Annotated in this window: 53 protein-coding genes, 2 tRNA genes and 1 pseudogene (2 of these 56 only partly in view); 23 read left to right on the top strand and 33 right to left on the bottom strand. The window is 66.4% G+C overall.

Annotated features, from left to right (window positions below; translation table 11 throughout):
* Together U4012_RS26395 and U4012_RS26390 are read right to left on the bottom strand one after the other, a co-directional pair.
* A protein-coding gene (locus tag U4012_RS26395) for a pyridoxal phosphate-dependent aminotransferase (protein ID WP_321802181.1) crosses the window boundary here: on the bottom strand, positions 1-958 show its 5' portion. The gene continues 245 nt to the left of window position 1, outside the view; the window shows 958 of its 1,203 coding nt (coding positions 1-958); it begins with the start codon at positions 956-958; its stop codon lies beyond the left edge, outside the window.
* Between the two features lie 66 nt (positions 959-1,024).
* Positions 1,025-1,927: a LysR family transcriptional regulator gene (locus U4012_RS26390; RefSeq protein WP_124488898.1), complete on the bottom strand. Its 903-nt coding sequence runs from the start codon at positions 1,925-1,927 to the stop codon at positions 1,025-1,027.
* A 430-nt stretch (positions 1,928-2,357) separates the two neighbouring features.
* Here U4012_RS26390 and U4012_RS26385 point away from each other — a divergent pair.
* Positions 2,358-2,753 (top strand): annotated as a pseudogene (locus U4012_RS26385) (transposase); the annotation flags it as partial.
* Between the two features lie 202 nt (positions 2,754-2,955).
* The gene (locus tag U4012_RS26380) at positions 2,956-3,207 is read left to right on the top strand and encodes a hypothetical protein (RefSeq protein ID WP_044846038.1); all 252 of its coding nucleotides are present in this window, start codon (positions 2,956-2,958) and stop codon (positions 3,205-3,207) included.
* A 181-nt stretch (positions 3,208-3,388) separates the two neighbouring features.
* On the opposite strand, the gene U4012_RS26375 is transcribed toward U4012_RS26380, so the two are convergent.
* Complete coding sequence (locus U4012_RS26375; RefSeq protein ID WP_044846039.1) at positions 3,389-3,706, bottom strand: hypothetical protein; 318 nt, start codon at positions 3,704-3,706, stop codon at positions 3,389-3,391.
* A 157-nt stretch (positions 3,707-3,863) separates the two neighbouring features.
* On the opposite strand from U4012_RS26375, the gene U4012_RS26370 reads away from it, so the two are divergent.
* The 3 genes from U4012_RS26370 (at position 3,864) to U4012_RS26360 (ending at position 5,476) form a co-directional block, all read left to right on the top strand.
* Positions 3,864-4,580 (top strand): YdcF family protein, encoded by a 717-nt coding sequence (locus U4012_RS26370; RefSeq protein WP_321802205.1) that lies wholly within the window; start codon positions 3,864-3,866, stop codon positions 4,578-4,580.
* Positions 4,581-4,803: 223 nt separating this feature from the next.
* The gene (locus U4012_RS26365; RefSeq protein ID WP_059608570.1) at positions 4,804-5,082 is read left to right on the top strand and encodes a hypothetical protein; all 279 of its coding nucleotides are present in this window, start codon (positions 4,804-4,806) and stop codon (positions 5,080-5,082) included.
* Positions 5,083-5,218: 136 nt separating this feature from the next.
* Positions 5,219-5,476, top strand: a complete 258-nt coding sequence (locus U4012_RS26360; protein ID WP_006486090.1) for a hypothetical protein — start codon at positions 5,219-5,221, stop codon at positions 5,474-5,476.
* 712 nt (positions 5,477-6,188) lie between these two features.
* On the opposite strand, the gene bamC is transcribed toward U4012_RS26360, so the two are convergent.
* From bamC to U4012_RS26345, 3 genes are all read right to left on the bottom strand, one after another.
* Positions 6,189-7,397 carry an outer membrane protein assembly factor BamC gene (gene bamC / locus U4012_RS26355; RefSeq protein WP_044846042.1) on the bottom strand — a complete coding sequence of 403 codons (1,209 nt, stop codon included), beginning with the start codon at positions 7,395-7,397 and terminating at the stop codon, positions 6,189-6,191.
* Between the two features lie 140 nt (positions 7,398-7,537).
* Positions 7,538-7,614, bottom strand: a tRNA-Pro gene (locus U4012_RS26350).
* A 171-nt stretch (positions 7,615-7,785) separates the two neighbouring features.
* Entirely contained in the window at positions 7,786-8,499 is a 714-nt protein-coding gene (locus U4012_RS26345) for a methyltransferase domain-containing protein (RefSeq protein ID WP_321802180.1), read from the bottom strand.
* A gap of 347 nt (positions 8,500-8,846) precedes the next feature.
* On the opposite strand from U4012_RS26345, the gene U4012_RS26340 reads away from it, so the two are divergent.
* Together U4012_RS26340 and U4012_RS26335 are read left to right on the top strand one after the other, a co-directional pair.
* Positions 8,847-9,707, top strand: a complete 861-nt coding sequence (locus tag U4012_RS26340) for a tyrosine-protein phosphatase (RefSeq protein WP_311769729.1) — start codon at positions 8,847-8,849, stop codon at positions 9,705-9,707.
* 356 nt (positions 9,708-10,063) lie between these two features.
* Positions 10,064-12,274, top strand: a complete 2,211-nt coding sequence (locus U4012_RS26335; RefSeq protein WP_321802179.1) for a hypothetical protein — start codon at positions 10,064-10,066, stop codon at positions 12,272-12,274.
* Between the two features lie 83 nt (positions 12,275-12,357).
* Here U4012_RS26335 and U4012_RS26330 read toward each other — a convergent pair whose 3' ends face one another.
* From U4012_RS26330 to U4012_RS26270, 13 genes are all read right to left on the bottom strand, one after another.
* Complete coding sequence (locus U4012_RS26330) at positions 12,358-12,771, bottom strand: MerR family transcriptional regulator (protein WP_044846045.1); 414 nt, start codon at positions 12,769-12,771, stop codon at positions 12,358-12,360.
* Between the two features lie 61 nt (positions 12,772-12,832).
* Complete coding sequence (locus U4012_RS26325; protein ID WP_006486093.1) at positions 12,833-13,219, bottom strand: integration host factor subunit alpha; 387 nt, start codon at positions 13,217-13,219, stop codon at positions 12,833-12,835.
* A 72-nt stretch (positions 13,220-13,291) separates the two neighbouring features.
* Positions 13,292-15,721: a phenylalanine--tRNA ligase subunit beta gene (pheT, locus tag U4012_RS26320; protein ID WP_321802178.1), complete on the bottom strand. Its 2,430-nt coding sequence runs from the start codon at positions 15,719-15,721 to the stop codon at positions 13,292-13,294.
* A 96-nt stretch (positions 15,722-15,817) separates the two neighbouring features.
* Positions 15,818-16,831 (bottom strand): phenylalanine--tRNA ligase subunit alpha, encoded by a 1,014-nt coding sequence (pheS, locus tag U4012_RS26315; protein ID WP_006753318.1) that lies wholly within the window; start codon positions 16,829-16,831, stop codon positions 15,818-15,820.
* Between the two features lie 149 nt (positions 16,832-16,980).
* On the bottom strand, positions 16,981-17,340 hold the full coding sequence (gene rplT, locus U4012_RS26310; protein ID WP_004192938.1) for a 50S ribosomal protein L20: 360 nt from the start codon (positions 17,338-17,340) through the stop codon (positions 16,981-16,983).
* Positions 17,341-17,370: 30 nt separating this feature from the next.
* Positions 17,371-17,568 (bottom strand): 50S ribosomal protein L35, encoded by a 198-nt coding sequence (rpmI, locus tag U4012_RS26305; RefSeq protein WP_004191477.1) that lies wholly within the window; start codon positions 17,566-17,568, stop codon positions 17,371-17,373.
* A 190-nt stretch (positions 17,569-17,758) separates the two neighbouring features.
* On the bottom strand, positions 17,759-18,283 hold the full coding sequence (gene infC / locus U4012_RS26300; protein ID WP_071734130.1) for a translation initiation factor IF-3: 525 nt from the start codon (positions 18,281-18,283) through the stop codon (positions 17,759-17,761).
* A 49-nt stretch (positions 18,284-18,332) separates the two neighbouring features.
* A complete protein-coding gene (gene thrS / locus U4012_RS26295; protein WP_257774120.1) occupies positions 18,333-20,240 on the bottom strand; it encodes a threonine--tRNA ligase in 1,908 nt (635 codons plus the stop codon).
* A gap of 273 nt (positions 20,241-20,513) precedes the next feature.
* Positions 20,514-20,590: transfer RNA gene (locus tag U4012_RS26290), tRNA-Val, on the bottom strand.
* A gap of 96 nt (positions 20,591-20,686) precedes the next feature.
* Positions 20,687-22,921, bottom strand: coding sequence for a RelA/SpoT family protein (locus tag U4012_RS26285; RefSeq protein WP_044846048.1), 2,235 nt, complete (start codon positions 22,919-22,921; stop codon positions 20,687-20,689).
* A gap of 39 nt (positions 22,922-22,960) precedes the next feature.
* Entirely contained in the window at positions 22,961-23,314 is a 354-nt protein-coding gene (locus U4012_RS26280; RefSeq protein ID WP_006758848.1) for a RidA family protein, read from the bottom strand.
* An 81-nt stretch (positions 23,315-23,395) separates the two neighbouring features.
* A complete protein-coding gene (locus U4012_RS26275; protein ID WP_321802177.1) occupies positions 23,396-24,292 on the bottom strand; it encodes an alpha/beta hydrolase in 897 nt (298 codons plus the stop codon).
* Positions 24,293-24,424: 132 nt separating this feature from the next.
* A complete protein-coding gene (locus tag U4012_RS26270) occupies positions 24,425-25,330 on the bottom strand; it encodes a LysR family transcriptional regulator (RefSeq protein ID WP_124488887.1) in 906 nt (301 codons plus the stop codon).
* A 138-nt stretch (positions 25,331-25,468) separates the two neighbouring features.
* On the opposite strand from U4012_RS26270, the gene U4012_RS26265 reads away from it, so the two are divergent.
* The 3 genes from U4012_RS26265 to U4012_RS26255 are packed head-to-tail and all read left to right on the top strand — an operon-like array spanning position 25,469 to position 27,808.
* Positions 25,469-26,023 (top strand): ester cyclase, encoded by a 555-nt coding sequence (locus U4012_RS26265; RefSeq protein ID WP_321802176.1) that lies wholly within the window; start codon positions 25,469-25,471, stop codon positions 26,021-26,023.
* Between the two features lie 11 nt (positions 26,024-26,034).
* Entirely contained in the window at positions 26,035-27,048 is a 1,014-nt protein-coding gene (locus U4012_RS26260; RefSeq protein ID WP_321802175.1) for a polysaccharide deacetylase family protein, read from the top strand.
* Between the two features lie 46 nt (positions 27,049-27,094).
* On the top strand, positions 27,095-27,808 hold the full coding sequence (locus U4012_RS26255; RefSeq protein ID WP_321802174.1) for an SDR family oxidoreductase: 714 nt from the start codon (positions 27,095-27,097) through the stop codon (positions 27,806-27,808).
* Positions 27,809-27,904: 96 nt separating this feature from the next.
* Here the strand turns inward: U4012_RS26255 and U4012_RS26250 are convergent, their stop codons facing one another.
* Together U4012_RS26250 and U4012_RS26245 are read right to left on the bottom strand one after the other, a co-directional pair.
* A complete protein-coding gene (locus U4012_RS26250) occupies positions 27,905-28,546 on the bottom strand; it encodes a CoA transferase subunit B (RefSeq protein WP_124488883.1) in 642 nt (213 codons plus the stop codon).
* Between the two features lies 1 nt (position 28,547).
* A complete protein-coding gene (locus U4012_RS26245; protein WP_044846055.1) occupies positions 28,548-29,252 on the bottom strand; it encodes a CoA transferase subunit A in 705 nt (234 codons plus the stop codon).
* A 223-nt stretch (positions 29,253-29,475) separates the two neighbouring features.
* On the opposite strand from U4012_RS26245, the gene U4012_RS26240 reads away from it, so the two are divergent.
* Positions 29,476-30,021 carry a LuxR C-terminal-related transcriptional regulator gene (locus U4012_RS26240; protein WP_321802173.1) on the top strand — a complete coding sequence of 182 codons (546 nt, stop codon included), beginning with the start codon at positions 29,476-29,478 and terminating at the stop codon, positions 30,019-30,021.
* 99 nt (positions 30,022-30,120) lie between these two features.
* Here the strand turns inward: U4012_RS26240 and U4012_RS26235 are convergent, their stop codons facing one another.
* Both U4012_RS26235 and U4012_RS26230 read right to left on the bottom strand, forming a co-directional pair.
* Positions 30,121-30,552: an acyl-CoA thioesterase gene (locus tag U4012_RS26235; RefSeq protein ID WP_044846057.1), complete on the bottom strand. Its 432-nt coding sequence runs from the start codon at positions 30,550-30,552 to the stop codon at positions 30,121-30,123.
* A 32-nt stretch (positions 30,553-30,584) separates the two neighbouring features.
* Positions 30,585-31,361, bottom strand: coding sequence for an SDR family oxidoreductase (locus U4012_RS26230; protein WP_044846058.1), 777 nt, complete (start codon positions 31,359-31,361; stop codon positions 30,585-30,587).
* A 178-nt stretch (positions 31,362-31,539) separates the two neighbouring features.
* Here U4012_RS26230 and U4012_RS26225 point away from each other — a divergent pair, with 178 nt between their 5' ends.
* Complete coding sequence (locus U4012_RS26225; RefSeq protein WP_321802172.1) at positions 31,540-33,213, top strand: electron transfer flavoprotein-ubiquinone oxidoreductase; 1,674 nt, start codon at positions 31,540-31,542, stop codon at positions 33,211-33,213.
* Positions 33,214-33,331: 118 nt separating this feature from the next.
* Here the strand turns inward: U4012_RS26225 and U4012_RS26220 are convergent, their stop codons facing one another.
* The 3 genes from U4012_RS26220 to rbsK form a co-directional block, all read right to left on the bottom strand.
* Positions 33,332-34,279, bottom strand: coding sequence for a dihydrodipicolinate synthase family protein (locus tag U4012_RS26220; RefSeq protein WP_044846060.1), 948 nt, complete (start codon positions 34,277-34,279; stop codon positions 33,332-33,334).
* A 45-nt stretch (positions 34,280-34,324) separates the two neighbouring features.
* Positions 34,325-35,644: an MFS transporter gene (locus U4012_RS26215; protein ID WP_124488978.1), complete on the bottom strand. Its 1,320-nt coding sequence runs from the start codon at positions 35,642-35,644 to the stop codon at positions 34,325-34,327.
* A gap of 61 nt (positions 35,645-35,705) precedes the next feature.
* Positions 35,706-36,635 (bottom strand): ribokinase, encoded by a 930-nt coding sequence (gene rbsK / locus U4012_RS26210; RefSeq protein WP_044846062.1) that lies wholly within the window; start codon positions 36,633-36,635, stop codon positions 35,706-35,708.
* Positions 36,636-36,873: 238 nt separating this feature from the next.
* On the opposite strand from rbsK, the gene U4012_RS26205 reads away from it, so the two are divergent.
* Positions 36,874-37,944 carry a LacI family DNA-binding transcriptional regulator gene (locus U4012_RS26205; RefSeq protein ID WP_321802171.1) on the top strand — a complete coding sequence of 357 codons (1,071 nt, stop codon included), beginning with the start codon at positions 36,874-36,876 and terminating at the stop codon, positions 37,942-37,944.
* Positions 37,945-38,022: 78 nt separating this feature from the next.
* Here the strand turns inward: U4012_RS26205 and aroC are convergent, their stop codons facing one another.
* The 3 genes from aroC to U4012_RS26190 all read right to left on the bottom strand — a co-directional run bounded on the left by aroC (position 38,023) and on the right by U4012_RS26190 (position 41,915).
* Positions 38,023-39,123: a chorismate synthase gene (gene aroC / locus U4012_RS26200; RefSeq protein ID WP_044846064.1), complete on the bottom strand. Its 1,101-nt coding sequence runs from the start codon at positions 39,121-39,123 to the stop codon at positions 38,023-38,025.
* 262 nt (positions 39,124-39,385) lie between these two features.
* Positions 39,386-41,320, bottom strand: a complete 1,935-nt coding sequence (locus tag U4012_RS26195) for an MFS transporter (protein ID WP_321802170.1) — start codon at positions 41,318-41,320, stop codon at positions 39,386-39,388.
* A gap of 139 nt (positions 41,321-41,459) precedes the next feature.
* The gene (locus U4012_RS26190; protein WP_044846066.1) at positions 41,460-41,915 is read right to left on the bottom strand and encodes a CBS domain-containing protein; all 456 of its coding nucleotides are present in this window, start codon (positions 41,913-41,915) and stop codon (positions 41,460-41,462) included.
* Positions 41,916-42,073: 158 nt separating this feature from the next.
* Between U4012_RS26190 and U4012_RS26185 the strand changes: the two genes are divergently transcribed.
* Entirely contained in the window at positions 42,074-42,391 is a 318-nt protein-coding gene (locus U4012_RS26185) for an Mpo1-like protein (protein ID WP_044846067.1), read from the top strand.
* 18 nt (positions 42,392-42,409) lie between these two features.
* Here U4012_RS26185 and U4012_RS26180 read toward each other — a convergent pair whose 3' ends face one another.
* The gene (locus U4012_RS26180; RefSeq protein ID WP_321802169.1) at positions 42,410-43,738 is read right to left on the bottom strand and encodes a YihY family inner membrane protein; all 1,329 of its coding nucleotides are present in this window, start codon (positions 43,736-43,738) and stop codon (positions 42,410-42,412) included.
* Between the two features lie 148 nt (positions 43,739-43,886).
* Between U4012_RS26180 and wrbA the strand changes: the two genes are divergently transcribed.
* The 4 genes from wrbA to U4012_RS26160 are packed head-to-tail and all read left to right on the top strand — an operon-like array spanning position 43,887 to position 47,198.
* On the top strand, positions 43,887-44,507 hold the full coding sequence (gene wrbA, locus U4012_RS26175) for an NAD(P)H:quinone oxidoreductase (RefSeq protein ID WP_321802168.1): 621 nt from the start codon (positions 43,887-43,889) through the stop codon (positions 44,505-44,507).
* Positions 44,504-44,905: a DUF2069 domain-containing protein gene (locus U4012_RS26170; protein ID WP_321802167.1), complete on the top strand. Its 402-nt coding sequence runs from the start codon at positions 44,504-44,506 to the stop codon at positions 44,903-44,905. Before wrbA ends, U4012_RS26170 begins: the two co-directional genes overlap by 4 nt.
* Before the next feature lie 19 nt (positions 44,906-44,924).
* Positions 44,925-46,346: an FAD-binding oxidoreductase gene (locus U4012_RS26165; RefSeq protein WP_044846071.1), complete on the top strand. Its 1,422-nt coding sequence runs from the start codon at positions 44,925-44,927 to the stop codon at positions 46,344-46,346.
* Between the two features lie 24 nt (positions 46,347-46,370).
* Positions 46,371-47,198, top strand: a complete 828-nt coding sequence (locus U4012_RS26160; RefSeq protein ID WP_124488969.1) for a metallophosphoesterase — start codon at positions 46,371-46,373, stop codon at positions 47,196-47,198.
* A gap of 56 nt (positions 47,199-47,254) precedes the next feature.
* Here U4012_RS26160 and U4012_RS26155 read toward each other — a convergent pair whose 3' ends face one another.
* A complete protein-coding gene (locus tag U4012_RS26155; RefSeq protein WP_170296438.1) occupies positions 47,255-47,413 on the bottom strand; it encodes a hypothetical protein in 159 nt (52 codons plus the stop codon).
* Between the two features lie 125 nt (positions 47,414-47,538).
* Positions 47,539-48,480, bottom strand: coding sequence for a LysR family transcriptional regulator (locus tag U4012_RS26150; protein WP_044846073.1), 942 nt, complete (start codon positions 48,478-48,480; stop codon positions 47,539-47,541).
* Positions 48,481-48,637: 157 nt separating this feature from the next.
* Between U4012_RS26150 and U4012_RS26145 the strand changes: the two genes are divergently transcribed.
* Genes U4012_RS26145 through U4012_RS26130 form a run of 4 tightly spaced genes read left to right on the top strand, consistent with a single transcriptional unit; the run spans position 48,638 to position 53,574 of the window.
* Positions 48,638-50,269, top strand: coding sequence for an efflux transporter outer membrane subunit (locus tag U4012_RS26145; RefSeq protein WP_321802166.1), 1,632 nt, complete (start codon positions 48,638-48,640; stop codon positions 50,267-50,269).
* 15 nt (positions 50,270-50,284) lie between these two features.
* Positions 50,285-52,486, top strand: a complete 2,202-nt coding sequence (locus U4012_RS26140; protein ID WP_044846075.1) for an FUSC family protein — start codon at positions 50,285-50,287, stop codon at positions 52,484-52,486.
* Positions 52,483-52,686 (top strand): DUF1656 domain-containing protein, encoded by a 204-nt coding sequence (locus U4012_RS26135; protein ID WP_011351756.1) that lies wholly within the window; start codon positions 52,483-52,485, stop codon positions 52,684-52,686. Before U4012_RS26140 ends, U4012_RS26135 begins: the two co-directional genes overlap by 4 nt.
* A 12-nt stretch (positions 52,687-52,698) precedes the next feature.
* Positions 52,699-53,574 carry an HlyD family secretion protein gene (locus U4012_RS26130; protein ID WP_044846076.1) on the top strand — a complete coding sequence of 292 codons (876 nt, stop codon included), beginning with the start codon at positions 52,699-52,701 and terminating at the stop codon, positions 53,572-53,574.
* Positions 53,575-53,592: 18 nt separating this feature from the next.
* On the opposite strand, the gene U4012_RS26125 is transcribed toward U4012_RS26130, so the two are convergent.
* On the bottom strand, positions 53,593-55,266 hold the full coding sequence (locus tag U4012_RS26125) for a methyl-accepting chemotaxis protein (RefSeq protein WP_321802165.1): 1,674 nt from the start codon (positions 55,264-55,266) through the stop codon (positions 53,593-53,595).
* A 410-nt stretch (positions 55,267-55,676) separates the two neighbouring features.
* Between U4012_RS26125 and U4012_RS26120 the strand changes: the two genes are divergently transcribed.
* A protein-coding gene (locus U4012_RS26120; protein ID WP_124488965.1) for an MFS transporter crosses the window boundary here: on the top strand, positions 55,677-55,961 show its start. Its footprint extends 951 nt past the window's final position; 285 of the gene's 1,236 nt are visible here — the first part of the coding sequence; it begins with the start codon at positions 55,677-55,679; its stop codon lies off the right edge, out of view.

Genomic DNA, 55,961 nt, shown 5'->3' with positions numbered 1-55,961 from the left:
CCGGCAACGTGCGCAGCGCGGCGACCAGGTGGTCACGCCCACCGCGCAGCGCCGCGACGAACGACTGCACGAACGGCTCGCCGTCACGCAGCGCGACTTCTCCCGCGGCCTGGATGAAACCCGGCGCACACGATGTGTTGTACTCGACCAGCTTCGACAGATCGCCCATCACCGACGCCGGCGCGACCAGCCATCCGAGCCGCCAGCCCGTCATCGCCCAGGCCTTCGAGAACGAATTCACGACGATTACCCGCTCGTCGCGCGATGCGATGTCCAGGAACGACGGCGCGCCGTCCGTGCCGAACACGAGCCGTTCGTATACCTCGTCGGCGACCACCCAGATGCCGTGGCGCCGGCAATGCGCGAGCACGGCCTGCTGGTCGTCGCGGGACATCACCCAGCCGGTCGGATTGTTCGGCGAGTTGACGAACAGCATCCGCGTGCCGGGCGTCAGCGCCGCGAGCAGCCGGTCGACGTCGAGCCGCCAGCCCGCATCGCCATGGCGGAGCGACACGCACTCGACCTGTGCACCGAGGATCTTCGGGATCTCGACGAGATTCGGCCAGAGCGGCGTGACGGCGACGACGCGGTCGCCCGGGCCGACCAGCAACTGCGCAGCCAGCATCAGCGCGCTCACGCCCGAACTCGTCACGGCGATCGTATCGGCCGCCGTCGCACCGTGACGCGCACCAACATAGGTCGCAATCGCATTGCGCAGCGGTACGGTGCCGAGGTTGTGCGTGTAGAAAGTCGCACCGTCGCGCAGTGCCGCGGCAGCCGCGTCGCGAATGAATGCGGGCGTCACGCGATCGGACTCGCCGAACCAGAACGGCAGCACGTCGGGTACGCCGAAGCCGGCGTTCGCCACTTCCCGGATCAGCGACGGACGCAGCGCCTGAACTGCGCTGCGCGCCGCCGGCTCGCCCGTCGCCGGGCCGACATCTGCGGAATGCGTCATCGAGAACCGCCACCGAGGAACACGATCCGCGTAGTGTACCGGCGTGCGCGCCCGATCCGCACCCTTTCAGTCGAGATCCTCCGCCCGCGCCGGCATCTGGCGCACGAGTTCCCAAATCGCCTGCGCGGCCGGCGACAGCGAGCGGTCGCGGCGGCGCACCAGCTCGACGGTGCGCTCGGTACGCGGCGTCAGCGGCCGCGCGACCAGCGTCGATCCGGCCGGCAGCGGCAGCGACAGCCACGGCTGCACGCTCACCCCGACGCCGGCCTCGACGAGCCCGAACACCGTCGCCGAATGCCCGAGTTCCTGCATGACCGTCGCATTGACCCGATGGGCGGCCAGCGCGGCGTCGATCAGTGGCCGGCTTCCGGACGCATGGTCGAGCAGCACGAGACGCTCGCCGTCGAGCGCCGTCCACGGCACCTCGGCCCGCGCCGCGAGCGGATGATCGGCGCGCGCGACCAGGCAGAACGAGTCGGTCATCAACGGTTCGCACACGAGATCGGCAACGGCGAGCGGCCCGATGACGACGCCGAAATCGACTTCGCTCGACTTCACCTTGCGCAGGACGTCGCTCTGCACGTCGTCACGCAGGCCGAGCGTGACGAACGGGAACTGGCGCTCGCACGACGCGACGACGCGCGGCATCAGCCGGCACGCGATCGTCGGGCTCGCTGCGACGATCACGCGCCCCCGCCGCTGCTCGCCGATCTCGCGAATCTCGCGCAGCGTGTCGTCGAGATCGGCGATCAGGCGGGACACGCTCGCGATCAGGTTCGTCCCGACGTCGGTCAACTGCACGTCGCGCGTCGTCCGGTCGATCAGCTTCAGTCCGAGCTCGGTCTCGAGTTCGCGCACGCAACGGCTGACCGCGGACTGCGTGAGCCCGATCTCGTCGCCCGCGCGACTGAAGCTCCGGAGCCGCGCAACCTCGATGAATACGCGAAGCTGGCGCAGCGTAACGTTCATCCCCTCTCCTCATCAATCGTCGATACCGATGCGCGATTTTAATGCGCTGCCTCGTCTTCGATGTGCGAATCCCGCACCTCCCGCACATGTTTCGCTGCGGTGCAATATCGACGCAAACGCACGTAGCACGGGCGACTTGCACAAGATTGGTGATTGTCCTGATTTGCTGGCGGGTTATTTTGGCGTCTTATACGCCCCTAGCTGACTTAGCCGTCAGCCCGCTGCCAAGCGGCTCTCGCGGGAATCGCCTCAGACATGGCACACATCGTGCTTTGTCTGACGTACAGGGCGCAGGTCGAGTCGGACAGAGGGCAGAAACGCCGCTGCCGGCCAACCGGAAGCCCCCACCCGGCACTCGACGCTCGAGTGCTTGAAGAGTGCGCGGCGCAGGGCAGCGCACCGGAGTTAGCTTCGCTGAGGTGAGGACATGATGCTGTTCGACGATTTGAGAGATAACGAGTGGGCGCTGGTCGAAGGTCTGTTTTGCTCGGAACCCGCACGCAGTGAACGGCGCGGCCGTCCCCGCGTGGAGGCCCGTTCGGTGGTAAACGCCGTGCTGTGGGTACTGTCGACGGGTGAAGGCTGGTCGAAGCTGCCGGGCCGCTATCCGTCGCCGCCGACCTGCCGCCGTCGCTTCGACGAATGGCAGGCAGACGGCACGCTCGCCGAAATCGTCAAGCGACTCGGCACGAGCGGCCGCCAGATCTCGCTGCGCGGGCGCATCGGGGCGAGCGCGACGAAGCCGCCAGCACCGCCGAGCCGCGACCGGCTGCGCGGCGCCTTCTGGACCAACCCGGAATCCTGGCGCGCCCCCGTGAAGATGGCGTAACGCATGCTCGATCGGGCGGCTTCGGCCGCCCGGTTTCTTTCAGTGCCACGCGCTTTTGCGCGGCGCTCGCGTCGTCGTCGATTACGCCTGTCGTGCGGCGATACATCTATTTACGATTATTTACAGCAAGCCTGCACTCCCACGCTTACCTTAGCGAAATATCAACAGGCCGCGCCGGTGGCTTGAAGGGAGCCCCGCCATGAAACCAATGTCACTGCTCGTCGCATGCGGCATTGTCATTTCGCTGGCGCTGACCGCCCCCGCTCGCGCGGACGATCGCGCGAAGCCGCCTCACCACCAGCAGGATCATCGGAACACCCTTCGCCAGCAACCGCCCGCCGCGCCGCCCAATCGGCAGACCGTGCCGCGCGGCGATTTGCGCGGCGACATCGCCAGCAACGCGCGCGCGCGCACTGGCTCGCAGCCGTCCGACCTGCCGCGTCATCCGTAGTCCGCAGGAATTCGTCAAAGAAAATTACCGGATTCGGGAACTGCCCGACATGCGACGAGTCACATTCGTTGCCATGAGCACAGCGTGGCAACAGCAAAAGTATCCGGTACGCCCGTATCCTCGCGATACGGGCTTTTTTTTGCGTCGCCGGTGGACGGCGCGCGAGAACGGGAGTGCGCCGCTACAGGCGGCTTTCGAGAATCGCCACGGCGCTCGCTTCGCTCAATGCGTAGTCGTCCATACGGCGATCGGTCCAGGAAAGCAGTTTCTCGTCACGCTCGAGGCGCGCGCATTCGGCACGACCGTTGTCGGTCAGCACCGCGATGTCGACCGGCGCATGGAAACCCGGTGCGGGAGCAACGGTCTTCTGCCTGACCGTGTCCATTAGCCCCAGCGACCGGAGATACTCGAACACGCCCGGGCGGCGCGCCCACGGTACCTGGCGGTACTGCACTCGTCTCAATGCGTCGAGCACCGCTTCGTTGGAATACGTGGTCATCTCGATTCTTTCTTAAAGTGCAGCGACAATGCGAAGCGGCGCGCCGGGCGGGAGCTCCGCCCGCCGATACCGCCACCGATTCTGGGGGCCGACGTTCGGCGTCGCGTCAGGGCCGGATCGTCAGCCGTCCATAAAAAGACACCATACCCCAATCAAATTGATTCTGTTCGATTCATTTGTACTTCTCTTCATCGGTTTCATGCTCTGCCGCAAGCGGCGGCGACTCATCGCGATCGCGAGCGTCGCGCTGTTCTGGCTGCTCGCGACAGGCTGGCTCGCCGCGCCGCTCATCGCGTGGACCGAGGCGGGCGTGACCCCGGTCGAGCGCCCCGACATGCATGGCCGGACCACGCTGATCATCATCGGCGCCGGCACGCGGCGCAGCGACACCGGCCTGCGACCGCCTCCCGACGGGGAAGCACGCATCCGCGCGACCGCGGCGCTCTACCGCATGTGCCGGCAGCAGGCCGCCCGCTGCACCGTGGTGATGTCGGGCGGCGACCCGCAACGTCACGGCGAAACCGAGGCGGCCGTCTACGGGCGCCTGCTGGTCGCGGCGGGTGTCGCTTCCAGCGACCTCATCCTCGAGCCGAACAGCCGTACCACCTACGAAAATGCGAAATTCACTGCATCTATACTACGCTCACAACATGACGACACGCGCATTCTCGTCACGTCGTCCTATCAGATGCGCCGCGCATTGCTCGATTTCCGCCGCTTCGGCATCGATCCGCAACCCGTTTATGCGAACCGCCGGCGCGCGCAAACGGGCTGGCTGCCCCGCTGGCACAACCTGGAAGACGCGAATCAGGCATTGCACGAACTGATCGGCATCGCACAGTTCCACGTCTACCGATGGCTCGGCTGGTTTTGATGGCGACGCTTGCACCGGCGGCGAACGCGACGGTGCCGCCCCGGGATGGCATGCGCATGACGGAATGCACGAAGTGTTGCGCGACTTCAACGGGGCCTTGCGCTGTGCCTCGATCCGGTGCACATTGATCCGTCACTTTTGTTACACTCGACACGCACTCGATTGCAGTCGCCAGACAAAACGGCAACATTCGGGTTCATCACCACTTAGCGGAGGTAAAGCAATGAAGAAGACGTCCCTGGCTATTCTGGTCGCGATGTCGGCGCTGACTGGCGCAGCGTATGCGCAAGAGAGCACGCAAATCCAGACCATCACCGACCCGGCGAAGATCGCCGAGATCGAGCAGCGCGCACAGGCACTGCAACAGCAGCAAGCAGCCGAGGCTGCACAGCCGGCGGCGCAGGAAGAGCACCACGGCAAGAAGGCTGCTCACCACAAGGCAGCGAAGAAGGCTGGCAAGAAGGCCGCCAAGGCCGCTCCGGCAGACGCTGCCAGCCAGTAAGTTCGGCGGCACCGCACAAGCGAAAAGCCGAATCCGGGCAACCGGGTTCGGCTTTTTTGGTTGCGGCGCCTGCGCGCTGTGCTAAAGTCGCGCACCGAAATTTTCCACCCGTGCGCACCCCGGTGCGGAGGACAGCATGAGCAACATTCAACTCGACATCGAGTGGACCGAAGCAGCCACTCGCAAGATCAAGCAACTGATGCCGCGCGGCTCGGACGACGCCTTTCTCGCGCTGCCGCCGATCGAGTGCCTGCCGATGGAGGGCGACGTGCTTTTCCTCGGCCCGCAAGGCAAGCAGCAACCGTTCATCGTCGCCGAACGCCAGTATCACCACGACGGCGATGCCGACTGGACGATCATCCTGATCCTCGACGTACCCAGCGCGTCGCACTGACGCGTCGCGGCGGCCGGCAACGCGTCCGGCCGCACCGCCCTGCTCGCACGCGCTGCGACGGCACGCGAATCCCGGGCCGATCGAGCCGGTCCGCGTCCGTTTCGCGATTGAGCGGCGTGTGAGCGGAACGTTCACACGCGGCCAACGCGACCTCGCCCTACCGGCGCTCGCCGGATGCGAACCGCGCCGCCCCCACTCGAATTGATTGCGAATCACCGAATCCCGCACAGGCCGGATCGGCGCCCTCGCATTGCGGCCCCACCAAAAAAAATTGCCCGCGCTTCATACGAAGCGCGGGCGAAACCGTCGCCCTACGAGGATAGGCGACGGGGCCATCGAGACCCGCGCGCGGCGCGGATCATCATCGGTTGTGCCCGCGCTCGCAGCGCCGGCATCTGGGGACGTCGAAACCGTTGGTCGGGCGTTCGCGACACCTGCCCGGTCTCTGGCACCACCCTCCCTGTCCTAACGATTCGAACTAATAAAGCAGTTTGCGTGCCAGGTGCATTTTCGAAAGCACGTCATTGATCCATAAGGATATTTTCCGGGACCATGACGATGTAACACCCGTTCCGCCGCCGTAACGCGCGGATGTTACGTAACGTCACAAGGCGGAGCAGCCGAACGTCCCGCACACGCCGACGTCACGGCGCGCGACCATAAAAAAAGCCCGCCGGGCGGCGGGCTTGTTCGACGAGCGGGACCGTCGCGATCAGCGCAACTGATTCACGAGCAGCCCCATGATCTGCCGGGCCGGCGACGACGAATCGATCGCACCCGAATCGTCGACGACTGCCACACGCGTCTGATCGGCCGTCAGCGCCTTCACGTTGACGCGATACTGCTTCGCCTGCTTTTCCTTCTTGCCGTGGAACAGTTGGCTCCAGAAGCCCTGCTCGGCCGCGCTCAGATCCTTCGGATCGACATAACGCACGAAATACAGACCCTTCGTGCGATCGCGATCGTCGACCGTGAAGTTCGCGCGATCGAGTGCGAGGCCGACGTGCAGCCACGACCGGTCGTACGGCTCGCCGAGCGTGACTTCGGACGGCACCGCACTCGTGTCGACGTCGTTCGCTTGCGACGACGTACGCGCGACGTTCTGCGCAGCGATCGCCGCGGCAGCCGCCTTCGACGCGTCGGTATCGGCCTTCTTGTCCTTCGGCACCGTGTTGTCGTTGATGTTCGCGACCGGCGGCTCGCCGTTCTTCGCACGCTGCTCGTTCTGCGCGAGCACCGCCATCAGCCGCTTCAGGTATTCCGTCTCGAGCGCCGGATCGTTCGGCTTCGCTTCCCACTTGCTCGAATCGTTGTTCGCGCCGGTGATCGCCTCGCGCATGCCCTTCTGGCTGACGAACACATAGGTGCCGCCGTTCGGCGCCGAATCGAGGCGCGTGCGGTACTTGTTGCGCTCGGCCGTCACGTACGAATTGCCCATCGCCTTCGAGATCACGCTGCGGATCAGGCCGTCGTTGATCTGCGGATGGGTCTCGTTCCAGTCGGTTTCCATCACGCCCTTGTCGCGCTGGTCGACGACGAGCAGGAAGCCCTGCTCCTGCCAGAAGCGGCGCACTTGCGGCCAGATGTCGGCGGGCTTCTTGCCGTCGATCACGAGCCAGCTCTCGGTGCCGTCGCGCTGGATATGCATGCCGGCCACGGCGGGCGCGACGGTATCCGTCGCGGGCGCCGTGTGCTGGACCTGCTGAAGCGCGGACAGGGAAGTCGCGCCGCCCTGCGGCGGCAGCGAACGCTGATCGGCCGTCTCGTCGAGCATGTTGGGCGGCACTGCGAGCGACGCTTCCTTCGATTTCGAATCGCTCTTGTAGTCCACTTTCGTGGGCGACGACGTACCGCAACCGGCGACGAGCGCGCCGGTGGCGAGCACTGCAGCGAACCGCATGGTAAGACGAAGATCAGTCATGTTCGGGGAATCCTCTTCCGCTAAATCACGGCGCTTTCCGTGGATCAACCTTGCATTTTACCGGGGCCGCGCCGGGATGTGCAAAAAAGCGACGGGCAAGAAAAAACCCGCGTCAGCATGAACTGACGCGGGTTCTTATCTGGTCGGGGCGAGAGGATTTGAACCTCCGACCACCTGCACCCCATGCAGGTACGCTACCAGGCTGCGCTACGCCCCGAAAGAAAAAAATTATAACAGAGAGTTGGCCGGTTTAGAACGGGTCGCATGCATTTTGTGCATGTTCCTGCCGAATTTTTTTGTGGCGCACGTGGCGTGACGGATTCGACACGAACGGCGACGCACATGACGCCCGCCCGTCTGCCATCCGTTTACACGATCCGCCTGACGCTCACGCGCTGCGCGCGACACAGATCACCGTGAGCCCCGCCAACCGGTTGAACCGGAACATCGGCAACTCGGCGCGGCAGATCAGCTTGAGCAAACCATTGACTACCGGATGGTGTCGACGCAGTTGCGACGCGGGTTCGCGTGGCTGGCGACGCGCTCGCTCGCTCAGTCGCAATGCCGCCGCGAGCGGAAACGTGAAGCCGAAGTAGTAAGCGCCGCGCTCGACCTCGAGCCCCGCACGGCGCGCGACGTCTTCGAGGCCGTCGAGCGTATACCTGCGCTTGTGTTCGAGAAAGTCGTCGTGCGCGCTCCAGAGGAACTGAAACGCGGGAACGGTGATCAGGAAGCGGCTGCCCTTCGGCACGCCGGCCACATATTGTGCAAGCAGCCCGACATCGTCATCGACGTGCTCGAGCACGTCCATCAGCAACACGAGATCGGCATCGAGCCGATTGACGGCGCGGCGAAAATGGACGGGCTTGCCTGCCGCCTCGCCGTCGGTATCGTCGGCGTAGCTCGTGTCGACACACCACGCTTCCGTCGCCTGCGTGCGCTCGAGCAAATGTTTCGAAAAGAAACCCGAGCCCGCGCCGACATCGAGTATCCGGTTCGCATCCGCCGCGCCCAGAAACCGGCGAATCGCGCTCGCCTTCGACGCGTAGTACCAGTGATCGCCGACGTCCGCTCCCAATACGTCGAGTTCCTTCAGATCCATGACGCCTCCCCCGTGTCGGCCACCATGCTTCGATCATCAAGCTACTGACGCCGATCTTACCGCGCCGCAGCCGTCGCACGCATCGCAAGTTGCGCGAATTGCACCGCGCCCGCATCGCGTCCTAGTCGAAAAGGACGATGGCCGTTTCGCCGCGGATCGCTACCGTGCGCTTACCCGGCGCGAGATCGACGCGCCCGGCGCATCGTCCGACTGCAGGCCGATCGAGATCGCAGATCTGCGCGTTGCCGCGCGGCGCGCCGGGCCGGCAGCGACTTCGATCGCAACGGCGGTCGCAACTTCCCGTGACAGTCTCCGACAAAGGTCAGTGAATGCATCAGAAAAACGAAATGTCCCGACGACACTTTCTCCGGCTGGGCGCCGGCACGTTCGGCATCGCGCTGGGAAGCGCGTCGCTTCTGTCCGCGTGCGGCGGCGATTCGATCGCGATCGCCCCCGTCACGACGCCCAGGCTCGCCTCGGTAGCAAACTTTCGCGATACCGCAGGACCGGACGGAACGGGCTATGCCACCCCGAGCGGCGCAGCGATGAAAAAAGGCGTGATCTACCGGTCGTCCGCGCTCACGTTGTCCGCGGCCGACGTCGCAACGGTCGATACGCTCGGCATCACGCAGGTGTGCGACCTGCGCACGACCTCCGAGATCCAAGCGCAGCCGGATGTACCGTTGGCGGGCGCCATTTGGCAGAACCTCAACGTGCTCGGCGCCGCCAATCTCGGCCCGCTGCCGACCAGCGGCGCGACGGCCACGGCCTTCATGATGAGCATGTATCGGGCGTTCGTGACGTCGGAAACCGCACGCACGAGCTACCACGCGTTGTTTGCCGGCTTCGCCTCATCCGGCGGCAATCTGGTCTTCCACTGTACGGCCGGCAAGGATCGCACCGGCTGGGCGACGGCCATCCTGCACACGATCCTCGGTGTCCGCCCGCAGACGATTCTCGCCGACTATCTGCTGACCAACGTCTACAGCGCGTCGGAAATCGCCGCCTATGTCGCGCAGGCGCAGAAGCGCGGCGGGCAGGATGCGGCCGACATGATGGCCGCGCTGCAAGGCGCGCAAGCCGCCTATCTGCAGGCGGCGTTCGATCAGGTCGTCGCGTCGTATGGCTCGATGACGTCATACATCGAGAACGGCCTGCAGCTCGACGCGTCGACGCAGAATGCGATCCGGCAGCGCATGCTGGTCTGACCGACCGTGCAGGCGGCACTGGCGACAGCGCGGCTGTCATCGCACTGCCGCCGCGCCCGGATCGGACACGGCCTTCATCCGGCAAGTGACCCGGCGTCAACCCACGCCGACGCCGGGTTTGCCGATCCGACGCAATGCGCGCCGCCCGCCTCGACCGCAAAACCAAACGAGCGTTTGATATCGCCGCCCCGACGCCGCGAATCCTTTGCCCTGTCGTGCGCCGACCGATGTTGCCCGCACGCCCGCTGTTTGGTAACGCCGCTCTAGCGCGCTATGCCACACTGCACGGCATCGACGACTGCGCCGCGCATCGATCGCGCGCCCTCGCCGGTCACGACAAGACATGGAGACAGACGATGCGGAATTCGGTCCGGCGCGGCCATCGCACGCCCTTGGCAAGTTTCGACTGGATGGCCGGCCTGCGACGCGCGGCCGCCCCGGTTTCACACGGCACCGCTCGCGCATTCGGCTGCGGTGCGCTTGCGCTCGCGCTGCTCTGCACCGGCTGCGCGGAACCGGCCGCGCAGCGCGACGGCAACGCGTCGGTCGCATCGACGAAGATCGAGCGCGCCAAAGCCGAACGCCTCGCTCACGAACAGCAGATCGCCCGCACGGTGCCGTCGCTCGCGTCGATCAAGCTCACGCAACCGCGCCCGTTCACGCTGCGCGACTCGGGCCAGAACGGCGCGATGACGTTCCTGCGCGACGTCGATTTCCGCATCGTCAACAACCTCGGCTTCTTCATCCATCAACTGTCCGCGACGCTCGTGCCGACGCAGGCCGGCGCCCCCATCGTGTTCGACGACCCGACGAGCTTCGAGATCGACGTACACGAAGGCGCGGTCACGCTCGACAACGCAAAGCTGACCGCGCTCTTCGACACTTACATCTTCGGTTACCGCAACGCGCCGCTGCGCAAGCTCGCCGTATCGGCCGGCGACGGTGTGATCCATCTTCAAGGCGAGATGCAGCGCGACGGCTGGGTGCCGTTCTCGCTGACCGGCACGCTCGCGATCCGCGACGGCAGCCAGCTCGTATTCCACCCGACCGGCGTGCGCGTGTCGGGCATCAACGCGCAGCCGGTCATGCGCGCGGCCAACGTGAAGATGGCCGATCTGCTGAAGGTGGAAACACCGATCGCGCGGCTCGCCGGCGACGACCTCGTGATGTCGGTCGACAAGCTGATGCCGCCGCCACGGCTGAAGATCCGGATCGCCGCGCTGCGCGTAACACCGGCCGGCCTCGACCTGACGCTCGACGACGGCTCGCATGCCGGCTTCGCGCTCCCCGCGAACGCGCCGCAACAGGCGATGTACATCCGCGGCGGCGACGTGAAATTCATGCGCTCGATGCCGATGAACGCCGACATCCTGATCGGCCCGGTCGATCCGACGAAGCGCGACCAGCACTTCGTGTTCGACCTGTACCACTATCGCGACCAGGTTTCGGCCGGCTATTTCAATTTCGACGAAAGCGGCGCGATGGCGATCCGGATGCCGTCGTACGCGGGCCCCGCGAGCGGCGCCGCGCTCGGCAATGCGGCCGCTCGCCTGAACGACAGCTTCCTCGCCGCGCAGCAGAATGCGTTGCGCGACTCGCGCCAGCACTGGGAAGCGTTTGCACTCGCGGCCAGCGCGCCGCGACCCGGCATGCAGAAAGTCGCGATGCGGCGCTCGTCGACCGCCCCGTTCAACGAACGGCACGTGTCGAACCGCAACCCGACGATCCACCTGCACAACGTCGACTTCAACCTGTCCGGCGACATCGGCTTCCATGTCGAGGATCTCGACGTGCAGCTGATCGCGAAACGCCCGGGCGAACCGGTCGATCTCGACGATCCGAACCAGTACGACATCCGCATTCTCGGCGGGACGGTGGTCGAATCGTGGAAGGCGATGTCGGCGCTCTTCAACAACTACCTGCTCGACTACTCCCCGCGCTCGCTGAACGACTTGCAGTTGAGCGCGGATGGCCAGGAATTGCGCGTCCAGGGCGGCATCAAGCTCTGGAATCACGTGCCCGGCGTGTGGCTGCCGACCGACATGAAGGGCACGCTGTCGGTGCTCGACGACCGGCACCTCGCGTTCAAGCCGGCGCAGGTATCGGTGCTCGGCATCCCGCAGGCGAAGCTGCTGCGCTCGCTCGGCATCGAGCTCGCGTCGCTGACGCCGCTGCAGCGCCGCGGCGCGGAGCTGCGCGGCGACACGCTCGTGCTCGACCAGTACACCGTGTTTCCGCCGCCGGTGCTGAACGGCAAGCTCGGCCAGGCGACGGTCGAACGCGACGGGCTGCGCCTCACGTTCCGGCGTGCCGCCGACGCGCCCGCGACGAAGCGGCCGCAGATCGACGCGCCGAGCTACATGTGGATGGAAGGCGGCGACATGAAGATGTTCAACGTGCTCGAACTGAACGTGCGCGCGCTGATCCGGAACTCGGCCGAGGCCGGCCCGATGCGTTTCGACCTGTACGGCTACCGCAGCCAGGTCGCGCAGGGCTCGGTGCGGATGCTGCCGGACGGCACGCTGGTCGTCGACATGGGCAAGCCGAACCCGCTCGCATCGCGCTGACCCGCCGAGCACGAGCCCGCGTGCATGAAAAAAACCCGGCGGCGCATCGCCGACCGGGTTTCTTGTTGATTCGAGCGTTGCGCTCAGTCGTGTTTGAGTCCGTCGATCACATCGAGGAGCGCCTGCCGCAACGCGATCACGTCGACCGTTGCACCCGGCTTGCCCGATACTCGCGCGTCGCCGGCCGGCACATCGGGCTCGGCCGGCGCCGCGGCAGCGCGCTCGCCGCCCGGCGAATCGAGCCGGTTGCGCGCCCCGTTGATCGTGAATCCCTGTTCGTACAGCAACTCGCGAATCCGCCGGATCAGCAGCACTTCGTGGTGCTGATAGTATCGGCGATTGCCACGCCGCTTCACCGGCCGCAACTGCGTGAATTCCTGTTCCCAATAACGCAGCACGTGCGGCTTGACCCCGCACAGTTCGCTGACTTCACCGATCGTGAAATAGCGCTTCGCGGGAATCGGAGGCAAGACGACTTTCTCAACCGTAGTGGTCATCGTCGGTTAACCGTCGGTAAAGAATGCGCGGCGGCCGCGCGGAGACTTCGACGCGCGGGCGTTACTCCGCGCCGTTTTCGACCAGCGCCTTCAGCTTCTGGCTCGCGTGGAAGGTTACCACCCGGCGGGCCGCGATCGGAATCGCCTCGCCCGTCTTCGGGTTGCGGCCCGGACGCTGCGGCTTGTCGCGCAGCTGGAAGTTGCCGAACCCCGACAGCTTGACGCTTTCGCCGTTTTCGAGCGCGTCGCGGATCACTTCGAAAAACGCCTCGACCATGTCCTTCGCTTCACGCTTGTTCAGCCCGACGCTGTCGAACAGCAGCTCCGCCAGCTCCGCTTTCGTCAGCGTCGGCGTCTCGGTGGACGCCGGCGCCGAAGCGTCGCGGTTCATGGCGCTGCGTTGCGCCGTCAGGAGGGCTTCGAATTCACTCGAGGTCATGTCGTTCATATCTGCCATACAGCGCGTTAAACCAAAACTTACGATGGGGAAGCGCCACCCGCGAACGGGCGGCCCCTCTCCTTAGCCGCGCAGGCGGGCACCCGCACGAGCCATCCGCTCGACCAGCGTCTGGATCGCCTGATCGACGACCTCGTCCTGTAGCGTGCCAGCCGCATCCTGCAGCGTCACGCGGAAGGCAAGGCTCTTCTCGTGCGCGGCAAGACCACCGGAAGTATTTGATTTTGCACGAAATTCGTCGAAGAGTACAACCTTCTGAACGAATCGGCAGGCGTCTTCGGCCAGCGCCTTCTTCATTTCGTCGAAAAGTGCCTGAACCTCGACCGCCTGATCGACGACAACGGCGATATCGCGCCGTACCGGCGGGAATTTCGACACGTCGGTCGGCGCCGGCAGAGCACGCGCGATCAGCGCATCCGCGTCGATTTCGAACATCACCGGCGCGTGCGGCAGCTCGTACTTCTGCATCAGGCGCGGATGCAGCTCGCCGATCCAGCCGACCGCGCGGCCATCGACTTCGATGCGCGCACTGCGGCCCGGATGAAGGGCCGGATGCCCGGCCTTCACGAAACGCGCGGCGGCCGGCGCGAGCAGCGCCTCGAGATCGCCCTTCACGTCGAAGAAATCAACCGCGCGGGTCGCGACGCCCCACTGCTCGTCGACTGCCGGGCCGTACGCGAGCGCGCCGACACGCTTCGGTTGCGTGTAGCCTTCGACGGTCAGCTCGCCGGCCTTCACCGACGGATCGGTGAGGAACACGCGACCCGTCTCGAACACGCGCACGCGATCCGCGCGACGGTTCAGGTTGTGGCGCAGCACGGAGATCAGGCTGCCGAACAGCGTCGTGCGCATCACCGACAGCTGGCTCGCGATCGGGTTCAGCAGGCGGATCGGAGTGTCGTTGCCGGCGAAGTCGTGCTCCCACTCCGCATCGACGAAGCTGAAGTTGACCGTTTCGGCATAGTCGCGCGCCGCGAGCGCGTGACGGATGTCGTGGATCGAGCGCCGCGTCTCGTTGGTCGCGCGCATCTCGCTCGTCGCGACCGGCGGACGCGCGGGAATCTTCTCGAAACCGTAAATGCGCGCCACTTCCTCGATCAGGTCTTCCTCGATCTCGATGTCGAAGCGGTGCGACGGCGGCGTGACCAGGAACGCGTCGTCGTCACGCTCGAACGGCAGGCGCAGGCGCGTGAAGATGTTCGCAATCTCGTCGGCATCGATCTTCACGCCGATGATGCGGTTCGCGCGCGATACGCGCATTTTCACCGGCGCGCGCTGCGGCAGGTTCACCGCCTGGTCGTCGACCGGGCCGGCCTTGCCGCCGCAGATTTCGAGAATCAGCTGCGTGATGCGCTCGACGTGTTCGACGGTCGTCGCGTAGTCGACGCCGCGCTCGAACCGATGGGCCGCATCGGTCGAGAAGTTGTACTTGCGCGCGCGGCCACGGATGCTGTCCGGCCACCAGAACGCGGCTTCCAGGTAGATGTTGGTCGTGTCGAGCGTGACGGCCGTGCTGTCGCCGCCCATGATGCCCGCGAGGCTTTCGACCTGACGGTCGTCCGCAATCACGCCGACCGTTTCGTCGAGTTCGACCGTGTTGCCGTTCAGCAGCTTCAGCGACTCGCCGCGCTTGCCCCAGCGCACTTCGATGCCGCCGTGGATCTTGTCCAGATCGAACACGTGCGACGGACGGCCGAGCTCGAACATCACGTAGTTCGAGATGTCGACGAGCGCCGACACGCTGCGCTGGCCCGAACGCTCGAGGCGCTCGACCATCCATTGCGGCGTCTTCGCATGCGCGTTCACGCCGCGGATCACGCGACCCGAGAAGCGGCCGCACAGATCGGGCGCAGCGATGCGCACGGGCAGCGTCTCGTCGAGCTCGACGCGCACCGGACGGATATCGACCGGCGTCAGCGGCGCGCCGGTGATCGCGGCCGTCTCGCGCGCGATGCCGAACACCGACAGGCAATCGGCCTTGTTCGGCGTCAGCTTGATTTCGAAGATCGTGTCGTCGAGATTGAGCGTATCGCGGATGTCCTGGCCGACCGGCGTGTCTTCCGGCAGGATCAGCAGGCCGCTGTGGTCCTCGGACAGCTTCAGTTCGCGCGCCGAGCACAGCATCCCCTGGCTCTCCACGCCGCGCAGCTTCGACAGCTTGATCGCGAACGGCTTGCCGCCCTCTTCCGCCGGCGGCAGTTCCGCGCCGACCAGCGCGACCGGCACCTTGATGCCAGGCGCCACGTTCGGTGCGCCGCACACGATATTCAGCGTCGCGCCGGTGCCGGCGTCGACCTGGCAGACATTGAGCTTGTCCGCATCCGGATGCTTGACGACTTCGAGCACGCGGCCGACGACGATCTTCGACGTCGGCGGCGCAGCCTTGCTCAGCGATTCGACTTCGAGCCCCGCCATCGTCAGCGCGTGCGACAGTTCGTCGGTCGTCAGCTGCGGGTCGACAAAGGTTCTCAACCAGGATTCAGGGAATTGCATGGATGTCTACGTTCGAAACAGGTTAGATCGGCGCCCGGCCCCCGTCGGAAACGTCCGGCGGGGCATGCGCGGGCACATGTCGGCGCGGCGCGTGCGTTATGCGAACTGGCGCAGGAAACGCAGGTCGTTCTCGAAGAACAGCCGGAGATCCTGCACGCCGTAGCGCAGCATCGTCAGGCGCTCGAGGCCGCTGCCGAACGCAAAGCCGATGTAGCGCTCGGGATCGAGGCCCATGTTGCGGATCACGGTCGGATGCACCTGCCCCGAGCCCGAGATCTCGAGCCATTTGCCGGCGTTCTTGCCGTGCTCGAACATCATGTCGATCTCGGCCGACGGTTCCGTGAACGGGAAATACGACGGACGGAAGCGCACGAGGATGTCGTCGCGCTCGAAGAATTTCTTCAGGAAGTCGGTATAGACGCCCTTGAGGTCGGCGAAGCTGATGTTCTCGTCGATCCACAGCCCCTCGACCTGATTGAACATCGGCGAGTGGGTCGCATCGCTGTCGACGCGATACGTGCGGCCCGGCGCGATCACCTTGATCGGCGGGCGGTTCATGCGCGCGTAACGCACCTGCATCGGGCTCGTGTGCGTGCGCAGCAGCAGCTGGCGGCCGTCGGCATCCTTGCCTTCGACGTAGAAGGTGTCCTGCATCGAACGCGCCGGATGGTTTTCCGGGCTGTTCAGCGACGTGAAGTTGTACCAGTCGGTCTCGATTTCGGGACCGTCGGCCACGTCGAAGCCGATCGAGCGGAAAATCTGTTCGACGCGCTCCCACGTGCGCATCACGGGGTGCAGGCTGCCTGCGCCGGCGCCGCGGCCCGGCAGCGTCACGTCGATCGCCTCGGCGGCGAGGCGCTGGTTCAACAGCGCGTCGGCGAGCGCCTGGCGGCGTGCGGTCAGCGCGGCTTCAACCTGCTGCTTCGCGACGTTGATGCGTGCGCCTTCGGTCTTGCGTGCTTCGGGATCGAGCTTGCCGAGGCCCTTGAGCAACTCGGTCAGCGCACCCGACTTGCCGAGAAAGCGTGCTTTCTCGTTTTCGAGCGTGGTGATGTCGGCAGCCTGTTCGAAGGACTGCTGCGCGTCGGCGACAATCTGGTCCAGATCCATAGATCCCATCATTTCCAACGTCATTCGGTCTTGGCGAGCGAAACTGCTCCACCAAACAAAAAAGGGGCTCGGAAGAGCCCCGTTTTCGCTGCAGCGGCCGAGACTACCGGAACGTCGCTGCAACTAACCACGCAGTGCTAATTTCGCAATTAGGCTGCAACGGCGGCTTTCACCTGCTTGACGATCGCAGCAAAAGCAGCCTTGTCGAACACCGCCATGTCGGCCAGGACCTTACGGTCGAGTTCGATCGACGCCTTCTTCAGGCCGTTGATGAACACGCTGTAGGTCATGTCGTGCTGGCGAACTGCCGCGTTGATACGCGTGATCCACAGTGCGCGGAACACACGCTTCTTGTTGCGGCGATCGCGGTACGCGTACTGACCAGCGCGCATCACCGCCTGCTTGGCGATGCGGTAGACGTTATTGCGACGGCCGCGATAACCCTTGGCCAGGTTGATGATCTTCTTGTGGCGGGCCCGTGCGGTTACCCCACGTTTGACTCGAGGCATGTTTCTCTCCTTGGAGTATCAGTTGAGGGGTTACGCGAACGGCAGCATTGCGCGGACGGAGTTCAGATCGGAATCATGAACTGCCGTTGCGCCGCGCAGGTGACGCTTGTTCTTCGTGGTTTTCTTGGTCAGGATGTGACGCTTGAAGGCTTGACCGCGCTTGACGGTACCGCCCGGACGCACCACGAAGCGCTTTGCAGCACTCTTCTTGGTCTTCATCTTAGGCATGACGAACAACTCCAGTTTATTTGATGGCGATGGGTGTGCGGTTGGCTTGCGCCCTTGACCCGCCCTTCGAAACCCAGTCCACTTGTGTACGGCGAACCGCTTGCGCAGCCGCCGTCATTGTTGGTGCGCCGCCCTGACCGGGCCACGCACCGAACCACTTTCGAACCTGCGCGCGTGGCGCGCGGGCCCGTTACTTCTTTTTCTTCGGCGAGAGCACCATGATCATCTGGCGCCCTTCCATCTTCGGCATCTGCTCGACCTGGCCGACTTCCTCGAGATCCGTGCGCAGACGCTCAAGCATCCGCATGCCGATCTCCTGGTGAGCCATTTCGCGGCCGCGGAAACGCAACGTGATCTTCGTCTTGTCGCCCTCTTCGAGGAAGCGCACGAGGTTGCGAAGCTTGACGTTGTAGTCACCGTCATCGGTACCCGGGCGGAATTTGACTTCCTTCACCTGGATGACCTTTTGCTTCAGCTTCGCTTCGTGCTGCTTCTTCGATTCCTGGTACTTGAACTTGCCGTAATCCATCAGACGGCAAACCGGCGGAACCGCTTGCGGCGCGATTTCCACCAGGTCAACATCCAGTTCTTCCGATTTACGGAAAGCATCAGCGAGTTTTACGATACCGAGCGGTTCGTTCTCGATCCCGACCAGACGCACTTCCGGCGCAGTGATTTCACCGTTGATGCGGTGCGACGACTTATCAGTAGCGATGTTACGTTTCCTCTAAAAATTAAAAAAACGAGCCGCGCTGCCAGGGCGGTTACTTGAACGAGCGCAGGTCTTCCTGCAGACGCTCAACGAAGGCTTCGATCGGCATAACGCCAAGATCGACGCCGCCACGGGCACGCACGGCTACCGTTTGCGCATCACGCTCCTTATCGCCCACGACGAGGAGATAAGGCACCTTTTCCAGCGTGTGCTCGCGTATTTTATAGCTAATCTTCTCGTTGCGCAAATCGGCCGCCACTCTAACCCCTTGTTTTTGCAACGTTTGGGTCAGAGATTGTGCATATTCGGCCTGACTTTCGGCGATATTGAGCACAATTGCCTGGTACGGCGCGAGCCAGACCGGCATTGCACCAGCGTGGTGCTCGATCAAAATGCCGAGGAATCGCTCCATCGAACCGACGATCGCGCGGTGCAGCATCACCGGCCGGCGGCGGCTGTTGTCTTCCGCAACGTACTCGGCGCCGAGGCGCTCCGGCAGCATCATGTCGAGCTGCAGCGTGCCGCACTGCCACGAACGGCCGAGCGCATCCTTGATGTGGTACTCGATCTTCGGGCCATAGAACGCACCCTCGCCCGGCAGCTCTTCCCACGACAGGCCGCAGGCCGTCAGCGCTTCGCGCAGCCCTTGCTCGGCACGGTCCCACGTTTCATCGGAACCCATGCGCTGCTCGGGACGCAGCGACAGCTTGATGTCAATGTGCTCGAAGCCGAAATCGCCGTACACGCTCATCGCGAGCTTGTTGAACGCGATCGACTCGGCAATGATCTGGTCTTCCGTACAGAAGATGTGCGCATCGTCCTGCACGAAGCCGCGCACGCGCATCAGGCCATGCAACGCGCCCGACGCCTCGTTGCGATGGCACGAGCCGAATTCCGCGTAGCGCAGCGGCAGGTCGCGGTACGAGCGCAGGCCGTGCTTGAACACCTGAACGTGCCCCGGACAGTTCATCGGCTTGATCGCGTAGTCGCGCTTCTCCGACTCCGTCGTGAACATGTTCTCGCGGTAGTTCTGCCAGTGGCCCGACGCTTCCCACAGCGAGCGGTCCATGATCATCGGCGTCTTGATCTCGAGGTAGCCGGCCTCGTTCACGCGGCGGCGCATGTACTGCTCGACCTGCTGCCACAGCGCCCAGCCCTTCGGATGCCAGAACACCATGCCCGGCGACTCTTCCTGCATGTGGAACAGGTCGAGCTGCTTGCCGAGCTTGCGGTGGTCGCGCTTTTCCGCTTCCTCGAGCATGTGCAGGTATTGATCCTGGTCTTCCTTCTTCGTCCAGGCCGTCCCGTAGATGCGCTGCAGCTGCTCGTTCTTCGAGTCGCCGCGCCAGTACGCGCCCGCGACCTTCATCAGCTTGAAGACCTTCAGCTTGCCGGTCGACGGCACGTGCGGGCCGCGGCAGAGGTCGGTGAAGCCGCCGTGCGAGTACAGCTTGATTTCGTCGCTTTGCGGAATCGATTCGATGATCTCGGCCTTGTACTTCTCGCCGAGGCTGCGGAAATAGCCGGCCGCCTCGTCGCGCGACACGACGCGGCGCGTCACCGGCTCGTCCTTCTTCGCGAGTTCCTGCATGCGCTTTTCGATCTTTTCCAGATCTTCAGGCGTAAACGGGCGGTTGTACGAGAAGTCGTAGTAGAAGCCGTTGTCGATCACCGGACCGATCGTCACCTGCGCATCCGGATACAGATCCTTCACCGCATAGGCGAGCAAGTGCGCGGTCGAGTGACGAATGATGTCGAGACCGTCGGCATCCTTGTCCGTGACGATCGCGAGCGATGCGTCGCGATCGATGACCGTGGACGTATCGACCAGCTCGCCATCGAGCTTGCCACCAAGCGCAGCCTTCGCAAGGCCGGGACCGATCGAGGCCGCAACCTCGGCAACTGTCACCGGATGCTCGTATTGTCGAACTGAGCCGTCAGGCAAGCGTATCGAAACCATAGCAATCTCCGTGATGCCGACAGTGGGCGGCAAACCAAGCACGCGATATCAAAGTCACGCGCGAAAATTTCGCGACAAAAAAAATGCGGCCCCGCTTTCGAGGGGCCGCATTCGATACTTCACTCAAACTGAAAGGGCGAAAACGTTCCTCGACTAGCGTCGCTCCGAAAAGGTTTCGGTCAACGTTCGCGGTGTCATAACCGTATTCGCCTTGTTCGCGTTGAGTTATTTACTGCATCGAACACCCGAAAAAACCGGGCATTCTCAATTCGTTGGTAGGCTCGATTGGACTCGAACCAACGACCCCCACCATGTCAAGGTGGTGCTCTAACCAGCTGAGCTACGAGCCTAGAGAAGCTAAGATTATATGGAGCTAACGCAGACTTGGCAAGCGTTTTTATGCGGTCGCAGCAAAATGATCGGGCTCCAACCCCATTACAGGGACATCAAGCCTTGCGCCCCGCCCGCACGACGCCCGGCACTTCGCCGAGCAGCGTGCACGCCCGCTGCACCTGCGCGGAATTCGAAACCTCGACCGTGAACTGCATGAATGCCGCATTGCGGCGGCTCTGCGTCTTCACGCCCACCACGTTCATCTTCTCGCGCGCGAACACTTCAGAGATATCGCGCAGCAAGCCTTGCCTGTCGCTCGCCTCGATCATCAGGTCGACCGGATAGACGGACACGCCACGGCCGCCCAGCACGTCGGCCGACCAGGTCGTCTGCAGTACGCGCTCCGGCGCCCGCTCGGCCATCCGCCGGAACGTCGGGCAGTCGCTGCGGTGGATCGACATCCCCTTGCCGCGCGTCACGAAACCACTGATCGGGTCGGGCGGCGCCGGACGGCAGCAGCGCGCAAGCTGCGTCAGCAACGCATCGACACCGACCACCAGCACGCCGGTCGACGCGCCGTGCGCGACGCTCGCCCCGCTGCTGCGCTTCTCGAAATCGGCGGGCGCCTCGGGCGCATGGTCGGGCGGCGGCGCATCGGACAGCGCGTGCTCGACGTTGCGCAGGCTGAATTCCTCCTTGCCGACGACCGAGAACAACTCATCGGGCGACTTGAAGCCGAGCTTCGCGGCCAGATTGTCGAGGTTGACCGACGTCTTGCCTTCGCGCTGCAGCGTCTTTTCGACGAGCGCGCGACCATGCGCGATGTTCTCTTCCTGCTCGATCGAATTGAACCACGCACGCACCTTCTGTCGCGCGCGCGGGCTCTTCAGGTAGCCGAGCTGCAGGTTCAGCCAGTCGCGCGACGGCCCGCCCTCCTTCACCGCGACGATCTCGACCGTCTGGCCGTTCGCGAGCGACGTGTTCAGCGGCACCATCACGCCGTCGACGCGCGCGCCGCGGCAGCGATGGCCAAGCTCGCTGTGCAGGTGATACGCGAAATCGACCGGCGTCGCGCCCTGCGGCAGCGCGATCACGCGCGCCTGCGGCGTCAGCACGTAGATATGGTCGTCGTCGAGCGACGTCTCGCGCAGCTGCGCCCACGCCTTGTCGCCCGAGACTTCGGTGCCGTCCTCGACGTCGTCCTTCCATGCGAGCAGCTGGCGCAGCCACGCGATCTTCTCGTCGTACTTGTCGCTCGCCGAGAACTGGCCGCCATAGCCGCGCGCGCCCGCTTCCTTGTAGCGCCAGTGCGCGGCGACGCCGTACTCCGCGAAGCGGTGCATTTCCTGCGTGCGGATCTGTACTTCGAATGCGCGGCCGTCGTCGCCGATCACGACCGTATGCAGCGACTTGTAGCCGTTCGGCTTGGGGCGCGAGATGTAATCGTCGAATTCCTTCGGCACCGGCTGCCACAGGTGATGCACGATGCCGAGCACCGCGTAGCAATCCTTGATGTCCGGCACGATCACGCGAAATGCGCGCACGTCGTACAGCTCGGAGAAGTCGAGCTCCTTGCCGCGCATCTTGCGCCAGATGCTGTAGATGTGCTTCGGCCGACCGCTCACGTCGGCCGGGATGTGCGCTTCCGCCAGTTCGTGCTGCAGCCGCTCAATCGCCTGCGCGACGTACGCCTCGCGTTCGATGCGCTTCTCGTCGAGCAGCTTGGCGATGCGCTTGTAGGTGACCGGATCCTCGAAGCGGAACGCGAGGTCCTCGAGCTCCCACTTCAGTTGCCAGATACCGAGACGGTTCGCGAGCGGCGCATAGATCTCGAGCGTCTCGCGTGCGACGTCGGGCGGCGGGTCGATCTTCGCCGCCGCGTAGTAGCGCAGCGACTGCAGCCGCGACGCCAGCCGGATCAGCACCACGCGGATGTCCTGCGCGAACGCGAGCAGCATCTTGCGCAGCGCCTCGATCTGCGTGCGCCGCTCTTCCGCGGCGTCGCGCCCGGCGTCGGGCATCGCGTTCTGCGCGGCGCGCAGGCTCACGGTGCCGAGCCGCAGCAGCTTGCGCACGTCGGATACGAGCCGCGCAACCTCTTCGCCGAAGCGTTCGGTCAACTCCCGCTCCGGGTCGTTCAGGTGCGGCGTCAGCACGAACAGCGCAGCCGCCTGCATCGCGTGCGGGTCGACGTTCAGCGTGCGCATGATCGACGCCGTGCCCGCCGAATGATCGGCGAGCAATTCGCCCGTCGACAGGCGCGCGTCGCCGGCCCGCTCGCGCACGAACGCGAGCACGTCGTCGAACGACGGCGCCGCGACGGAAGAAGCGGAAACGGACTCGGTCATTGCACGGCCTGGCGTATTGCGGTCATCGTGATGCTTCGCTCAGCTCCGCTGCGCGGCGACGACGACGATCTCGACGAGCAGCGCCGGATCCGCGAGCTTCGCCTCGACGGTCGCGCGCGGCGGCGTATTGCCGGGCGCGACCCACGCGTCCCACTCCGCATTCATGCCTTCGAAGTTCGCGAGATCCGAAATGTAGATCTGCACCGACAGCAGATGCGCCTTGTCGCTATTCGCTTCGGCGAGCAGGCGGTCGATGTGGCCGAGCACTTCGCGCGTCTGGCCCTTGATGTCCTGGGTGGTGTCTTCGGCAATCTGGCCGGCCAGATACACGGTACCGTTGTGGATCGCGGTTTCGGAGAGACGGGCCCCGACGTGGTGACGAATGACTGCCATGGAATGTTCCGGTCGTGTGAGTGGGTGAAGAATCGGCGACGACACGGCCCGCGTGTCGCCGAACCGCATATTATGACGCGTTTATGCGCCGCCTTCGACGAAAAACCGGCGGGCGAGCGCAATCTGGTCGGCGCTGATGAACGCCGGCGCATGGCCCGCGTCCTGGATCTCGGCTTGCGTCACGTGCCGGCCGCGCCGCACCATCTCGGCCGCCGTATCGCGCGACAGCAGGTCGGAACGCTCGCCGCGCACGACCAGCAGCGACGCATCGGTGGTCTCGATCGCGCGCCACAGCGCGGCCTCGCCGAGCGCGGCCAGTTCGGGTGTCGTCGCCTTGAACGGCTCCGCGATGCGCGGATCGTAGCGCATCGTCCAGGCGCCGTCGGGCAGCTCGCGCAGCAACGGCCCGTTGATCTCGCGCCACTCGTCGCCGCTCAACGCGCCGAACGGCAGCGACAGCGACGTCAGGTAGTCGATGCCCTCCTGCTCCGTCGCGAAGCGCGGCTGCACGCCGAGGTATTCGCCGATGCGCGTCAGCGAATCGGGCTCGATGCGCGGGCCGACGTCGTTGACGATCATCCGGCGCAGCGGCGAACCGGGCAGCCCCGCAAGCGCCATGCCGATCAGCCCGCCCATCGACGTGCCGAACCAGTCGACCGACTCGACGTCGAGCCGCGCAATCAGCGTCACCATGTCGGCCACATATTGCGGAATCGCATAAAGCCGCGGATCGGCGAGCCAGTCGGAGCGCCCGCGCCCGACGACGTCAGGGCAGACGACGCGATACGTATCGGACAGCGCAGCGGCGAGCCGGTCGAAGTCGCGCCCCGAACGGGTCAGGCCGTGCACGCAGACCAGCACGCGCGGATTGGCGGGGTCGCCCCATTCGGTATAGGCGACGTGGTGAAGGCCTGCGGCGCTCGCACACTGCACGCGTCGCTGACGGGGAACCGGAGGATTCGCTGAGGTCGTTGGCATCGTTGGCATCCTGTCGAACGTGGACGGTGCGGCGGGCAATGCTTGCACCGCCCGATGCAAACGATTGTAAACCGCTTCTTAACGGCGGGTCGTCACGCGCCTGCGGTCATCCGGCGCATCGTTCGCACCGGCTCACGCGCCGCGGCGCCACGAGGCGCGCAACTGCTCGCGCAGGAAGTCGATGAATGCCCGTACGCGCAACGGCACGTGACGCCCCCCGGGATAGACCGCATGAAGCGGTGCCGCGGGTGCGGCGAATGCCGGCAGCACGCGGACGAGCCGGCCCGCGTCGAGGTCGGCACCGACATCCCAGATCGACTTCAGCGCGATGCCCGCGCCCTCCAGCGCCAACGTACGAGCCGCACCGCCGTCGTTCGTCAGCAGCGCGGCCGTCACCTCGACCGCAACCGCGCCCTGTACGCCGTCGAACCGCCACTCCGCACGCGGCTGGTCGCCCATCACGATGCATCGGTGCATGCGAAGCTCGGCGGGATGGGCCGGCAGCCCGTGCACGGCGAGATAGCTCGACGACGCGCACAGCACGCGATGATTCGGCGCCAGCTCGCGCGCGATCATCGTCGAATCGGCGAGGCTGCCGATCCGCACGGCAACGTCGATGTCCTGCGCGAGCAGATCCACGATCGCGTCGGTCAGCATCAGGTGCACGGTCAACTCCGGATGTTGCCGCTGAAACGCGGCGACGAGCGGCGCGATCCGCAGCCGGCCGAGTTCGCCGGGCGCCGTCAGGCGCAGCACGCCGCTGACCGTGCCGCGACGATCGCTCATCAGCGTTTCGGCGCGATCGACCTCGGCCAGGATGCGCAGCACCTGCGCATGGAACTGCGCACCGTCGTCGGTCAGCGTCTGCTGTCGCGTCGTCCGGTGCAGCAGACGCACGCCGAGCTGCGACTCGAGATGCGCGAGCCGCTTGCTGACGACGGACAGCGACAAGTCCAGCTCGCGCGCCGCCGCGGACAGGCTGCCGGCCGACACGATTCTCGCGAAGGTGTCGAGCGCCGGGAGATCGTCGATCAGCATCGCGGCACCCGCTTCGCCTCGACCTTTCCTTTTTTCGAATAATCCATTCGCTTTTAGACCGTATTTGTGTTCAGAACGGAAACCTACCATACCTGTTCCGCGTCGTCCCGCGACGCCATTCACAGGACATCCGAAACCATGTCGATCCTTCCTTCGATCGCGCGCCCGCTCGCCCGCGTCATCGCCGCGGCGGCCTGCGTCGCCGCGCTGTCGCCTGTTGCGGCCCGCGCCGCCGACCTTCTCGACGCACACGGCCTGACCGTCGCGACCGACGTGCCGGCTACGCAGGCGCGCGCGCAGATCCTCGCCGCGCGTCGCTACGGCACGTTCTGGGATACCGGTGATGCGACCCTCGCCCGCGCCGCACTCGCGGCCGATTTCGTCGACCGGACGTTGCCGGCCGGCCGTGAACAAGGCGTAGCGGGGCCACTCGCGGCGTCCAGGACGATGCGCACGGCCATCCCGGACCTGCATTGCGACATTGAACAGGTGATCGTGGCGGGCGACCGTGTCGTCGTGCACCTGCACTTTCGCGGCCATTTCACCGGCACGTTCAACGGAACGACCGGAAGCGGACAGGCGATCGACTTCATCGCGACCGACATCTACCGCATCGACCAAGGCCGGATAGCGGAAAACTGGCACATCGAGGACAACCTGACGCTGATGCGTCAGCTCGGGCTCGTCGGCTGACGGAGGGGACGATGACTGACAGCGACTACGATTCTTCGACGATGCGTCCGGCGCGCCGCAAGTTTCTTGCACAAGCAGGCGCCGGGGCGGCCGCCGGCATCGCGATGGCCGCGGGCGCCTCCCGGTCGGCAACTGCCGCGCCGATATCGGATGCTGCCGGGACCAACGCCAGCGGGTTCTGGCCGGACAACACGCGACTCGTCATCTCGATCTCGATGCAGTTCGAGGCCGGCGGACAACCGTCCAAGGGCGCGGACAGCCCGTTCCCGCCCATCGAATTTCCACCGTCGGTCCCGGTCGACCTCGCGTCGGCCACGTGGTTCGCATATGGCTACCGTGAAGGGATCCCGCGTCTTCTCGACCTGTGGGACCGGCATGGCGTGAAGGTCACGTCGCACATGATCGGGGAAGCCGTGCGCCGGCATCCCGAACTGGCACGCGAGATCGTGTCGCGCGGCCACGAAGCGGCCGCGCACGGCCCGACCTGGCGGTCGCAATTCGCGATGAGCCGCGACGACGAGCGCCGCTTCCTCACCGAAGCCCGCGACATGGTCGAAGCGGCGACGGGACGGCGCCCGGTCGGCTACAACTGCAACTGGCTGCGGCGCGGACCGCACACGCTGCCGCTGCTGCAGGAACTCGGCTACGTGTATCACATCGACGACGTCAGCCGCGACGAGCCTTTCATCGAAACCGTCGACGGCCGCGATTTCGTGGTCGTTCCATACACGTTGCGCAACAACGACATCCTGCTGATCGAAGGCCGCAATTACTCGCCGACGATGTTTCTCGAGCAGATCAAGCTCGATTTCGACCAGTTGTACGCGGAAGCCGGCCAGCGGCGGCGATTGATGTCGATCAGCGCGCACGACCGGATCAGCGGCACGCCGCAGATGGTCCGCGCCTGGGACGCATTCCTGCACTACGCTCGATCGCATCCGGGCGTTGCCTTCATGCGCAAGGACGACATCGCCCGCTTTGCCCTGCGCAGCCCGTCGACGTTGCGCGAAGCCGAAACGATCTGACCGGATTGCGCTCACCTGCTCACCCCCTCACCTCGGAAGGACCACCATGAACGACTCACTCCACGGAAAGAAGGTACTCGTCGTCGGCGGCAGCTCCGGCATCGGTGCCGCCGCCTCGACCGCATTCGCACGACTCGGCGCTGTCGTGACGATCGCATCGCGCAATCCGGACAGGGTCGATGCAGATGCCGCGCCGGGCGCGCAAGTACGCACCGAAGCGCTCGACATCACGGATACGGCGGCCGTCGATGCGTTCTGCGCGCGTGCCGGCCAGTTCGACCACGTCGTGATTTCGGCCGCGAAGACAGCGACGGGCCCGATCCGCGCGCTGCCGCTTGCCGACGCGCAGGCCGCGATGGACAGCAAGTTCTGGGGCGCATACCGCGTCGCACGCTCGATCGATATCGCACCCGGCGGTTCGCTGACGTTCGTGTCGGGCTACCTCAGCGTGCGACCGAACGCGTCGTCGGTACTGCAGGGGGCCATCAACGCGGCACTCGAGGCGCTCGCCCGCGGCCTTGCGCTCGAGCTGTCGCCCGTGCGGGTGAATACCGTATCACCGGGCCTGATCGCGACGCCGCTGTGGGACAAGCTCGCCCCCGATGCGCGCGACGCGATGTACGCGGGCGCCGCGCAGCGCCTCCCGGCACGCCGCGTGGGCCAGCCGGAGGACGTCGCGAATGCGATCGTGTATCTGGCGACAACGCCTTATGCAACCGGCTCGACGGTGCTGATCGACGGCGGCGGCGCGATCGCGTGATCAGCGTGATTCGGGTGACGTATGCGGTCATGACAAAACGCCCCGCGTTCCGCTGGGGAACGCGGGGCGTCGAGCGTCGAGACGCAAGGCCGGCGCTTACGCGACCGCGCTCACGTCGAGCGGCGCGCCCGTCTTCGCCTGGATTTCTTCCGCGCTTACGCCGTCGGCGAGTTCGAGCACCTTCAGGCCGGCCGGCGTCACTTCGATCACGCCGAGATCGGTGATGATCAGGTCGACCACGCCGACACCCGTCAGCGGCAGGTTGCATTCGTCGAGGATCTTGTGCTGGTCGCCCTTCGCGACATGCTCCATCAGCACGACGACGCGCTTCACGCCCGCGACGAGGTCCATCGCGCCGCCCATCCCCTTGATCATCTTGCCCGGGATCATCCAGTTCGCGAGGTCGCCCTTCTTGCTGACCTGCATCGCGCCAAGGATCGCGAGGTTGATGTGGCCGCCGCGAATCATCGCGAACGAATCGGCCGACGAGAAGATCGACGAGCCCGGCAGCGTCGTGACGGTCTGCTTGCCGGCGTTGATCAGGTCGGCGTCGACCTCGTCCTCGGTCGGCGACGGGCCGATGCCGAGCAGCCCGTTCTCCGACTGCAGCCACACTTCGACGCCTTCCGGCACGTGGTTCGCGACGAGCGTCGGCAGGCCGATGCCGAGGTTCACATAGAAGCCGTCCTGCAGTTCCTTCGCCGCGCGCGCGGCCATCTGGTCACGATTCCAGGCCATGTCAGTCTCCTTTCGCGCGTACGACGCGTTGTTCGATGCGTTTTTCGGGCGTCGCGTTCAGCACGATGCGCTGCACGAAGATCCCCGGCGTGTGGACATGGTCCGGATCGAGTTCGCCGTTCTCGACGATCTCCTCGACTTCCGCCACGGTGATCTTGCCCGCCATCGCGCACATCGGGTTGAAGTTGCGCGCGGTGCGGCGATAGATCAGGTTGCCGGACTTGTCGGCCTTCCATGCCTTCACCAGCGCGACGTCGGCCGTCAGCGACGGCTCGAGCACGTAGTGGCGATCGCCGAACTGGCGCGTTTCCTTGCCTTCCGCGATCACGGTGCCGTAGCCGGTGTTCGTGAAAAAGGCGGGGATGCCGGCGCCGCCCGCGCGCAGCTTCTCGGCGAGCGTGCCCTGCGGCGTGAATTCGAGCTCGAGTTCGCCGGCCAGGTACTGGCGCTCGAACTCCTTGTTCTCGCCGACGTACGACGAGATCATCTTCCGGATCTGGCGCGTTTCCAGCAACAGGCCGAGACCGAAGCCGTCGACGCCTGCGTTGTTGCTGATGCAGGTGATGCCCTTGACGCCGGAATCGCGCAGCGCCGCGATCAGCGCCTCGGGAATCCCGCACAGGCCGAAGCCGCCCACCGCGAAGGTCTGTCCGTCGCGGACGATCCCTTCCAGCGCGGCGGCCGCGCTTGGATAGACTTTGTTCATCTGTATGTCCCTTCCTCTATGGAAACCAGCAAAACCGGTTCACGCGCCCACTGGGCCGCAAGCCCGCCGCATCATTCTATGCATGCACGGCGATACCTGCGTCGAGGCGCGCTGTTTTTATATCGCGGCACACCGCCGCGAGATGCCTGAAAGGGTACGATGTGACGCCGATACGGCACAATACGCAAAAATACATAAGCATTTGCCTCCGCTTGCCCGCGCCATGCCCGCTCTCGATTACCAGACTGCCTTTCACCTCGCGCCGCTCGGCCTCGTGATGTCGCGCGACCGCGTGATCGAGGACTGCAACGACGCGCTCGCGGCGATCTTCCGCTGCGCGCGGGCCGACCTGATCGGCAAGTCGTACGAGGTGCTGTATCCGTCGCCGGACGAATTCCAGCGCATCGGCGAGCGCATCTCGCGCGTGATGATCGCGAACGGCACCTACGCCGATGACAGAATCATGAAACGGGCCGACGGCGAGCTGTTCTGGTGCCACGTGACGGGCCGCGCGCTCGACCGCGCCGCGCCGCTCGCGGCGGGCGTCTGGACCTTCGAGGACTTGAGCGCGACGCGCCGGGTCGCCGTCGAGCTGACGCCGCGCGAACGCGAGATCGCCGCGCAGCTCGCGACCGGCAAGACCAGCAAGCAGATCGGGCGCGTGCTCGACATCAGTTCGCGCACGGTCGACATCTATCGGGCGCGGCTGATGCGCAAGTACGGCACGAACAATACGCCGGAGCTGCTGCAGCGCCTGCTCGGCCAGTAAAACGCGCGCCGGAATGGCAATCGGCCGCGTGAAGCGGCCGATTCGGGAGATCATCGGGAAATGGCGACACACCGGGCGCCGGCTTCGGCGCCGCCGCGCTCAGCCGACCTGCGCCGCGAGCGCGCGCTCGATCGTATCGCGCAGCAGTTGCGGCAGCGGCACCGACTTGCCGAGCGCGTAGTCGACCCACACGCAGCGCGCGTTGCCGCGCGCATAGACGTGCTGCGGATCGTCCGCGCGCGTCAGCTCGAAACCGGTGTCGAAGCTGCTGCGGCCCGGCTTCGCGGCCGACATCTTCGCGATCACGTCGCCCGGATAGTGCAGTTGCTTCAGGAACTCCATCGACGCCGTGACGATCACGGGCCCCTGCCCCTCGCCGTTGCCGCCCGCGATGCCGAGTTCCTCGAACCACGAGATCCGCGCCTGTTCCATGTAGCGGAAATAGACCGTGTTGTTCACGTGGCCGAACGCATCCATGTCGCCCCAGCGGATCGGCATCGACATTTCAAATACGGGGGAATATTCGCTCATTGCAGTCTTCTTTGTTGCTGAATGTCATCCACTCAGGCGAGGCCGAAGCCATCGTCGGCGGAGATAATCGAGCCATTGATGAACTGCGACTCGTCGGCCGCGAGCAGCAACAACAGCCCGTCGAGATCCTGCGGCTTGCCGACGCGCCGGCGCGGCAGCATCGACTGCAGCTTCTGGCCCTGCTCGGTTTCCCACAGGTAATGATTGATTTCGGTATCGATATAGCCCGGGCAGATCGCGTTGACGTTGATCCCGTGGCGGCCCCATTCGAGCGCCATCGCGCGCGTCATCTGCACGACCGCCGACTTGCTCATCGCATACAGGCCGATCTGCGGAAACACGCGCAGCCCCGCCACCGACGCGATGTTGATGATCCGGTAAGGCGGTTTGCCGTTGCCGTTCGCGCGCATGATCATCCGCTTCGCGACTTCCTGCGCGACGAAAAACGCGCCGCGCGTATTGGTGTCGAACACGAACTCGAAATCGGACGGCGTGACGTCGACGAGCTTCTGCATCGTCGAGACGCCCGAATTGTTCACGAGGATGTCGATCGTGCCGGCTTCCGTCTCCGCGTGCGCGATGGCCGCCTTGATGCTCTGCACGTCGGTGACGTCGAGCGACACCACGTGCGCGGCACCGCCCGCCGCCTCGATCTCCGCGCGCAGTTCCTTCAGGCGCTCGACGCGGCGGCTCGCGAGCACGACCTTCGCGCCGGCCTGCGACAGCACCTGCGCAAAGCGTTGCCCAAGGCCGCTCGATGCGCCCGTGACCAACGCGACCTTGCCTTCCAGATTGATCGATCGACCCATTGCACATCCCCTTTCGATGTCGTTTCGCCGCCGCGGGCGCCCTGTCCCACGCAGCATAACCCTAGCACATAAAATAGAACGATCGTGCTAATGTATCCGCATGCTGTTGCGGCAAGCGTTTCGTTTCGCAGACAATACGCTCCCGAATAAAAGCATTCTAACGGTTAGAGGAACGCCAATGACCCCCGCAAGCCTCATCGAGCAATACGGCCCGCGCGAATCGATGGAATACGACGTCGTGATCGTCGGCGGCGGCCCGGCCGGACTGTCGGCCGCGATCCGGCTCAAGCAGCTGGCCGCCGAGAAAGGCACCGAGATCGGCGTGTGCGTGCTCGAGAAGGGTTCCGAGATCGGCGCGCACATCCTGTCGGGCGCGGTGATGGACCCGCGCGCGATCACCGAGCTGTTCCCCGACTGGAAGGAACAGGGCGCGCCCCTGAACGTCGAGGTGACCGAAGATCGCTTCCTGTTCCTGTCCGAGAGCAGCGCGGTCACCACGCCCAACTGGGCGCTGCCCGACAACTTCAAGAACCACGGCAACTACGTGATCTCGCTCGGCAACGTCACGCGCTGGCTCGGCCAGCAGGCAGAAGCCTTGGGCGTCGAGATCTTCCCGGGCTTCCCGGCCGCGGAGATTCTCTACAATGACGACGGCTCCGTGAAGGGCGTCGCCACCGGCAACATGGGCGTAGGCAAGGACGGCGAGCCGACCGAGAACTTCCAGCTCGGCATGGAACTGCACGCGAAGTACACGCTGTTCGCCGAAGGCTGCCGCGGCCACCTCGGCCGTCAGCTGATCTCGAAGTTCAAGCTCGACGCGAACGCCGATCCGCAGGCGTACGGGATCGGCATCAAGGAACTGTGGGAAATCGATCCGGCGAAGCACAAGCCGGGCCTCGTGATCCACACGGCCGGCTGGCCGCTGAAGTCGGACACCTACGGCGGCTCGTTCCTGTATCACATGGACAACAACCAGGTCGTGGTCGGCTTCGTGGTCGGCCTCGGCTACACGAACCCGTATCTGTCGCCGTTCGAGGAATTCCAGCGCTACAAGACGCACCCGTCGATCCGCGCGTTCCTCGAAGGCGGCAAGCGCGTGTCGTACGGCGCGCGGGCGATCACGGCCGGCGGCCTGCTGTCGCTGCCGAAGACGGTGTTCCCGGGCGGCGCGCTGATTGGCGACGACGCGGGCTTCCTGAACGCATCGCGGATCAAGGGCAGCCACGCGGCGATCAAGACCGGCATGCTGGCCGCCGATGCCGCGTTCGACGCGCTGCAGGCCGGTCGTCAGAGCGATGAGCTCAACGCGTATCCGGATGCGTTCAAGCAATCGTGGCTGTACACGGAGCTGTACCGCGCGCGCAACTTCAAGCAGTGGATGGCGAAGGGTCTCTACCTCGGCACGCTGATGGTCGGGCTCGAGCAGAAGTTGATGGGCGGCAACGTGCCGTGGACGCTGCACCACAAGCATGCGGACCACGAGATGCTGAAGCCGGCATCGCAATGCACGCCGATCGAGTATCCGAAGCCGGACGGCAAGCTGACGTTCGACCGATTGTCGTCGGTGTTCATCTCGAACACGAACCACGAGGAGAACCAGCCGGCGCACCTGACCTTGAAGGACGCGAGCGTGCCGGTGAACGTGAACCTGCGCACCTACGCGGGACCGGAGGCGCGCTTCTGCCCGGCGGCGGTGTACGAGTTCGTGAAGAACGACGACGGCAGCGACCGCCTCGTGATCAACGCGCAGAACTGCGTGCACTGCAAGACCTGCGACATCAAGGACCCGACGCAGAACATCGTGTGGGTCACGCCGGAAGGCGGCGGCGGGCCGAATTACCCGAACATGTAACTGCCGAAGAACGCCGCCTCGCGCGGCGTTTTTTTTCGTCGGTTCGACGTTCGACATTCGACGCCGCCCGGCTCTCCATCGGGCGCGCGACTCATGCACCGCGCCCGCATCGGCTGCGCTAACGCGCCGCGATCCGCCGACGGAAATGCTCGGTACCGGACACGATCTTGTCGAGTACCGCGTCGAGCGCCCAGAAGCGCTCGCGCACGTCGTAGTCGATCGCGCGGCAACGAATCGATCCGAACGTGCCGATCCGTTGATGATAGATCTTCGCAAGCGCCGGGTAACCCAGCGCTTCCGACACCGCCGAGAGCACCAGGAACGTCGACAACTCGTCGGCCAGCGCCGGATCCGAGCCGCCCTGCGTGCGCAACCATCGGTACAGGTCGGGATGGAAGTTGGTGAACACGCCGTTGAAACCGGCCGACCCCGCCTTCATCGCATCCCATGCGATCGCGGCGTTTGCATTGAGGATCTTCAGCGGCGACCCCGCGGCGAGTGCGACGCGTCGCTTCACCGTCTCCAGATCGCAGCTCACGTCCTTCAACATCACGAAGCGGCCGGTGTCGATGCACGCACGCAGTTCGTCATCGGACAGCAGTCGCCGATAAGGCGCCGGACATTCGTACAAACCGAGCGGCAGATCCGACGGCAACCGGGCGAGCAGCTTGTGAAGATGGTCGAGAAGCGCGGCGCTGCCCTTGCGCTGCGGATCGAGGCGGTTGGTCACGAGCACGACGCCCTGCGCACCCGATTCTGCCGCGGCACGCAGCTCGGCGACCTGCGCATCCAGATCGTCGCTGATGTGCCCGGACGCGACGACGGGCACGCGCCCGGCCACCCGCTCGACCACGAAACGCGCGAGTTCCGCACGCTCGGCAAGACTCAGGAATTGCATCTCGCTCGATTGCGCGACCGCGAACAGCGCATCCGAGCCGTGCGCCAGATACCATTCGACGAGTCGCTCGAGGCCTGCGTAGTCGATCGCGCCGGCGTCGTCGAACGGCGTCAGCATCACCGGTACGATCCCCTCGATGGTTGCGCTCGATTGCCGATGTGGTTGCATCTGTTTCTCCTTCCTTCAGTGAATACGGGGGTGTAGCCGACGGACTCAGGCCGGCAGCGGTCCGGGCGCGGCGCTCGCGGACTGCTCGGGAATCGGTTTGCGCACCAGCAGCAGGTAAGCCATCGCGCCGGCGAATGCGATTGCCGCCGCCGTCAGCAGCGCCGGCACGAACGACCACCTCTGCGCGATGACCCCCGTCAGGATCGGCGCGAGCGCACCGCCGATGAAACCGCCGAAATTCTGGATCGCGCCGAGCGATGCGACACGGCTCGGCGGGGCGGCCGCCGTCGCGAGCGCCCACGAGCATGCCGACGCCGCATTGGCGAGAAAGATCACGACCGAGATGCATGCGAGCGCGACCGTGTTGCTCTGCACGAGCGCGGCCGGAATCGTGAACGCGACCATCCCGAGCATCGCGACGACCACCGCGTTGCGCCGGCTCACGACCGGCGAGCGGCTGCGGCGCGTCACCAGATCCGAGAGCCAGCCGGCAACGAGCGAACCGACGAACCCGCACAGGAACGGCACGGATGCCGCAAACCCGGTGCGCACGAGGCTCATGTGACGCTCCATCGTCAGGTAGCCCGGCAGCCAGGTCAGGTAGACCCAGTTCAGATACACGGAACCGAAGAATCCGAGCAGCATGCCCCAGGTCGTGCCGTGCGAAAACAGGCTGCGCCAGTCGGCGAAGGTCAGTTTCGGCATCGCGACGGCCGTCTGCGCATCGGTATCGAGATATGCGCGTTCCGCCGCGGTCAATTGCGCGCGCGCCGGATCGCGGTACAACGCAAACCAGACGACGGCGACGACGAGGCCGAGCGCGCCCGTCACGACGAATGCCCAGCGCCAGTTGAACGATGCGACGAGCACCGCGAGCAGCAATGGTGCGAGTGCGGTGCCGAGCGGCGACGCCGCGTTGAAGATGCCGGTCGGCGTACCGCGCGCGCGCAACGGAAACCAGTTGCTCACCACCCGCGCCGCCGACGGGAACTGCGGCGCCTCGCCGATGCCCAGCACGATGCGCGCGACGATGAACCAGCCGAAGGTGGATACGATGCCGCCCGATGCCTGCGCGAGCGACCAGACGATCAGCCCGATGCCGAGCAGCCGGCGCGGCCCGATGCGATCGACGAGTCCGCCGACCGGGAACTGGCACAGCGCGTAGCTCCACGAGAACGCCGACAGCAGCAAGCCCATCTGCGAGAGCGACAGCCCGAGATCGCCCCGGATTGCCGAACTCGCGACGGCCAGCGTGCCGCGGTCGAGATAGTTGACGATCCCGCTCGCCATCAGCAGCGCGAGCGCAATACGTTGTCCGCGCCGGATACGTGGCGGCGCCGTCGGAACAGCATGATTCTCGTTCATTGCGTTTGTCTCCATGTCCTGAATGGTTTCCGGGCCTCGGTCTGTTCCGTCTTCGCGGAATCTATGCGGCCCCACGCTCCACTTCCTCGCGTGTCGGAATCGACGTCTGCGCGCCGTGGCGCGTGACGCTGATCGCGGCCGCACGCTGTCCGAACGCGATCGCGTCGTCCATCGACGCGCCGCTCGCCCGGGCGGCCGCGAAGCCGCCGACGAAGGTATCGCCGGCCGCCGTCGTATCGACGGCGACCACCGCCATCGCCCGATGGCGGCCGCTCCCTGCACTTCCGCGCCAGCAGACGCCGCGCGCGCCCAGCGTGACCAGCACGTTGCCGACACCCTTCGCGCGCAGCGCTTCGGCGGCCCGCACCGCGGAGGCGTCGTCGCCGACGGCAATGCCGGTCAGCGACTCCGCTTCCGTTTCGTTGACGACGAGATAGTCGATGCGGGCCAGCAATGCGTCGAACAGCGGCCGGGCCGGCGCCGGATTGAGCAGCACCGGCGTGCGATGTGCGATCGCACTGCCGATGGCGCGCGCGACGGTCTCGATCGGCACCTCGAGCTGGCACACCATCAGCGCCGCGCCGGCGATCGCGTCGCGCGCCCGGTCGATCAATTCGGCATCGAGGCGCGCGTTTGCACCGGGCACGACGACGATGCTGTTCGCCCCGTGCGCATCGACCGTGATCGTCGCGACCCCGGTTGCCTCGCCGTCGATCCGGTGCAGATGCGTCACGTCGATGCGCTCCGCCGCCAGCGCGTCGTGCAGACGTGCGCCGAACGCATCGTTGCCGACGCAGCCGATCATCGCGACCGACGCACCGAGGCGCGCGGCGGCCACCGCCTGGTTCGCCCCCTTGCCGCCGTGAACGGTCTGGAACGTGGTGCCGAGCAGCGTTTCGCCCGGCACGGGCAGCCGCGGCGCATGCGTGACGAGGTCGACGTTGACGCTGCCGACGACAGCGATTCGGGGTGGTCTGGTGTGGGTCATCATCGAATGTAACCGCTTACATTTTCGACGGACAAAATGGCCTGATCGGCCTTCGTCGACGAAAACTTCACGATGCGGTTGAAATCTGTGTCTGACATAATACGGAGTAGCATCAAGATAGCGCTTACATTCTCACAGGCGAGACCGGGATTGCAAGCGGGACCACGATGAATCGAGGGTAAACGATGGCGTTTTTGACCACACGCGGAGCCTGCAGGGCAGCCGCGCCCGGGGATGACCGATGAGTACGCCTTCATCCGGCGGCGGCGCGGCTCGCGCGCGCCGCGGCAGCGGCCGGTCGGTGCTCGGCGACGTCGCGAAACTCGCCGGCGTGTCGACCGCGACCGTTTCGCGCGTCTACAACGATCCCGGCAAGGTCTCGGCCGACGTGCAGCAGCGCGTGCGCGACGCGGCACGTGCGCTGAACTGGATTCCCAACGCAGCCGGCCGCGCACTCGCCTCCACGCGCACCCACATCACCGGGGCGATCATTCCGACGCTCGACGACCAGGTGTTCGCATCGCAGGTAGCGGGCATGCAGGCGGTCATGGCCGAGCACGGCATCACCCTGTTCCTGGGCTGCTCGAATTACGATCCGGCGCAAGCGCTCGCGCAGGTGCGCGCGATGCTGTCGCGCGGCGTCGAAGCGGTGTCGCTGGTCGGCGAAGCCTATCCGCCGGAAGTATTCGAACTGCTCGACCTGCATCGGGTGCCGTATGTCGTCACCTATGCTTACCGCGACGACAGCCCGCACTGCTGCATCGGCTTCGACAACCGCGCGGCATTCGCGCGACTGACCACGCACCTGCTCGAGCTCGGGCATCGCGATTTCGCGATCATCATGCAGCCTTCGGCCGACAACGACCGCGTGCAGGCCCGCCTGCGCGGCATTCACGAGACGCTCGCCGCGCGCGGGCTCGCGGTCAGGCCGATCCACCAGCACGAGGGCGCGGCCACGATCGCGTTCGGGCGGGCGAGCCTGCGCGCGATTGCCGACAGCGGCGCGACGCGCCCGACGGCCGTGATCTGCGGCAACGACGCACTCGCGCTCGGCGCCCTGCTCGAGGCGCAGGCACGGGGCATCGACGTGCCTTCGCAGCTGTCGATCACCGGGTTCGACGATGTCGCGCTGGCTCGCGAAATCCGGCCGGCGCTGACGACGATGTGGGTCGACACCGATGCGATCGGCCGCAAGGCCGCCCGCGCGTTGCTCGACGCACTCGAAAACGGCGCAGCCGGGCCCGGTTGCGCGGTACTGCCGGAGCTGCGGGTGCGCGAATCGGCCGCGCCGCCGGACGCGCCGGCCCAATGAAAGCGGGGCGCCGCAGGCGCCCCGTTTCGCATCGAATCGGCTAAATCGGTCGAACCGGCGAGTGCCGGCTCCGTTGCATCAGGTCGCGCTGCCCGCGATCTTCGGCGTCGGCGTCTCGACGTCGCCGCACTGCGCGCGATGGCGCAGCGCGTGGTCGATCAGCACCAGCGCGAGCATCGACTCGGCGATCGGCGTCGCGCGAATGCCGACGCACGGGTCGTGGCGGCCGAAGGTTTCGACGGTCGCTTCTTCACCGGACTTCGTGATCGAACGGCGCGGCGTGCGGATGCTCGAGGTCGGCTTGATCGCGATCGACACGGTGATGTCCTGCCCCGTCGAAATCCCGCCGAGCACGCCGCCTGCATGGTTGCCGACGAAGCCGGCCGGCGTCAGTTCGTCACCGTGCACCGAGCCGCGCTGCGCGACGCTGTCGAAGCCCGCGCCGATCTCGACGCCCTTCACCGCGTTGATGCTCATCATCGCCTTCGCGATGTCCGCGTCGAGCCGGTCGAATACCGGTTCACCCCAGCCGACCGGCACGCCCGACGCGACGACGTCGATGCGCGCACCGATCGAATCGCCGTCCTTGCGCAGCGCGTCCATGTAGGCTTCCAGCTCCGGAACGATCGCCGCGTTCGGCGAGAAGAACGGGTTCTCGCGGACGTGCGACCAGTCGACGAACGGCACGTCGATCTCGCCGAGACCGCTCATGTAGCCGCGCACTTCGACGCCGAAGCGCTCGCGCAGCCACTTCTTCGCGACCGCGCCCGCGCCGACGATCGGCGCGGTCAGGCGCGCGGACGAGCGGCCGCCGCCACGGTAGTCGCGGATGCCGTATTTCTGCCAGTAGGTGTAGTCGGCGTGGCCGGGGCGGAACGTCTCGACGATGTTGCCGTAATCCTTGCTGCGCTGGTCGGTGTTGCGGATCAGCAGCGCGATCGGCGTGCCGGTCGTCACGCCCTCGAACACGCCGGACAGGATCTCGACCTCGTCGGCTTCCTGGCGCTGCGTCACGTGCCGCGACGTGCCGGGCTTGCGGCGATCGAGCTCGACCTGGATGTCGGCTTCGGTCAGCCCCATTCCCGGCGGGCAGCCGTCGATCACGCAGCCGATCGCGGGACCGTGCGATTCGCCGAAGGTCGTGACAGTGAAAAGCGTGCCGAGGGTATTGCCGGACATGATGGAACCGCCCAAAGAGAAATGGACAAACCGATGCGCTGCCGGGGCCGCTGGCAGGCCGATCGTTTGCCGGTCGAGAAAAGAGGTAAACCGCTATTATGCCAGCCGTCCCGGACCCGCGGGCCGCGTGAACCGTTCAGACCATACTGGCCGGCCACGCAGACGGCCCGGCGCGAGAATCGTCGAACCGCGCCGTTGCCGGTCGAACCGGCCGGTTTGCAGCCGTGTGCTGCCCGATACGAAGCCGCCGGGCCGGCCCTGCCTACTTCCGCGCGCCGCGCAGCTCGGTCACCGCCGCCTGCAGCGCCTCGGGCGTCGCGACCGAGGCCGCGATCGGCTCGCCGACCGCGAGCGTCAGCCGGCTCATCACGCCGCGCTTGATCGGCCGCGGCATGCGCGCATCGGCATGACGGGAGAAATAGCTGCCCCACAGCCCGCGCAGCGCCATCGGGATCACGGGCGCCGGCGTGCGGCCCAGGATCTCGGTGATGCCGTGGTGGAAGGTGTTGATGTCGCCCGTCTTGGTCAGCTTGCCCTCGGGGAAGATGCACACGAGTTCGCCGTCCTTCAGCGCGGCCTCGCATGCGTCGTACGCGCGCGCGAGCATGTCGGGATCCTCGTGGCGCGGCGCGATCGGAATCGCCTTCGCATGCCGGAACACCCAGCTCGCGAAGCGCGCCTTGAAGATCCGGTGATCCATCACGAACCGGATCGGCCGCGGGCTCGCAGCCGCCAGCACGAGCGCGTCGACGTAGCTCACGTGGTTGCATACGAGCACGGCCGCGCCCTCTTCCGGGATCCGCTCCGCATGGACGAGACGAATCCGGTAGAACGTGTGCACCAGCACCCACGCGACGAAACGCAGCAGGAACTCGGGGACGAGCAGGTAGATATACGTCGCGACCACGACGTTCAGCAGCGCGGTGACGAGGAACAGGCCGGGGATGTCGACACCGGCCTTGGTCAGCCCCATCGCCATCAGGGCCGACAGGATCATGAACAGCGCGTTCAGGATGTTGTTCGCGGCGATGATCCGCGCACGGTGGGTCGGCGCGCTGCGGCTCTGGATCAGCGCATACAGCGGCACGCTGTAGAAGCCGCCGAACATCGCGAGCAGGAACAGGTCGGCCAGGATGCGCCAGTGGCGCGCGCCGCCCAGGAATTCCCCGACCGACAGCAGATGCCCGGGTGACGGCAGCGAGCGGCTCGCGAAATACAGCTCGATCGCGAACACGCTGATGCCGATCGAGCCGAGCGGCACGAGGCCGATTTCGACGCGCCGCTGCGACAGCCGCTCGCAGAGCAGCGAGCCGAGGCCGATCCCGACCGAGAACGTCGCGAGCAGGACCGTGACGACGTCGGGGCTCGCGGACAGCACGTCCTTCGCGAAATTGAAGAACGACGTGAGGAACGTCGCGCCGACGAACCACAGCCACGAGATGCCGAGCAGGCTCAGGAACACGGTGCGGTTCTGCCGCGCGAGCCCGAGGTTGCGCCACGTTTCGCTGAACGGGTTCCAGTTGATCACGAGATCGGGCTGCGGCGCGGGCGTCGACGGCACGCGCTGCGCGACGAGCCGCCCCGCGAGCGCGATGACGACGACGCTCACCGCGAGCACGCGCTCGCCGCTGCCTTCGATGCCCGCGGCCGCGCCGCCGATGATCGTGCCGATCAGGATCGCGATGAACGTGCCCATCTCGACGAGGCCGTTGCCGCCGACCAGTTCGTGGTCGCCGAGATGCTGCGGCAGGTACGAATACTTGACGGGGCCGAACAGCGTCGAGTGCATCCCCATCATGAACGTGCACAGATACAGCAGCGTCGCGCTGTGCGTGACGAAACCGGCCGCGCCGACCAGCATCAGCACGATCTCGAAGGACTTCACGAAGCGCGTGAGCGTCGCCTTGTCGTATTTGTCGGCGATCTGGCCGGAGGTGGCCGAGAACAGCACGAACGGCAGGATGAAGATCGCGGAGATCAGGAACGCGGCCGTCTTCGCGTCGACGCCGGAAAAGCGCGCGGTGTGATAGGTGACGAGCGACGTGAAGCCGATCTTGAACACGTTGTCGTTCAGCGCGCCCAGGAACTGGGTCGTGAAGAACGGCGCGAAACGGCGCTGGCGCAACAGGTCGAACTGCGACGCGTGGGCGCGCCGTTCGCCGCGCGATGCGGAAGAGACTTGCGTGTGATCGCTCATGCGGAATACGCGCGCATCGTCTGGGCGAAGCTGCGCGGGCCTTGGGTTGTTGTCGAAAAAACGGCGGCGCAGGCTGAACCTGCGCCGCCGTACGCCGAATGGCAGCGCCCGCGCGTCATGGCACCGGGCGCGACGCGATTCACGGCTTCTGCGCTTCGGCTTCCGATTCCGGCCAGTCGCGGATGTACGCCTTCAGCATCCGGTTCTCGAAGCTCTGCGCCTCGACGACCGTCTTCGCGACGTCGTAGAACGAAATGACGCCCATCAGCACCTTCTTGTCGAGCACCGGCATGTAGCGCGCGTGGCGCTCGAGCATCATCCGGCGCACTTCGTTGACGTCGGTTTCCGGCGTGCACGTGAGCGGCTCGTCCATCACCTTGCGCACCTGCACGTCGCCGATCGCGCCGCCGTTCACGTGCAGGCGCAGGATGATCTCGCGGAACGTCAGCATCCCGACGAGATCACCGTACTCCATCACGACGAGCGAACCGATATCGTGTTCGGCCATCGTATCGACCGCTTCGCGCAGCGGCTTATCGGGCGTCACCGTAAACAGCGTGTTGCCCTTCACTTTCAGAATATCGCTGACGCGCATCGTAGTCCCCTCATGCTTGAATGCAAAACCGCTTTCGATCCTATCGGAAAGCCTGTCAAAAGGAAAGCTCAGCCCCACGCGGCGCGGCCGTCGCCGCTTGCGGACACCGGCCGGCCGCCGCACAATGACTCCATGGACGGCGGCCCGAGGAGACGGCCATGGCACATACGCATACGGAGCAATTCGCCAGCTTCGCCGATTTCTACCCGTACTACCTGAACGAACACCAGAACCTGACGTCGCGCCGGCTGCACTTCATCGGCTCGCTCGGCGTGATCGGCTGCGTCGCGATGGCGATCGCGACGGGCCACTGGCCGTGGCTGCCGGCGGCGGTCGTGTGCGGCTACGGATTCGCGTGGGTCGGACACTTCTTCTTCGAGAAGAACCGCCCCGCCACGTTCCGGCACCCGATCTACAGCCTGATGGGCGACTGGGTGATGTTCAAGGACATCTGCACCGGCAAGATTCCGCTGTAACGCCCGCCCGGCACCGCGTCACGCCGTTTTCGGCGGCCGCGCGTGCGGGTCGGGCGCCCCGCCGGGCACCGGCCCGGGCACGGTCGCGGCCGGCGCACCCGCAAGCCGGTGCGCGGCGATCAGCGACGCAAGCGATACGTCGAACCGGTCGTTCGACAGCACCTCGAGCAATGCCGCGCCTTCGACGTGGCTGCTGCGTCGCTGCAGCTGGTAGGTCAGTTCGGTGCGGTCGATCACCAGCACGTCGAACAGCTGCGCCAGCGTCAGCTGCTCCGGATTCGCCAGCAGGATGTAGCGCGGCGCGCGTTCGCCGCTGTCCAGCCGCGCGATCCATTCCCGCTCCTCCATCGTCGACAGCAGCCGCTGCGCGGTTTCCATGTCGCAGCGCAACATGGCCGCAAGCCGCATCGCCGTATAGCCCGCCTTGCCGACCGCGCGCGCCTCGGCCAGCCGCGCGAGCAATTCGAGCGCGTCGAGCAGGTCGCTGCCCGCATAGTGGATGCGATGGAACTGGCCGACGCGGATCGCCGGCAGCGCGGACGCCACCATCGCGCCGAGCAGCGCGATGAACCAGCTCAGATACACCCACAACAGGAATACCGGCAGCGCCGCGAACGCGCCGTAGACGGCCGTATAGGTCGGAATGCGCCGTACGTAATAGCCGAAGCCGCGCTTCGCGAGCTCGAACGCGATGGCCGCGAACAGCCCGCCGATCACCGCGTCGCGCCATGCGACCGTGCAGTTCGGCAGATACACGTACAGCAGCGTGAACGCGAGCACGGTCAGCGGCAGCGACACGAACGCGAGCAGCCATTCGACGATCGACGTCGACGGCGCGGCGCCGGTGAACGCCAGCGATTGCGTAAACAGGTACGACGAGATCGACAGGCTCACGCCGAACAGCAAGGGCCCGAGCGTGATCAGCGCCCAGTACGCGAGCACGCGCTGCGCGAACGGCCGCGGCTTGCGTACCCGCCAGATCAGGTTGAACGCGGACTCGATCGTCATCATCGTCATCACGGACGTGACGACGAGCACGATCAGGCCGGCCGTCGTCAGCCCCTTGGCCTTCGACGCGAACTGGTTCAGGTACTTGAAGATCTGGACGTTGAACTGCGCGGGCATCAGGTGATCCGCGAGGAACCCCTGCAGCGAGATCTGGAACGACGCGAACATCGGGAACGCGGTAAACAGCGCAAACGCGACCGTCACGAGCGGCACGAGTGCCAGCATCGTCGTGAACGTGAGGCTGCCCGCCACTTGCGGGATGCGATCCTCGGCGCTGCGCCGGGCCGCGAACTGCGCGAGGCGCTTGAGGGTGTCGAGATCGACGCTCAACTTCGGCAAACGGCTTCTCCTTCTCTGCTGACGCCGCGCGCCCGACGGCGCGCCGCCGCCGCGCTGCGCGACGACTTCAGCCCCTATAATAGCCGCTCGATCCAGCAGGGGCCGACTGCACCGGGCATCCGCGCGGCCGCATGCGGCCCCGTCGCCCATGAAAGACATCCTCGTCCTCTATTACAGCCGCCACGGCGCCACGCGTGATCTCGCGCTCGCAATCGCGAACGGCATCGACAGCGTGCCCGGCATGCAGGCCCGCATCCGTACCGTGCCACCCGTCTCGACGGTCTGCGAAGCCACCGCCTCCGATATCCCCGACGACGGCCCGCCGTATGCGGAACTGCGCGATCTCGAGGAGTGCGCGGGCCTCGCGCTCGGCTCGCCGACCCGCTTCGGCAACATGGCCGCCTCGCTCAAGTATTTCCTCGACGGCACGACGCCGCAATGGCTGTCGGGCGCGCTGACCGGCAAGCCGGCCTGCGTGTTCACGTCGACCGGCAGCCTGCACGGCGGCCAGGAGTCGACGCTGCTGTCGATGATGCTGCCGCTGCTGCATCACGGGATGATGATCGTCGGCATCCCGTACACGGAATCCGCGCTCAGCACGACGCGCACCGGCGGCACGCCGTACGGCGCGTCGCACGTGTCCCAGCACGATCGCAGCGGGCCCGCAGGACTGTCGGCGGACGAAAAGGCGCTCGCGGCCGCGCTTGGCGTGCGGCTCGCGCGTGCGGCGGCGGCCCTCGCCGACGCCCAGGCCGCCGAGGCCGCATGAACGCGCCTGCCCATCCCACCCGCCCCGCCGTCGCCGCCCGGCCGCGCTACGCGCTCGCCGCGGCCGCGTGCCTCGCCGCGCTGATTGCGCTGTCGCTCGCGTGGGAACTGTGGCTCGCGCCGCTGCGCCCGGGGGGCTCGGCGCTGATGCTCAAGGCCGTGCCGCTCGCGCTCGCGCTGCCCGGCGTCTGGCGGCGTAACATTTATACGATGCAGTGGGCGAGCATGCTGATCCTCGTCTATTTCGCCGAAGGTATCGTGCGCGGCATGTCCGACCGCGGATTGTCCGCGACGCTCGGCTGGTGCGAGACCGCGCTCGCCGTCGGCTTCTTCGTGGCCGCGCTGGCCTACGTCGCGCCGTTCAAGCGCGCGGCGAAGCAGCAGCGCGCCGCGTCCTGACCCTTACGCGACCGAACGTATGAATTCTTCCGAAGCCTTCGTATCCGCCTGCCGAGACGCGATCGGCGCCACCTACGTGCTGACCGAGCCGCACGACACCGAACCGTTCCTGACCGACTGGCGCCGCCGCTACAAGGGCAGCGCGTGCGCGGTGCTGAAACCGGCCGATACGGCGGAAGTCGCCGCGCTCGTCCGGCTCGCCAACGCGCACGGCGTCGCGCTCGTGCCGCAGGGCGGCAACACGGGGCTCGCCGGTGGCGCGACGCCCGACGCGAGCGGCAGCCAGGCCGTGCTGAGCCTCGCGCGCCTGAACCGCGTGCGGGCCCTCGATCCGCACAACAACACGATCACGGTCGACGCCGGCGTGATCCTCGCCGACGTGCAGGCGCGCGCCCGCGAAGGCGGCCGGCTGTTCGCGCTGAGCCTCGCCGCCGAAGGCAGCTGCACGATCGGCGGCAACCTGTCGACCAACGCGGGCGGCACCGCGGTGCTGCGCTACGGCAACGCACGCGAGCTGTGCCTCGGGCTCGAGGTCGTGACGCCACAGGGCGAGATCTGGGACGGCCTGCGCGGGCTGCGCAAGGACAACACCGGCTACGACTTGCGCGACCTGTTCATCGGCGCCGAAGGCACGCTCGGGATCATCACGGCCGCCGTGCTGAAGCTGCATCCGCTGCCGGCCGCGCAGGTCACGGCGCTGGCCGCGCTCGAGTCGCCGCACGCGGCGCTCGACTTCCTCGCGCTCGCGCAACGCGCGGCCGGCCCGCTGCTGACCGGCTTCGAGCTGATGTCCGACTTCTGCATGCAGCTGGTCGGCAAGCACTATCCGCAACTGCGCTATCCGTTCGACCGCACGCATGCGCAGACGGTGCTGCTCGAACTGTCGGACAACGAAAGCGAAACGCATGCGCGCGCGCTGTTCGAAAAACTGATGGAAGAGGCGTTCGAGGCCGGGCTCGTGGTCGACGCCGTCGTCGCGGAAAATCTCGCGCAATCGCGCGCGTTCTGGGACCTGCGCGAACACATCCCGCTCGCGCAGGCCGACGAGGGTCTCAACATCAAGCACGACATCGCGGTGCCGATCTCGTCGATCGCGCGCTTCATCGACGAAACCGACGCAGCGATCCAGCAGGCCGCGCCGGGCGCGCGGATGGTCACGTTCGGCCATCTCGGCGACGGCAACCTGCACTACAACGTGCAGACGCCCGAAGGCGGCGACCCGAAGGCATTCCTCGCGGCATTCCAGAAGCCGATCAACCGCATCGTCTACGACAACGTGCACCGTCACCACGGCACGATCAGCGCGGAGCACGGGATCGGCCAGCTGAAGATCGACGACGCGCAGCGCTACAAGTCGCCGGTCGAAACGGCGCTCATGCGCACGCTGAAAACCGCGCTCGACCCGCGCGGGCTGATGAATCCCGGCAAGGTCCTGCACTGAAGCCCCCGTCCCGGAGCGATGCCCATGAGAGTCCGCGTCCTGTCCGACCTGCATCTCGAATGCAACCAGCCCGACACGATCGCGCATGCCGACGCGGATCTCGTCGTGCTGGCCGGCGATATCCACAATCACGCGGAAGGCCTGCGCTGGGCCGCGGAGACGTTCGATCCCGACGTGCCGGTGATCTACGTGCCGGGTAATCACGAGTACTACGACGGGGAATTCGGCGCGCTCGAAACCGCGATGCGCGACGCCGCGCACACGATCGACCACGTGCATTACCTGAACAACGGCGTGTACGTCGATCCGGCGCAGCGCTTTCGCGTGCTCGGCACGACGCTGTGGGCCGATTTCTCGCTGTTCGGCGCCGACCAGGCGAGCGTCGCGCGCGCGATCGACGCGGCCATGCGCGTGATGCTCGATTTCAAGGGATTGATCCAGGTGACGTGGCCGCACGATGCGTCCGTGCATGCGGCGGCAGCCCCGGAGCGGGATTTCACGCCGGCCGACGCGATCGCGCTGCACCGGCAAGGCCGCGCGTGGCTGGAAGCACGGCTCGCGACACCGTTCGCGGGGCGCACGATCGTCGTCACGCATCATGCGCCGCACCTGCGCTCGCTGGCGGAGCGTTATGCGGAAGACCTGGCGTCGGCGGGATTCGTCACGGACATGGCGGAACTCGTGCGGCCGCCCGTGGACCTGTGGATCCACGGCCACACGCATACTTCATTCGATTACGTGACCGACAGCGGCACGCGCGTGGTGTGCAACCCGCGCGGCTATATCCGCCGGCGCACCGGCGAACTGGAGAATCCCGCGTTTGCGTGGGACAAGGTGGTCGAGCTCGGCTGAGCGCCAAGCCGTCGGGCCGCGTGATGCGGCCCTACCCGAGCTGAAAGGCCGCCCGATCAGCGATCGGCGCGGCGCGAGCCGTTCGACGACGGGCGCACCCGCACCGGCACGGGCTTCATCCGTGCCTTCATCGCGCGCAGCAGATCGCGCGTCGCCGCGGCGGCAGCAGCCGCACCAAGCAAAACTCCAAGGCCGATCATCAGTTGCGTATCCATTGCGACTCCGGGTGTGGGCAGTTCCAAATCTCGATGATTGAAACAGTATCAAACTGTCCGCGGTCCGTTGGTAAAAAAATGTTGCGTGAAGGACAAATCTGGTCAGATTGCACTCGACCGCGCGCTCATGTCGCAGCCGTGAACTGCGCGAGCGCGGCTTCGTCGGCTTCCAGCGTGGCCGGCAGCTCGTCGCGCAGGAAATCGACCCAGGTGCGGATTTTCGCGTCGAGGTACTGGCGCGACGGATACAGCGCGTAGATGTTCATCACGTGCGACCGGTATTCGGGCATCACGCGCACGATGTGTCCGCTGCGCAGCCCGCCGATCGCCGAATAGAGCGGCAACCCGCCGATTCCCATCCCTTCCCGCACGGCCACCGCGAGCGCCTCGGCGACGTTCACGCGGAACGGCGGCGCCGTGACCGGAACCACTTCGTCGCCGCGCGGCCCCGACAGCGACCACTCGTCGAAATGAAAACCGGGCGCGACCATCCCGAGACAGACGTGCTGCTCGAGATCGGCCGGGGTCTGCGGCACGCCGTGCGCGTCGATATAGCCCGGCGACGCGCACACGACGCTGTAGCTCTCGCCAAGCCGCTGCGACACGAGCCCCGAATCCGGCAGGTCGCGGCCGACCACGATCGCGACGTCGTACCCCTCGTCGAGCAGGTCGGGCATGCGCTGCGCGAGCGTCAGCTCGACGTGCACGTCCGGATAGCGCTGCCGATAGCGCGCGATGGCCGGCACCAGGTAGTGCTGCCCGAGGCTCGTGAAGCAATGCACCTTCAGCTTGCCCGACGGCCGCGCGTGCGCGTCGCCCGCTTCGGCTTCGGCCTGGTCGACGTACGCGAGGATCTGTTCGCAGCGCTGCAGGTAGCGCTCGCCCGCTTCGGTCAGCGCGATCCGGCGCGTCGTCCGGTTCAGGAGGCGCGTGCGCAGGTGCGCCTCGAGATCCGACACGGCGCGCGACGCATAGGCGGTGGTCGAATTCATCTGCTGGGCGGCCGCGGTAAAGCTGCCCGCGTCGACCACGCGGACGAAGACCCGCATGTTTTGTAACGTATCCATCCCATTACCCGTATGAATCCGGAGGGATTGTTGCACAGGGGCCAACAAATATTATCTCAGGATTCGTAAAAATGACTTGCACCGTTGTCCATTTATTCAGGAATCACTGAAAAATATAATCGCATCCGACTCATCTATATCCGAAAGGGAGAAAATCGTGCGGTCTCCGGCAACAAAAGGGACGCTGGCACTGGCGGTTCTTGCAGTCTCATTAATAATGGCCGGATGCGCGAGCATGGGCGACAACAAGCCGCAGTCCGCCCGCATCGAAGCGAACACGCTCGACGCCGGTGCCGCGATCCGCGCGGCGGACCACGATGCGGGCTGGCCCGCGTCCGACTGGTGGCGCGCGTACCGCGATCCGCAGCTCGATGCGTGGATTGCCGCCGCGCAGGCCGGCAACCCGAGCCTGGCGGCCGCCGAGGCGCGCGTGCGCGAAGCGCAGGCGATGGCGCGCGTGGCGCGGTCGGCGGAACTGCCGCAGATCAACGGCAATCTGTCGCTGATGCGCCAGCACTGGCCGGACAACGTCTACTACGGCCCGGGGCCGCTCGCCGACACCGACACCTGGAACAACACCGGCACGCTCGGCCTGTCGTACCACCTCGACCTGTGGGGCAAGGACAAGAACGCGACCGAGCGCGCGCTCGACACCGCGCATGCGACCGCGGCCGACGCACGGGCGGCGAAGCTCGAGCTCGAGGTCAACGTCGTGCGCGCGTATGTCGGCATGTCGATGAACTACGCGCTGCTCGACCTTGCGCACGAAACGTTCGAACGCCAGCGCTCGCTGGCCGATCTCGCGCGCAAGCGCCTGCAGGCCGGCCTCGGCACGCAGCTCGAAGTCAGCCAGGCCGAATCGACGCTGCCCGACTACGAGCGCCAGATCGACAGCTACGAAGAAGCGATCCAGCTCGCGCGCCACCAGCTCGCCGCGCTCGCGGGCAAGGGCCCGGGCGCCGGCGACGCGATCAAGCGGCCGAGCCTGTCGCTCGATGCGCCGGCCGGCCTGCCGTCCGCGCTGCCGGCCGACCTGCTCGGGCGCCGCCCGGACGTCGTCGCGGCCCGCTGGACGGTCGACGCGCAGGCTCGCGGCATCGATGTCGCGAAAGCCGCGTTCTACCCGAATATCGACCTGCTCGCGACGGTCGGCGGCTTCGGCGTGACCGCGCCGTTCACCGACTTCCTGCGCGCGATGAACGGCGGCTGGACGGCCGGCCCAGCGCTGTCGCTGCCGATCTTCGAAGGCGGCCGGCTGCGCGCGCAACTCGGCGCGGCCGATGCCGGCTACGACCAGGCGGTCGAACGCTACAACCAGACGGTCGTCGGCGCGCTCAAGGACATCGCCGACCAGGTCGTGCGGATCCGCTCGCTCGACACGCAGAAGAAGGACGCCGCGCGCTCGGTGGCCGCCAACGACCGCAGTTACCAGCTGTCGCGCGAAGGCTTCCGCCGCGGGCTGACCGATTACGTGAACGTGCTCGTCGCGCAGCAGCAGTTGCTGCGCGCGCAGGAGACGGCCGCCCGCATCGACGCGGAACGCCTCGCCGCGCACGCACAGTTGATGGCCGCGCTCGGCGGCGGCGTCGAGACGGAGACGCAGACAGATGCGGACGTTCGGGGCGGTCATCCGGCCCGCGACGCGTCCGCCGCGGGGGCCGCCGCGCCGGCCGCCGCATCGGGTGCGAAACCCGCCGCGGCCGCCGCGCGCCCCGCGCACCCCGCGCAGGTCGAGACGGCCGGTTCGGCCGGTTCGGCCGGTGCAGCCGCCACGCCGGCCGCACGGTAACGCGGAGCGACCGTCATGTCAGCCTCCTCCCCCGCTTCCACGCACGCCGGCGGCCCGCTCGCGGCCTGGTACGCCGCCTTCGGCGACTGGGCCCGCAGCGACGGCGCCGCGTGGCTCTACCTGTTCAAGGCGCTGCTCGCCGCGTTCATCGCGACCGGCGTGTCGATGCGGCTCGACCTGCCCGCGCCGAAGACGGCGATGACCACGGTGTTCATCGTGATGCAGCCGCAAAGCGGCGCGGTGCTCGCGAAGAGCTTCTACCGGGTCGCCGGCACGATCTTCGGGCTGATCGCGACGCTCACGTTCGTCGGGCTGTTCCCGCAGCAGCCGCAGCTGTTCCTCTTGGCCGTCGCGCTGTGGGTCGCGCTGTGCACGGCCGGCGCCGCGCGCAACCGCAATTTCCGCAGCTACGGCTTCCTGCTCGCCGGTTACACGACCGCGCTGATCGGGCTGCCGGCGTCGCAACACCCCGACGGCGCGTTCATGAGCGCGATGACGCGGGTCGCCGAGATCATGGTCGGGATCGTGTCGGCAGGCGTCGTCAGCGCGCTGGTGTTTCCGCAGTACACCGGAGAGCAGATGCGCACGACGGTGCGCAAGCGCTTCAGCAGCTTCGTCGACTACGTCGCGGCGGCCCTGTCGGGCCAGCTCGACCGCGCGCACATCGAAACCATCCATACGCGCTTCGTCGCGGACGTGGTCGGCTTCGAAGCGGCGCGCAGCATGGCCGTGTTCGAGGATCCGGACACGCGGATGCGCAGCGGCCGTCTCGCGCGCCTGAACAGCGAGTTCATGAGCGTATCGAGCCGCTTCCATGCGCTGCACCAGCTGATGAACCGGCTGCGCGCGGCCGGCGCGCAGGCCGCGATCGATGCGATCGAGCCGTACTTCCGCGAAATCGCGCCGCTTCTGACGCGCAACGGCGAGCCGGTGCGCTCGTCGGCCGACGCCGCGCTCGCCGCCGAACAGCTGCTCGCGTGGCGCGACGCGCTGCCGCGCCGCATCCGCGCGACGCGCGCCGCGCTCGAGACGCAGCCGGATTTCCCGCTGCTCGACTTCGACACGGCCACCGAACTGCTGTATCGCTTCATCACGGACCTGCACGAATACGCGGCGACCTACGCGTCGCTGTCGACCGCGACGCACGAGCGCGAGCGCTGGATCGAACGCTACGAGCCGCGCACCAACCTGACGGCGATGGTGATCGCGGCGATTCGCACCGCGACCGTGATCCTCGTGCTCGGCGCGTTCTGGATCGCGACCGCGTGGCCGAGCGGCGTGACGCTGACGCTGACGGCGGCGGCCACCTGCGCGCTCGCATCGTCGACGCCGCGCCCGACCGCGATGTCCGCACAGATGGGCATGGGTACCGCACTGGCCGTCTGCACGGGCTTCCTGCTGACGTTCGGCATCTACCCGCACATCGACGGCTTCCCGCTGCTGTGCGTGGCCCTCGCGCCGCTGCTCGCGATCGGCATCTTCATGACGCTGAAGCCGAAGCTCGCCGGCTACGGGATGGGCTACCTGATCTTCTTCAGCTTCCTCGCCGGCCCCGACAACATCACGCACTACGATCCGACGAGCTTCATGAACGACGCGCTCGCGCTGGTGCTGTCGATGCTCGTCTCGGCGATCGCGTTCGCGGTGCTGTTCCCGCCGACCGCGCCGTGGCACAAGAAGCGGCTGTTCGCCGACCTGCGCCACCAGGTGGTCGCGGCGTGCCACGCACGGCTCGCCGGCTTGCGCACGCGCTTCGAGAGCGGCGCGCGCGACCTGATGTACCAGGCGCACACGCTGTCGGCCGACCAGCCCGACGTGCAGCGCGACGCGCTGCGCTGGATGTTCGCGGTGCTGGAAACGGGCAATGCGGCGCTGGACCTGCGCGCGGAGCTGGCGACGCTGCCGTCCGACCCGCGCTATGCGCCGACGACACCGTGGCGCCGCGCGATCGAGACGCTGCGCGCCGCGCTGTCCGCGCTGTTCCGCAAGCCGGACGCGGCGCGCTTCGACGCGGCGCTCGCCGCGGTCAACGCCGCGATCGACGCGACCCGGCAAACGCTCGATGCGTTCACGCCGTCGCGCGAGGAGCGCCACCGGCTGCAACGCATCCTGAGCCATCTGCATTTCGTACGCACGGCGCTGCTCGATCCGGAATCGCCGCTCGAGCCGCTCAACCGCAACCGCCCCGTGCGTCCCCAACAAGGAGCCTCGTCATGATGCCGCGTGAAATCGCCATTCTCGATGCCTACATGCCCACGGTGGTCCTGATGTTCGTCCTGGGCGCGCTCGCGACCTGGGCCGTCGACCGCCTGCTCGCCTACACGGGCCTCTACCGTCTCGTCTGGCACCCGTCGCTGTTTCGCGCGTGCCTTCTCGTCTGCATTTGCGGCGGATTGAGTCTTGCCGTTTACCGTTGATTCCGAACCATCATGATTCTCAGAAAACTCTTCGGCTTCGTCGCGACCGCCATCATCCTTCTCGTCGCGATCCTGATCGGGCGCTCGCTGTGGGTGCACTACATGGACGATCCCTGGACGCGCGACGGCCGCGTCCGTGCCGAGATCGTCAACGTCGCGCCGGACGTGTCGGGCGCGATCGTCGAGCTGCCCGTGCATGACAACCAGCTCGTGAAAAAGGGCGACCTGATCATGCAGATCGACCCGTCGCACTACCAGATCGCGGTCGAGCAGGCGCAGGCGGCCGTCGCCGCCCGCCGCGCGGAACTGCAGATGCGCCGCGACGACGCGGCCCGTCGTGCCGACCTCGACGCGCTCGTCGTGTCGAAGGAAAACCGCGAGAACGCGGCGCACAGCGCGTCGAGCGCCGATGCGCAGTACCAGCAGGCGATCGCCGCGCTCGACGCCGCGAAGCTCAACCTCGAACGCACGCGCGTGGTCGCACCGGTCGACGGCTACATCACGAACCTGCAGACGTTCAAGGGCAACTACGCGGTGGCCGGCCAGGCGAAGCTCGCGATCGTCGACAGCCATTCGTTCTGGGTCTACGGCTACTTCGAGGAAACCAAGCTGCCGCGCGTGAAGGTCGGCGCGCCGGCCGAGATGCGGCTGATGAGCGGCGGCGTGATGAAGGGCCACGTCGAGAGCATTTCGCGCGGCATCTACGATCGCGACAACCCGCAAAGCCGCGACCTCGTCGCGGACGTGAACCCGACCTTCAACTGGGTGCGCCTCGCGCAGCGCGTGCCGGTGCGCATCCGCATCGACGAGGTGCCGGCCGACGTGGTGCTGTCAGCGGGCACGACCTGCACGGTCATCATCGATCCGGACCAGCGGAAGAAGTCGTAAGCGCCGACGGCCGGACGCCTACGCCGCGATGCGAAAGCGTCCGACCAGCGACTTGAGCGCCTGCGCCTGTTCGTCGAGCGCATTCGCCGCGGCGGCCGCCTGCTCGACGAGCGCGGCGTTCTGCTGCGTGCCGGCATCCATCTGCGTGACCGCGCGGCCGATTTCGTCGATCCCGGCGCTCTGCTCGTCCGACGCCGCCGAGATCTCGCCGATGATGTCGGTCACGCGCTTGACCGCCCGCACCACGTCGTCCATCGTGCGGCCCGCATCGTGCGCGAGCGCCGCGCCGTTCGCGACGCGCTCGACCGACGCGCCGATCAGCGTACGGATCTCCTTCGCCGCGGTCGCCGCGCGCTGCGCGAGCAGCCGCACCTCGCCCGCGACCACCGAAAAACCGCGCCCCTGCTCACCCGCGCGCGCCGCCTCGACCGCCGCGTTCAACGCGAGAATGTTGGTCTGGAACGCGATCCCCTCGATCGTGCCGATGATGTCGCGAATGTTCTTCGCGCTGTCGTCGATCTCGCTCATCGTCGCGACCACGCGACCGACGACTTCGCCGCCCGCCTCCGCGACGGCCGACGCATTGGCCGCGAGCGCGCTCGCCTGACGCGCGTTCTCGGCGTTCTGCCGCACGGTCGACGTGAGCTCTTCCATGCTGGCCGCGGTGCGCTCGAGCGCGACGGCCTGCTGCTCGGTGCGCCGCGACAGGTCGAGGTTGCCGGTCGAGATCTCGCCGGACGCGGCCGCGATCGCCTCGGCGCTGACGGCGATCTCGCCGACGGTCGCCGCAAGCCCGGACTGCATGTCGGACAGCGCGCGCACCATGCTGTCGCGGTCGTGCCGGCCGAGCGGAATCGGCCGCGTCAGGTCGCCGCGCGCGATGTCGGCGGCGATCGCCTTCGCCTGGGCGGGCTCGCCGCCGAGCTGCGACGCCAGGCGGCGCACGACCCGCTCGGCGATCGCGATCGCCAGCACGATAAGCGCGGCCGTCATCGCCGCGATCATCGCGAACGACGACGAGAAGATCGTTGCGGATGCATCGAGCGTCGCCTTCGACTTCGCGCCGCGCGTCTTCACGAGCATCGCGACGAGCTTCTCGAGCTTGCCGGTCTCGACCAGCAGCGACACGTCCTGCGTGCCGACCTGCCAGTTCATCTGCGACAGGTCGAGCGGCTGCGCCTGCACGAGCGCGACGAAATCGCGCAGATGGCCGCTCCACGTGCCGACCGCCAGCGAGAATGCGCGCAGTCGCGCGGAATCGTCCGCATCGGCCGGATCCGCGTAATGCTGCAGCGTCGCGAGCGCCTGGCCGATCGACGCGAGCCCCGCGCCGACTTCGGCGCCCAGGTCGTCGCGTTCCTTCGCGGTGGTGGCGGTCAGCAGCATCTTCTGCGCGCGGCTCGCGCGCAGCACCTCGGCGCGCACTTCCTCCGCCGCGCGGCTCGCGACGTGCCCTTGCTCGTAGACCGACGCAATCGACGCGTTCAGCCGGCTGATCTGCCACAGCGAGAACACGCCGATCGCGAGCGTGCCGGCCAGCAGGATCGCGAACGCGGCGCGCAACGTCGCCTTGACGGTCCACGTCCGGCGTTCGCGCCGGGCTGCGCGCGCGTGCCGCGAGGCGGGCCTGGCGGCTGCGTCGGCCGCGGCTGTGGCCGCGGCCGGCCGCGGATGCAATGAAGCTGCTTTCATCGATATTTCCCCGTATTGATCGTGCCGCCGGAAAGGTCGGTTCTGGCGGCCGGCATTCACGCAATGGCCCGTCATGCCGCGCGTCCTGCACCCGTCCGGCTCGTGGCCGGCGCCGGGCGCGGCGCACCTGTGTTGTCGTTGCGTCTTCTACGGCCTCGATCGGCGCGCCTTGAGTCCGGACAAACACCGATCCGGTCCCGCGCGGCGCGACGAAAGGCGGACACGCCGCAGCGTTATACCCGGCCAAAAAAGGGTGCAATGGGTCGAATCGTCGTAGCAATGTCCGAATCGCGACAAAACTTGGCCGGACATTCTCGATACGCCACATTAGACTTCTTTGACGCAACAACGATTCGAACGCGCCGATCCCCATCAGAGCGCGTCCCGTCACCTCAACTCGCTCAGCTCACATGGAAACCAGCCTCGATACGGGCGCCGGCACCGCCGCCGCCCAGCCGTCTGCTCCACGCGCCCCGCGTACCGTCTACCCGGTGCTCGGCGCGATCAGCTTCTCGCACATGCTCAACGACATGATCCAGTCGTTGATCCTCGCGATCTATCCGATGCTCAAGAGCCAGTTCGCGCTGTCGTTCGCGCAGATCGGCCTGATCACGCTGACCTACCAGATCACCGCGTCGCTGCTGCAGCCGCTCGTCGGCCTGTATACGGACAAGCGGCCGAAGCCCTATTCGCTG

This window comes from Burkholderia sp. BCC1988 (assembly GCF_905339895.1).
GTDB lineage: Bacteria > Pseudomonadota > Gammaproteobacteria > Burkholderiales > Burkholderiaceae > Burkholderia.
Note: the sequence above shows the minus strand (reverse complement) of the source record. Positions and strands in the feature narration are given on the sequence as shown.

Bases quoted from the DNA above. Each gene is read 5' to 3' on its own strand.
- U4012_RS26390 (WP_124488898.1), bottom strand. From the start codon at position 1,927: ATGAACGTTACGCTGCGCCAGCTTCGCGTATTCATCGAGGTTGCGCGG.
- U4012_RS26380 (WP_044846038.1), top strand. From the start codon at position 2,956: ATGAAACCAATGTCACTGCTCGTCGCATGCGGCATTGTCATTTCGCTG.
- U4012_RS26375 (WP_044846039.1), bottom strand. From the start codon at position 3,706: ATGACCACGTATTCCAACGAAGCGGTGCTCGACGCATTGAGACGAGTG.
- U4012_RS26365 (WP_059608570.1), top strand. From the start codon at position 4,804: ATGAAGAAGACGTCCCTGGCTATTCTGGTCGCGATGTCGGCGCTGACT.
- U4012_RS26360 (WP_006486090.1), top strand. From the start codon at position 5,219: ATGAGCAACATTCAACTCGACATCGAGTGGACCGAAGCAGCCACTCGC.
- bamC (WP_044846042.1), bottom strand. From the start codon at position 7,397: ATGACTGATCTTCGTCTTACCATGCGGTTCGCTGCAGTGCTCGCCACC.
- U4012_RS26345 (WP_321802180.1), bottom strand. From the start codon at position 8,499: ATGGATCTGAAGGAACTCGACGTATTGGGAGCGGACGTCGGCGATCAC.
- U4012_RS26340 (WP_311769729.1), top strand. From the start codon at position 8,847: ATGTCCCGACGACACTTTCTCCGGCTGGGCGCCGGCACGTTCGGCATC.
- U4012_RS26335 (WP_321802179.1), top strand. From the start codon at position 10,064: ATGCGGAATTCGGTCCGGCGCGGCCATCGCACGCCCTTGGCAAGTTTC.
- U4012_RS26330 (WP_044846045.1), bottom strand. From the start codon at position 12,771: ATGACCACTACGGTTGAGAAAGTCGTCTTGCCTCCGATTCCCGCGAAG.
- U4012_RS26325 (WP_006486093.1), bottom strand. From the start codon at position 13,219: ATGAACGACATGACCTCGAGTGAATTCGAAGCCCTCCTGACGGCGCAA.
- pheT (WP_321802178.1), bottom strand. From the start codon at position 15,721: ATGCAATTCCCTGAATCCTGGTTGAGAACCTTTGTCGACCCGCAGCTG.
- pheS (WP_006753318.1), bottom strand. From the start codon at position 16,831: ATGGATCTGGACCAGATTGTCGCCGACGCGCAGCAGTCCTTCGAACAG.
- rplT (WP_004192938.1), bottom strand. From the start codon at position 17,340: ATGCCTCGAGTCAAACGTGGGGTAACCGCACGGGCCCGCCACAAGAAG.
- rpmI (WP_004191477.1), bottom strand. From the start codon at position 17,568: ATGCCTAAGATGAAGACCAAGAAGAGTGCTGCAAAGCGCTTCGTGGTG.
- thrS (WP_257774120.1), bottom strand. From the start codon at position 20,240: ATGGTTTCGATACGCTTGCCTGACGGCTCAGTTCGACAATACGAGCAT.
- U4012_RS26285 (WP_044846048.1), bottom strand. From the start codon at position 22,921: ATGACCGAGTCCGTTTCCGCTTCTTCCGTCGCGGCGCCGTCGTTCGAC.
- U4012_RS26280 (WP_006758848.1), bottom strand. From the start codon at position 23,314: ATGGCAGTCATTCGTCACCACGTCGGGGCCCGTCTCTCCGAAACCGCG.
- U4012_RS26275 (WP_321802177.1), bottom strand. From the start codon at position 24,292: ATGCCAACGACCTCAGCGAATCCTCCGGTTCCCCGTCAGCGACGCGTG.
- U4012_RS26270 (WP_124488887.1), bottom strand. From the start codon at position 25,330: ATGCTGATCGACGATCTCCCGGCGCTCGACACCTTCGCGAGAATCGTG.
- U4012_RS26265 (WP_321802176.1), top strand. From the start codon at position 25,469: ATGTCGATCCTTCCTTCGATCGCGCGCCCGCTCGCCCGCGTCATCGCC.
- U4012_RS26260 (WP_321802175.1), top strand. From the start codon at position 26,035: ATGACTGACAGCGACTACGATTCTTCGACGATGCGTCCGGCGCGCCGC.
- U4012_RS26255 (WP_321802174.1), top strand. From the start codon at position 27,095: ATGAACGACTCACTCCACGGAAAGAAGGTACTCGTCGTCGGCGGCAGC.
- U4012_RS26250 (WP_124488883.1), bottom strand. From the start codon at position 28,546: ATGGCCTGGAATCGTGACCAGATGGCCGCGCGCGCGGCGAAGGAACTG.
- U4012_RS26245 (WP_044846055.1), bottom strand. From the start codon at position 29,252: ATGAACAAAGTCTATCCAAGCGCGGCCGCCGCGCTGGAAGGGATCGTC.
- U4012_RS26240 (WP_321802173.1), top strand. From the start codon at position 29,476: ATGCCCGCTCTCGATTACCAGACTGCCTTTCACCTCGCGCCGCTCGGC.
- U4012_RS26235 (WP_044846057.1), bottom strand. From the start codon at position 30,552: ATGAGCGAATATTCCCCCGTATTTGAAATGTCGATGCCGATCCGCTGG.
- U4012_RS26230 (WP_044846058.1), bottom strand. From the start codon at position 31,361: ATGGGTCGATCGATCAATCTGGAAGGCAAGGTCGCGTTGGTCACGGGC.
- U4012_RS26225 (WP_321802172.1), top strand. From the start codon at position 31,540: ATGACCCCCGCAAGCCTCATCGAGCAATACGGCCCGCGCGAATCGATG.
- U4012_RS26220 (WP_044846060.1), bottom strand. From the start codon at position 34,279: ATGCAACCACATCGGCAATCGAGCGCAACCATCGAGGGGATCGTACCG.
- U4012_RS26215 (WP_124488978.1), bottom strand. From the start codon at position 35,644: ATGAACGAGAATCATGCTGTTCCGACGGCGCCGCCACGTATCCGGCGC.
- rbsK (WP_044846062.1), bottom strand. From the start codon at position 36,635: ATGATGACCCACACCAGACCACCCCGAATCGCTGTCGTCGGCAGCGTC.
- U4012_RS26205 (WP_321802171.1), top strand. From the start codon at position 36,874: ATGAGTACGCCTTCATCCGGCGGCGGCGCGGCTCGCGCGCGCCGCGGC.
- aroC (WP_044846064.1), bottom strand. From the start codon at position 39,123: ATGTCCGGCAATACCCTCGGCACGCTTTTCACTGTCACGACCTTCGGC.
- U4012_RS26195 (WP_321802170.1), bottom strand. From the start codon at position 41,320: ATGAGCGATCACACGCAAGTCTCTTCCGCATCGCGCGGCGAACGGCGC.
- U4012_RS26190 (WP_044846066.1), bottom strand. From the start codon at position 41,915: ATGCGCGTCAGCGATATTCTGAAAGTGAAGGGCAACACGCTGTTTACG.
- U4012_RS26185 (WP_044846067.1), top strand. From the start codon at position 42,074: ATGGCACATACGCATACGGAGCAATTCGCCAGCTTCGCCGATTTCTAC.
- wrbA (WP_321802168.1), top strand. From the start codon at position 43,887: ATGAAAGACATCCTCGTCCTCTATTACAGCCGCCACGGCGCCACGCGT.
- U4012_RS26170 (WP_321802167.1), top strand. From the start codon at position 44,504: ATGAACGCGCCTGCCCATCCCACCCGCCCCGCCGTCGCCGCCCGGCCG.
- U4012_RS26165 (WP_044846071.1), top strand. From the start codon at position 44,925: ATGAATTCTTCCGAAGCCTTCGTATCCGCCTGCCGAGACGCGATCGGC.
- U4012_RS26160 (WP_124488969.1), top strand. From the start codon at position 46,371: ATGAGAGTCCGCGTCCTGTCCGACCTGCATCTCGAATGCAACCAGCCC.
- U4012_RS26155 (WP_170296438.1), bottom strand. From the start codon at position 47,413: ATGGATACGCAACTGATGATCGGCCTTGGAGTTTTGCTTGGTGCGGCT.
- U4012_RS26150 (WP_044846073.1), bottom strand. From the start codon at position 48,480: ATGGATACGTTACAAAACATGCGGGTCTTCGTCCGCGTGGTCGACGCG.
- U4012_RS26140 (WP_044846075.1), top strand. From the start codon at position 50,285: ATGTCAGCCTCCTCCCCCGCTTCCACGCACGCCGGCGGCCCGCTCGCG.
- U4012_RS26135 (WP_011351756.1), top strand. From the start codon at position 52,483: ATGATGCCGCGTGAAATCGCCATTCTCGATGCCTACATGCCCACGGTG.
- U4012_RS26130 (WP_044846076.1), top strand. From the start codon at position 52,699: ATGATTCTCAGAAAACTCTTCGGCTTCGTCGCGACCGCCATCATCCTT.
- U4012_RS26125 (WP_321802165.1), bottom strand. From the start codon at position 55,266: ATGAAAGCAGCTTCATTGCATCCGCGGCCGGCCGCGGCCACAGCCGCG.